Source organism: Streptodolium elevatio, from assembly GCF_053592165.1.
The window spans coordinates 57,672-114,851 of sequence record NZ_JBSFVE010000019.1; the positions used below are offsets into that span (position 1 = coordinate 57,672).

The 57,180-nt window shown below is 72.1% G+C and carries 48 protein-coding genes and 1 tRNA gene (1 of these 49 cut by a window edge); 32 read left to right on the plus strand and 17 right to left on the minus strand.

The window, feature by feature from the left end; all coding sequences use genetic code 11:
• Positions 1-716 precede the first annotated feature (716 nt).
• Together ACWD12_RS29720 and ACWD12_RS29725 are read left to right on the plus strand one after the other, a co-directional pair.
• Positions 717-1,214, plus strand: a complete 498-nt coding sequence (locus ACWD12_RS29720) for a universal stress protein (RefSeq protein WP_358349276.1) — start codon at positions 717-719, stop codon at positions 1,212-1,214.
• A gap of 268 nt (positions 1,215-1,482) precedes the next feature.
• Entirely contained in the window at positions 1,483-2,709 is a 1,227-nt protein-coding gene (locus ACWD12_RS29725) for a MerR family transcriptional regulator (protein WP_358349278.1), read from the plus strand.
• Positions 2,710-2,739: 30 nt separating this feature from the next.
• Here the strand turns inward: ACWD12_RS29725 and ACWD12_RS29730 are convergent, their stop codons facing one another.
• Positions 2,740-3,423 carry a TetR/AcrR family transcriptional regulator gene (locus ACWD12_RS29730; protein WP_358349281.1) on the minus strand — a complete coding sequence of 228 codons (684 nt, stop codon included), beginning with the start codon at positions 3,421-3,423 and terminating at the stop codon, positions 2,740-2,742.
• 206 nt (positions 3,424-3,629) lie between these two features.
• On the opposite strand from ACWD12_RS29730, the gene ACWD12_RS29735 reads away from it, so the two are divergent.
• From ACWD12_RS29735 to ACWD12_RS29755, 5 genes are all read left to right on the plus strand, one after another.
• Positions 3,630-6,107 (plus strand): glycoside hydrolase family 3 C-terminal domain-containing protein, encoded by a 2,478-nt coding sequence (locus ACWD12_RS29735; protein ID WP_450102144.1) that lies wholly within the window; start codon positions 3,630-3,632, stop codon positions 6,105-6,107.
• 245 nt (positions 6,108-6,352) lie between these two features.
• Positions 6,353-6,631, plus strand: coding sequence for a DUF397 domain-containing protein (locus ACWD12_RS29740; RefSeq protein ID WP_358349285.1), 279 nt, complete (start codon positions 6,353-6,355; stop codon positions 6,629-6,631).
• A 154-nt stretch (positions 6,632-6,785) separates the two neighbouring features.
• The gene (locus ACWD12_RS29745; protein ID WP_450102145.1) at positions 6,786-7,469 is read left to right on the plus strand and encodes an ATP-binding cassette domain-containing protein; all 684 of its coding nucleotides are present in this window, start codon (positions 6,786-6,788) and stop codon (positions 7,467-7,469) included.
• The gene (locus ACWD12_RS29750; protein WP_450102146.1) at positions 7,466-8,824 is read left to right on the plus strand and encodes a YhgE/Pip domain-containing protein; all 1,359 of its coding nucleotides are present in this window, start codon (positions 7,466-7,468) and stop codon (positions 8,822-8,824) included. The genes ACWD12_RS29745 and ACWD12_RS29750 overlap by 4 nt, the downstream gene beginning before the upstream one ends.
• Positions 8,825-9,104: 280 nt before the next feature.
• Complete coding sequence (locus ACWD12_RS29755; protein ID WP_450102147.1) at positions 9,105-10,127, plus strand: tetratricopeptide repeat protein; 1,023 nt, start codon at positions 9,105-9,107, stop codon at positions 10,125-10,127.
• A 309-nt stretch (positions 10,128-10,436) separates the two neighbouring features.
• On the opposite strand, the gene ACWD12_RS29760 is transcribed toward ACWD12_RS29755, so the two are convergent.
• Both ACWD12_RS29760 and ACWD12_RS29765 read right to left on the minus strand, forming a co-directional pair.
• A complete protein-coding gene (locus ACWD12_RS29760; protein WP_358349296.1) occupies positions 10,437-11,084 on the minus strand; it encodes a Rid family hydrolase in 648 nt (215 codons plus the stop codon).
• 89 nt (positions 11,085-11,173) lie between these two features.
• Positions 11,174-12,787 carry a flavin monoamine oxidase family protein gene (locus ACWD12_RS29765; RefSeq protein WP_450102148.1) on the minus strand — a complete coding sequence of 538 codons (1,614 nt, stop codon included), beginning with the start codon at positions 12,785-12,787 and terminating at the stop codon, positions 11,174-11,176.
• Positions 12,788-13,119: 332 nt separating this feature from the next.
• Between ACWD12_RS29765 and ACWD12_RS29770 the strand changes: the two genes are divergently transcribed.
• From ACWD12_RS29770 to ppgK, 4 genes are all read left to right on the plus strand, one after another.
• Positions 13,120-13,788: an ACT domain-containing protein gene (locus ACWD12_RS29770; RefSeq protein ID WP_450102149.1), complete on the plus strand. Its 669-nt coding sequence runs from the start codon at positions 13,120-13,122 to the stop codon at positions 13,786-13,788.
• 375 nt (positions 13,789-14,163) lie between these two features.
• Positions 14,164-15,333 carry an LCP family protein gene (locus tag ACWD12_RS29775; RefSeq protein WP_450102150.1) on the plus strand — a complete coding sequence of 390 codons (1,170 nt, stop codon included), beginning with the start codon at positions 14,164-14,166 and terminating at the stop codon, positions 15,331-15,333.
• 240 nt (positions 15,334-15,573) lie between these two features.
• Positions 15,574-18,222 carry a right-handed parallel beta-helix repeat-containing protein gene (locus ACWD12_RS29780; protein WP_450102151.1) on the plus strand — a complete coding sequence of 883 codons (2,649 nt, stop codon included), beginning with the start codon at positions 15,574-15,576 and terminating at the stop codon, positions 18,220-18,222.
• A gap of 153 nt (positions 18,223-18,375) precedes the next feature.
• Positions 18,376-19,152 carry a polyphosphate--glucose phosphotransferase gene (ppgK, locus tag ACWD12_RS29785; protein WP_358349447.1) on the plus strand — a complete coding sequence of 259 codons (777 nt, stop codon included), beginning with the start codon at positions 18,376-18,378 and terminating at the stop codon, positions 19,150-19,152.
• 46 nt (positions 19,153-19,198) lie between these two features.
• Here the strand turns inward: ppgK and ACWD12_RS29790 are convergent, their stop codons facing one another.
• The gene (locus tag ACWD12_RS29790) at positions 19,199-20,848 is read right to left on the minus strand and encodes an amidohydrolase (RefSeq protein WP_450102152.1); all 1,650 of its coding nucleotides are present in this window, start codon (positions 20,846-20,848) and stop codon (positions 19,199-19,201) included.
• 57 nt (positions 20,849-20,905) lie between these two features.
• Positions 20,906-21,475: a 3'-5' exonuclease gene (locus ACWD12_RS29795; protein WP_358349311.1), complete on the minus strand. Its 570-nt coding sequence runs from the start codon at positions 21,473-21,475 to the stop codon at positions 20,906-20,908.
• A gap of 79 nt (positions 21,476-21,554) precedes the next feature.
• On the opposite strand from ACWD12_RS29795, the gene ACWD12_RS29800 reads away from it, so the two are divergent.
• From ACWD12_RS29800 to ACWD12_RS29810, 3 genes are all read left to right on the plus strand, one after another.
• On the plus strand, positions 21,555-22,484 hold the full coding sequence (locus ACWD12_RS29800) for a TIGR03564 family F420-dependent LLM class oxidoreductase (protein ID WP_450102153.1): 930 nt from the start codon (positions 21,555-21,557) through the stop codon (positions 22,482-22,484).
• A gap of 57 nt (positions 22,485-22,541) precedes the next feature.
• Positions 22,542-23,279 (plus strand): hypothetical protein, encoded by a 738-nt coding sequence (locus ACWD12_RS29805; RefSeq protein WP_450102154.1) that lies wholly within the window; start codon positions 22,542-22,544, stop codon positions 23,277-23,279.
• Between the two features lie 206 nt (positions 23,280-23,485).
• Positions 23,486-24,109, plus strand: coding sequence for an NADPH-dependent F420 reductase (locus ACWD12_RS29810; protein ID WP_450102155.1), 624 nt, complete (start codon positions 23,486-23,488; stop codon positions 24,107-24,109).
• A 669-nt stretch (positions 24,110-24,778) separates the two neighbouring features.
• Here the strand turns inward: ACWD12_RS29810 and ACWD12_RS29815 are convergent.
• Together ACWD12_RS29815 and ACWD12_RS29820 are read right to left on the minus strand one after the other, a co-directional pair.
• On the minus strand, positions 24,779-25,696 hold the full coding sequence (locus ACWD12_RS29815) for a pyridoxamine 5'-phosphate oxidase family protein (protein ID WP_450102156.1): 918 nt from the start codon (positions 25,694-25,696) through the stop codon (positions 24,779-24,781).
• 82 nt (positions 25,697-25,778) lie between these two features.
• Complete coding sequence (locus ACWD12_RS29820; protein ID WP_450102157.1) at positions 25,779-26,237, minus strand: VOC family protein; 459 nt, start codon at positions 26,235-26,237, stop codon at positions 25,779-25,781.
• 106 nt (positions 26,238-26,343) lie between these two features.
• Here ACWD12_RS29820 and ACWD12_RS29825 point away from each other — a divergent pair, with 106 nt between their 5' ends.
• On the plus strand, positions 26,344-26,949 hold the full coding sequence (locus tag ACWD12_RS29825; protein ID WP_450102214.1) for a CGNR zinc finger domain-containing protein: 606 nt from the start codon (positions 26,344-26,346) through the stop codon (positions 26,947-26,949).
• A 291-nt stretch (positions 26,950-27,240) separates the two neighbouring features.
• Positions 27,241-27,654 carry a TrmH family RNA methyltransferase gene (locus ACWD12_RS29830; protein WP_450102158.1) on the plus strand — a complete coding sequence of 138 codons (414 nt, stop codon included), beginning with the start codon at positions 27,241-27,243 and terminating at the stop codon, positions 27,652-27,654.
• A gap of 29 nt (positions 27,655-27,683) precedes the next feature.
• Here ACWD12_RS29830 and ACWD12_RS29835 read toward each other — a convergent pair whose 3' ends face one another.
• The 4 genes from ACWD12_RS29835 to ACWD12_RS29850 form a co-directional block, all read right to left on the minus strand.
• Positions 27,684-28,859 (minus strand): amidohydrolase family protein, encoded by a 1,176-nt coding sequence (locus ACWD12_RS29835; RefSeq protein ID WP_450102159.1) that lies wholly within the window; start codon positions 28,857-28,859, stop codon positions 27,684-27,686.
• Positions 28,860-29,017: 158 nt separating this feature from the next.
• Positions 29,018-30,028: an alpha/beta hydrolase family protein gene (locus ACWD12_RS29840; protein ID WP_450102160.1), complete on the minus strand. Its 1,011-nt coding sequence runs from the start codon at positions 30,026-30,028 to the stop codon at positions 29,018-29,020.
• Between the two features lie 182 nt (positions 30,029-30,210).
• On the minus strand, positions 30,211-31,359 hold the full coding sequence (locus tag ACWD12_RS29845) for a serine hydrolase domain-containing protein (protein ID WP_450102161.1): 1,149 nt from the start codon (positions 31,357-31,359) through the stop codon (positions 30,211-30,213).
• A gap of 127 nt (positions 31,360-31,486) precedes the next feature.
• Complete coding sequence (locus ACWD12_RS29850; RefSeq protein ID WP_450102162.1) at positions 31,487-32,188, minus strand: TetR/AcrR family transcriptional regulator; 702 nt, start codon at positions 32,186-32,188, stop codon at positions 31,487-31,489.
• A 470-nt stretch (positions 32,189-32,658) separates the two neighbouring features.
• Between ACWD12_RS29850 and ACWD12_RS29855 the strand changes: the two genes are divergently transcribed.
• The 5 genes from ACWD12_RS29855 to ACWD12_RS29875 all read left to right on the plus strand — a co-directional run bounded on the left by ACWD12_RS29855 (position 32,659) and on the right by ACWD12_RS29875 (position 37,627).
• Positions 32,659-33,945, plus strand: coding sequence for an ABC transporter substrate-binding protein (locus tag ACWD12_RS29855; RefSeq protein WP_450102163.1), 1,287 nt, complete (start codon positions 32,659-32,661; stop codon positions 33,943-33,945).
• A gap of 91 nt (positions 33,946-34,036) precedes the next feature.
• The gene (locus ACWD12_RS29860; RefSeq protein WP_358349345.1) at positions 34,037-34,909 is read left to right on the plus strand and encodes a branched-chain amino acid ABC transporter permease; all 873 of its coding nucleotides are present in this window, start codon (positions 34,037-34,039) and stop codon (positions 34,907-34,909) included.
• 88 nt (positions 34,910-34,997) lie between these two features.
• A complete protein-coding gene (locus ACWD12_RS29865; RefSeq protein ID WP_450102164.1) occupies positions 34,998-36,107 on the plus strand; it encodes a branched-chain amino acid ABC transporter permease in 1,110 nt (369 codons plus the stop codon).
• Complete coding sequence (locus ACWD12_RS29870; RefSeq protein WP_450102165.1) at positions 36,100-36,870, plus strand: ABC transporter ATP-binding protein; 771 nt, start codon at positions 36,100-36,102, stop codon at positions 36,868-36,870. The genes ACWD12_RS29865 and ACWD12_RS29870 overlap by 8 nt, the downstream gene beginning before the upstream one ends.
• Positions 36,863-37,627 (plus strand): ABC transporter ATP-binding protein, encoded by a 765-nt coding sequence (locus ACWD12_RS29875; RefSeq protein WP_358349353.1) that lies wholly within the window; start codon positions 36,863-36,865, stop codon positions 37,625-37,627. Before ACWD12_RS29870 ends, ACWD12_RS29875 begins: the two co-directional genes overlap by 8 nt.
• Here the strand turns inward: ACWD12_RS29875 and ACWD12_RS29880 are convergent.
• On the minus strand, positions 37,590-37,940 hold the full coding sequence (locus tag ACWD12_RS29880) for a nucleotide pyrophosphohydrolase (protein ID WP_358349355.1): 351 nt from the start codon (positions 37,938-37,940) through the stop codon (positions 37,590-37,592). The two genes, ACWD12_RS29875 and ACWD12_RS29880, sit on opposite strands and share 38 nt — an antisense overlap.
• 128 nt (positions 37,941-38,068) lie before the next feature.
• Here ACWD12_RS29880 and ACWD12_RS29885 point away from each other — a divergent pair, with 128 nt between their 5' ends.
• A complete protein-coding gene (locus tag ACWD12_RS29885; RefSeq protein ID WP_358349358.1) occupies positions 38,069-38,848 on the plus strand; it encodes an exodeoxyribonuclease III in 780 nt (259 codons plus the stop codon).
• 99 nt (positions 38,849-38,947) lie between these two features.
• Here the strand turns inward: ACWD12_RS29885 and ACWD12_RS29890 are convergent, their stop codons facing one another.
• Both ACWD12_RS29890 and ACWD12_RS29895 read right to left on the minus strand, forming a co-directional pair.
• Positions 38,948-40,120, minus strand: coding sequence for a DUF5925 domain-containing protein (locus tag ACWD12_RS29890; RefSeq protein WP_450102166.1), 1,173 nt, complete (start codon positions 40,118-40,120; stop codon positions 38,948-38,950).
• Positions 40,121-40,246: 126 nt separating this feature from the next.
• A complete protein-coding gene (locus ACWD12_RS29895; protein WP_450102167.1) occupies positions 40,247-40,618 on the minus strand; it encodes a GntR family transcriptional regulator in 372 nt (123 codons plus the stop codon).
• A 141-nt stretch (positions 40,619-40,759) separates the two neighbouring features.
• Between ACWD12_RS29895 and ACWD12_RS29900 the strand changes: the two genes are divergently transcribed.
• From ACWD12_RS29900 to ACWD12_RS29920, 5 genes are all read left to right on the plus strand, one after another.
• Positions 40,760-41,062: a hypothetical protein gene (locus tag ACWD12_RS29900; protein WP_450102168.1), complete on the plus strand. Its 303-nt coding sequence runs from the start codon at positions 40,760-40,762 to the stop codon at positions 41,060-41,062.
• Between the two features lie 116 nt (positions 41,063-41,178).
• A complete protein-coding gene (locus ACWD12_RS29905; RefSeq protein ID WP_450102169.1) occupies positions 41,179-42,195 on the plus strand; it encodes an NAD-dependent epimerase/dehydratase family protein in 1,017 nt (338 codons plus the stop codon).
• Positions 42,196-42,736: 541 nt separating this feature from the next.
• Positions 42,737-43,993: a sensor histidine kinase gene (locus tag ACWD12_RS29910; RefSeq protein ID WP_358349368.1), complete on the plus strand. Its 1,257-nt coding sequence runs from the start codon at positions 42,737-42,739 to the stop codon at positions 43,991-43,993.
• A complete protein-coding gene (locus tag ACWD12_RS29915) occupies positions 43,990-44,679 on the plus strand; it encodes a response regulator transcription factor (protein ID WP_358349371.1) in 690 nt (229 codons plus the stop codon). The genes ACWD12_RS29910 and ACWD12_RS29915 overlap by 4 nt, the downstream gene beginning before the upstream one ends.
• A 153-nt stretch (positions 44,680-44,832) precedes the next feature.
• The gene (locus ACWD12_RS29920) at positions 44,833-45,363 is read left to right on the plus strand and encodes a hypothetical protein (protein WP_450102170.1); all 531 of its coding nucleotides are present in this window, start codon (positions 44,833-44,835) and stop codon (positions 45,361-45,363) included.
• 302 nt (positions 45,364-45,665) lie between these two features.
• On the opposite strand, the gene ACWD12_RS29925 is transcribed toward ACWD12_RS29920, so the two are convergent.
• Positions 45,666-46,103: a CBS domain-containing protein gene (locus tag ACWD12_RS29925; RefSeq protein ID WP_450102171.1), complete on the minus strand. Its 438-nt coding sequence runs from the start codon at positions 46,101-46,103 to the stop codon at positions 45,666-45,668.
• Positions 46,104-46,318: 215 nt separating this feature from the next.
• On the opposite strand from ACWD12_RS29925, the gene ACWD12_RS29930 reads away from it, so the two are divergent.
• Together ACWD12_RS29930 and ACWD12_RS29935 are read left to right on the plus strand one after the other, a co-directional pair.
• Entirely contained in the window at positions 46,319-48,010 is a 1,692-nt protein-coding gene (locus tag ACWD12_RS29930; RefSeq protein ID WP_450102172.1) for an ABC transporter ATP-binding protein, read from the plus strand.
• Positions 48,011-48,093: 83 nt separating this feature from the next.
• Positions 48,094-49,890 (plus strand): ABC transporter ATP-binding protein, encoded by a 1,797-nt coding sequence (locus ACWD12_RS29935; protein ID WP_450102215.1) that lies wholly within the window; start codon positions 48,094-48,096, stop codon positions 49,888-49,890.
• A 610-nt stretch (positions 49,891-50,500) separates the two neighbouring features.
• On the opposite strand, the gene argG is transcribed toward ACWD12_RS29935, so the two are convergent.
• Positions 50,501-51,949 carry an argininosuccinate synthase gene (gene argG / locus ACWD12_RS29940; RefSeq protein WP_450102173.1) on the minus strand — a complete coding sequence of 483 codons (1,449 nt, stop codon included), beginning with the start codon at positions 51,947-51,949 and terminating at the stop codon, positions 50,501-50,503.
• Positions 51,950-52,394: 445 nt separating this feature from the next.
• Positions 52,395-52,467: transfer RNA gene (locus tag ACWD12_RS29945), tRNA-Arg, on the minus strand.
• 245 nt (positions 52,468-52,712) lie between these two features.
• Here ACWD12_RS29945 and ACWD12_RS29950 point away from each other — a divergent pair.
• The 3 genes from ACWD12_RS29950 to ACWD12_RS29960 all read left to right on the plus strand — a co-directional run.
• Entirely contained in the window at positions 52,713-53,786 is a 1,074-nt protein-coding gene (locus ACWD12_RS29950; RefSeq protein WP_450102174.1) for a Gfo/Idh/MocA family protein, read from the plus strand.
• 199 nt (positions 53,787-53,985) lie between these two features.
• Positions 53,986-55,659 (plus strand): dynamin family protein, encoded by a 1,674-nt coding sequence (locus ACWD12_RS29955; RefSeq protein ID WP_450102175.1) that lies wholly within the window; start codon positions 53,986-53,988, stop codon positions 55,657-55,659.
• Positions 55,656-57,180, plus strand: partial view of a GTPase gene (locus ACWD12_RS29960; RefSeq protein ID WP_450102176.1) — the 5' portion only. It continues 119 nt past the right edge of the window; only the first 1,525 of its 1,644 coding nucleotides appear in the window; its start codon is at positions 55,656-55,658; its stop codon lies off the right edge, out of view. Before ACWD12_RS29955 ends, ACWD12_RS29960 begins: the two co-directional genes overlap by 4 nt.

Genomic DNA, 57,180 nt, shown 5'->3' on the forward strand with positions numbered 1-57,180 from the left:
ATCCTGCGGTGCCGCGGGGTGTGGCTCGCGGGGGCATGCCGTTCCTCGGTTCGGGCGGACGTCGGACGGAAGTCGGACGTACGTCGGGCCCTGCTCGGGCTGGGCCCCGTCGGCCCGGGGTCGGCGTCCGCGACGGTGCCGCGCACTCGGGATCGCCGCCCCGGCCGACGTGGGCCGCCCGGACACGCGGTGTCGTCGTGTGCAACGCCGACCCGGCCCCGTGGGTAACGGCCCCCGGGGGTTTCCCGCCCCCGCGCAACCCTTCGCCATGCCTCGGGCCCCGATTCGCCACCCGCGGAAACCGACATGAGGACCCCGGTGCCGACAGTTCCGTACGCAGGCGCGCACCCCACCGCTGCCCTACGCCGTGGCGCCGTCGCCACCGGAGGTGATCCGGCCACGCCCGCCGACCGGTCCGCGGGAGGTCGGCACCGCCCGCGGAGCGGTCCGGCAGGGCCCCGCACCAAGGCCGCACGGGGCGCGAATCCGGGCGGTTCCGGGCCTGTTGGGGTGTCCTTCGGCGATGACTTCACCCGGATGGGGGTTTCGCGGCTGCCGGGGGCTCCCGTACGGCGGCGTGGGCAGATATCGTGCGTGCTCGACACCGCACGGCCTGTCCGATTCCGACCGCAAGACGTAATCTGTATGCATAGGCTCTTTATTTGATCTCTGAGGGGCCGCGCAGCGCTCCTCCTCAGCAAAGACGCCCGATTGCCATGGCTGCTTTCGACTTCAGTGACCTGCCGGACGGCACCCCGTTGCTCCGTCCCGAATCCCAGCGCCCCCGCGACCCCGCGTTCCAGCACCCGGTTGTCGTCGGTTTCGACGGCTCGGGGGCGAGTGAACGCGCACTGGCGTACGCGGCCGGCATGGCCCGCCGTCTCGGCGGCGGGCTCGTCATCGTGCACGTCGCGAACCGCATTCCGGCCACTGTGTGGGCCGGTTGTGAGCCCCCGGTCTTCATCGACGTGCCCGACAACCGTTCCGAGGCCCTCGGCCTCGAACTCGCCTGTGCCGACCATCTCAGCGACGTGCCCTGGATCCTCGTCGAACGCGGCGGCGACATCTGCCACGAGATCGAGGACGTCGCCAAGGAGTTCGCCGCCGACGCGATCGTCGTCGGCGGGTCCTCGGGTTTTGTGAGCCGCTTGTTCGGCTCGGTGTCGTGCCGCCTCGTGAAGCACGCGAAGCGGCCCGTCGTCGTGATCCCCTGACCGGCGCCCGCGCCGATCGACCCGACCGGTCGATCCGCCGATTCGCCGGTCGTACCGGACACAAAGCCGGAATTAGTTCAGCGTATGTCCTGTTCTGCCCGGATTAATTCCCGGTCTCTCCCCTCCTCGTGATCGAGGTTCCAGCCCTCCTGCATTACGTTGCTGCCCAGCCACGAAACCGCGGTCCGTCGCGCTGCCGGTCGACGTGCCGTGGCGGGGGAGCGCGTGGCCGGGTGAGGGTGGCACACAAGGATCGCGAGGCACGAGGTTGGCGGAGTATCGGATCGAAGACCTCGCCCGCGAGGGCGGTACGACCGTGCGCAACGTACGCGCGTACCAGGACCGCGGGCTGCTGCCCCGGCCGCGCCGGGCCGGCCGGGTGTCGCTGTACGACGGCGGTCATCTGGCGCGCCTGCGTCTGATCGGCCAACTCCTGGAACGCGGCTACAGCCTGGTCAGCATCAAGGAGCTGCTCGACGCGTGGGACAACGGGCGCAGCCTCGGCGGTGTGCTCGGCCTGGTCGCGGAGGTCACTGGACCGTGGAGCGACGAGGAACCCGGCAGGATGACACGTGCCGAGTTGACCGCCATGTTCGGCGGCCTCTCGGACCCGGTGGTCATCGCGGGCGCCGTGCAGTTCGGGCTGCTCGAGCCGGAGGACGACTCGCTGACGTTGTTCCGGGTGCCCAGCCCGCGCGAGCTGGCGGTGTGTGCCGAACTGCACGCGGCGGGTGTGCCCGTGCACGCGGTGCTCGATCATCTGCGCGCGCTCCGCGCGGACATGGAGCGGGTGGCGGGCTCGTTCATGCAGCTGACCGAGACCTACCTGTGGCAGCACTACCTCAAGGACTCCTCGCTCGAGGAGGAGGCGCCGGAGATGGCCGAGCTGATCCGGCGGCTCCGCCCGCTGGCGCAGCGCGCCGTCGACAGCGAACTCGCCCGCGCGATGCGGCGTCTGGCGACCCGTCAGCTCGGTGAGACGCTGGGCAGGGTACTGGAGGCGGAGAGTCCCGAGCCGGCCGCGCAGCCTGCCGAGGAGCCCGACGCGCCGGCGCTGGAGCGCTACCCCTTCATGTCGGACGAGTGGATCGCCGCGGTCTCCCGCCTCAGCCGCCTGATCACGCCGGACCCGGAGAAGCGCACGCCGCATCCGGCGGTCGTCGACATCGTGGTCAGCGACGTACCCGGCCGCGACGACCCGGCCGAACTGCACCTGGACGTCTTCCACGGACGCGTGCTGGTCCGCCCGGGGCTGCTGCCGGGGCCGGACCTCATGATCCACATGGACTACCCGACCGCGCGCAGCCTGCTGCTCGACAACGACCGGTCGCTGCCGCGCAAGGCGCTGGTCGACGGGCGGATGACGGCGCGCGGCGACCTGTTCGCGCTCACCACGTTCCGCGAGGCGATAGCCAGCTTGTCCGGCTGGGACCTCGCGGGCGTGCTGACCGAGCTGACGGCGGCCGAGAAGGGCGCCGACGAGGCGGCCGAGTAGAGCGGGCCGCCGACGAGGTCACGCGCGGGCTCAGGCGCGGATCTGGCCGAGTAGCCCTTCGATGTACGTGCGGAACACCGCCGCCATGTCCATCTGCTCGGGGTCGAGCAGCCACTGCAGTTGCAGTCCGTCCATCATCGCGATGACCTGCCGCCCGCAGGCCTCCGGGTCGAGGTCGGCGCGCAACTCCCCGGACTCGGTGCCGTGCCGCAGCGCGGTGGTGATCGACGTGGACAGGAGCCGGTAGCGCTCCCGGGCCCACGCGTGCGCCGGGTGGTCGGTCGTCACCGCTTCGCCGGTCAGGACCGTGAACAACTGCACGATGCCCGGCTTGCGGGCGTTGTGTTCGACGAGGGCGACCAGGGCGCGCAGCGCGGGTTCGCCGCCGTCGGGCAGATTGGAGAGGTCGAGGCGCTCGGCGTCCATGCTGTCGCGCAGGTCCAGGACCGCGGTCAGCAGCTCCTGCTTGCTGCGGAAGTGGTGCAGCAGGCCGGCCTGGGTGAGTTCGGCGCGCTCCGCGATGCGGGCGAGCGAGGTGCCGCGGTAGCCGTTCTCGCCGAACTCCTGGAGCGCGATGTTGAGGATGCGGGCGCGCCGCGCGTCGCCGGTCGCGTAGCCCTGCCGCCGCCCCCGGGCCCGGGTCGCGGCCGCCGGCTCCGCGCCGCCCGCGACCTGCTTCGCCGTCTCGGATGAGGCCGTCCCTGATACGTCCATGGACCCATCCTGCCGTGCGGCGGTTTCCCCTGAACATGGGGAACATCACGTAGATGTAACAAAACTACCGAGTGCAAGGTTTTTGGCGCTACCGTTCGGGTGCCACCCGAGCCGCGGCCGCGCGGAGCCACGGCCGCGCCGCGGCGGGACCCGGTCGGTACAAGCGCACGTTCCCTCAGCGGACAGGAAGCGACGGTAGGCCAGCGATGACGACGAACACCCCTGCGAGCACTCCTGCGGGCACCCCTGCGACGGACCCGGGGATCGGTGAGGACGAGCTGCGCGCTCTGGTGGGCCGCCTCTCCCTCGAGGACAAGGTGCGGCTGATCGTCGGCGAGGACTTCTGGTCCCTGCCGGAACTGCCGCAGATCGGGCTGCGCAAGCTGCGCGTGTCCGACGGCCCCGTGGGCGTACGCGGAGTCCTGTGGGACGAGCGCGACACCTCGCTGCTCTTCCCGAGCCCGTCCGCGCAGGCCGCCGCCTGGGACCCCGAAGTGGCGCGCCGAGTCGGCTTCCTGATGGGGGCTCAGGCACGCGACAAGGACATCCACGTGCTGCTGGCGCCGACGGTGAACATGCACCGGACGCCGCTGGGCGGACGCCACTTCGAGTGCTACTCGGAGGATCCGCTGCTGACGTCGCGCGTCGCGGTCGGCTTCGTGAAGGGCGTGCAGTCGGCCGGGGTGGGCGCGACGATCAAGCACTTCGTGGCGAACGACTCCGAGAACGAGCGCATGACGTACGACTCGCGGGTGGACGAGCGGGCGCTGCGCGAGGTCTACCTCGCGCCGTTCGAGGCCGCCGTCCGCGAAGCCCGGGTGTGGCTCGTGATGTCGGCGTACAACGCGACCAACGGCCGTACCATGACGGAGAATTCGCATCTCCAGAACGACGTCCTCAAGGACGAGTGGGGCTTCGACGGGGTTGTCATATCCGATTGGGGCGCGGTGCGTTCGACCGAGGGGGCAGCCCTCGGCGGCACCGACATCGCGATGCCCGGCCCGGTCGCGGAGTGGGGCGAGCCGCTGGTCGAGGCCGTCCGGGAGGGCCGCGTCGACCAGTCCGTCCTGGACGACAAGGTGCTGCGCATCCTGCGCCTCGCCGCCCGCGTCGGCGTACTGGGCGACACCGCCCCGCGCGGCGACGTGACCACCCCGGCCGACGCCGACGCACAGGTGCGGGAGATCGCCGCCAGGGTGATGGTCCTGCTGGAGAACAAGGGCGCCGCGCTCCCGCTCGACCCGTCCGCACTGCGCCGCGTCGCCCTGATCGGCCCCAATGCGGTACGCCTGTCCGCACAGGGCGGCGGCTCCGCGCACGTGAACCCCGACCACGTCGTGAGCGTCCCCGAAGGCCTGCGCGCCGCGCTCGGCCCGGACGTCGAACTCACGGTGCGACAGGGCGCGTTCACCCACCGCGCGCTCGCCGACCTGTCGCTCGACACCGCCGTCGACCCGGCCACCGGCGAGCCGGGCCTCGGCCTGGAGTTCTTCGACGCCGACGGCAACTCGCTGGGCACCGACCACCGCATCGGCTCGAACCTGGTGTTCTGGCCCGGCACGCTCCCGGCCGGTACCACCGCGATCGCCGCGCGCGTGCGCCTCGCCCCGCAGGTCGACGGCACGCACCTGCTCGACGTGCGTGGCGCCGGCGCCTTCGTCCTGACCGTGGACGGCGAGCGGCGGACCTTCCAACTCGACTCGGACAGCGGCGACATCATCGAGGCGCTGCTCAAGCCGCCGCTCAGGCGCGTCGAGGTGGCGGCGAAGACAGGCGTCGCCGTCGAGGTCGAGGCGCACTACACGATCGACCCCACGGTCGGGTTCGCCGCGATGGGGCTGGGCTGGGAGGGCCCGCGCGTCCCGGAGGACGACGAGCTCGAGGCCGCGGTCGCCGACGCCGCCGCCGCGGACGTGGCCATCGTGGTCGTGGGCACCACCGACGACATCGAGTCCGAGGGCTTCGACCGCACCGACCTCAACCTGCCCGGCCGCACCGACGAACTCGTCACGCGCGTCGCCGCCGCCAATCCGAACACCATCGTGGTCGTCAACGCCGGCTCCCCGGTGCTGACGCCCTGGCGCCACCAGGTGGCCGCGCTGCTGTGGGCCTGGCTCCCCGGCCAGGCGGGCGGCGCCGCACTCGCCGACGTCCTCACCGGCGCGGTCGAGCCCGGCGGGCGGCTGCCCACCACGCATCCCGCGGCCGAGGCCGACACCCCGGTGCTGTCCACCGCGGTCGTCGACGGCCGCATCGACTACGCCGAGTCCGGCACCATCGGCTACCGCCTGTGGGCGCAGCGGGGCACCAAGCCCGCGTACCCGTTCGGGTACGGCCTCGGCTACACGGAATGGTCGTACGACCGCGTCACCGTCGTCGGCGACGCGTCCGAGGGGCTGACCGTCGAGGTCACCCTCACCAACACCGGTGCCCGGGCAGGCCGCGAGATCGTCCAGGCGTACCTGGAACCGGTCGGGTCCGCCGAGCCGCTGCGCCTGGTCGGCTTCACCGCGGTCGACGCCCCCGCCGGGAGCACCGTGACCGCGCGCGTCAGCGTCGACCCGGCCGCGCCGGCCCGCTGGGACGTCGCGGCGGGCGCGTGGACGGTGGCACCCGGCACGTACCGCATCGGCGTCGGCCGCAACGCGGGGGACCTGCGCGGCAGCGTCGAGGTCGTGCTCTGACGACCCCTCCGAACACCCTCTGACCGAGGGGGAACCACGTGCGGCGGGACGGCACTTACCGGTGGCCCCGTCCCGCCGCGCGCACCTTCGCGCGCGGACGGACCCCGTCCGCGCGCGATGCGTTCCCGGGACGTTTACGCACGTACGGTGTCCGCGCCGTCGCGTGGTGCCGTACCTTGACCTCTCGGGCACCCCCGGCAGCCGCGGGGGGCCGCGAACGGCCGCACACGAGAGGGGAACTCGCGATGGCGACGCAGGCGGAGATGGAGGCCGAGAAGGCCGAGCTGTACGCACGCGACATCAGCGGCGTCGAGTGGATCAGCTACGGCGAGGACACCACGGGCGAAGGCGTCGTGCAGACCGCCGAGATCGGCGGCGGCGCGGTGGCGATGCGCAACTCGGCGCACCCCGAGGGACCGATCCTGCGGTTCACCAAGGGTGAGTGGGACGCGTTCGTACTGGGGGTCAAGGACGGCGAGTTCGACCTCGAACGCCTCGCGGAGCCCCCGGCGGAGACCGCCTGACGGTCCGCCCGTGCGGGCGCCGACCCGAGTTGCCCCGACCCAAGCTCCTCCCCTCGTGATGTGAGCGTCACTCGCGACATTTCACCCATTTCACCTGTTTGGATGGCGTCCGCCCGGTTATCTCCTTCGGAATACGAAATGTCCGAGGAGGCGCATGTCAGCGCGTGGAGTGGAGATCGTCGCCGACGGCATCGCCGTCCGAGGGCCGTCGGGGATCGTCGTGCAGGACGTCGCCCTCGACGCGCGCCCCGGGTCCGTGAGCGTGCTCGTGGGTCCCGGAGGTTCGGGTCGCACGTCGCTGCTGCTCGCACTCGGCGCCCGGTTCCGGACCTCCCGGGGCACGGTCACCGTCGACGGCACTCCGCTGCCGCGCGGTGCCGCGCACGCCCGGCGCCGCATCACGGTGGCCCGCGCGGCCCCGGCCGTGGACCTGGAGGAACGCCTCACGGTCGGCGAACTGGCCGCCGAGCGCCGCGCGATCGGCGGCCCGCGCGTCTCCGACGAGTCCCTCGCGGACGCGTTCGACCTCATGGACCTGCCGTTCACCCCGCACACCCTCGCGGGCGACCTCTCCCGCGTCGAGCAACTCCTGCTCCTCCTCGCGCTCGCCGCCGCCGAGCAGCCGGGCGGCGTGCTCGTCGACGACGTCGACTCCGGCATCGCCGGAACCGACCTGGACCGCGCCTGGCACGCCGTACGCGCCCTCGCACACTCCGGGCCGACCGTGGTGGCCACCGCGACCGCGCCGCCCCCGCCGGGCGCCTCCGCCGCCGACCTGGTGGTGGTGCTCCCGGGCCACCAGACGCACCTGCGGGCAAAGAGCGGGGGCCGCCGGTGAACGTCCTGCGCCTCGCCTGGCTCGAACTCCGCCGCTTCCGCGGCCCGCTGATGGTCGTCCCCGTCGCGATCTCGCTGGTGCCGCTCCTGTACGGCTCCCTCTACCTGTGGTCCAACTGGGACCCGTACGGGCACTTCCACGAGGTTCCCGTCGCCATCGTCAACCAGGACCAGCCGGTCGCCGCCTCGGGCCAGACGCTCGCCGCCGGCGCGCAGCTGACGCAGACCGTCGTCGAGCAGAACAACTTCGAGTGGCACCAGGTCGACGCCGCGAAGGCCTCCGACGGCCTCAGGGACGGCGACTACTACTTCACCGTCACCATCCCGCCGGACTTCAGCGCCAAGCTCGCCAGCGGCCCGACCGCGCAGCCGCAGCAGGCCCGCCTGACGATGACGCTGAACGACGCCAACGGCTTCATCATCGGCACCGCCGCGGAGAGCGCGAAAGCGGCGCTGCAGAGCGCCATCACGCAGGCCGTGCAACAGACGTACGCACAACAGGCGTTCACCCAACTGGGCGACCTACGGCAGCAACTCGGGCAGGCGGCCTCCGCCGCCCGCCAGTTGCAGGCCGGCATCGGCACCGCCCCGGCCCCGCAACTGCAACAGGGCGCGGGCGACCTCGCGGCGGGCCTCGACCAGACCGCCGCGGCGGTGCCCGTCCCGGCCGGACCGCAGCAGGCCCAGGGCAGCGCGGGCGTGCTCACCGCCCCCGTGGTGATCGACGTCGACAACCTGCACCCCGCGAAGCTGTACGGGCGCGGCATGGCGCCGTTCTTCTTCAGCATCGCGCTGTGGGTGTTCGGCCTGACCGCCTACCTGGTGCTCAAGCCGTTCAACGCCCGCGCGCTCGCGGGCCGCTCCGGCGCGCTGACGGTCACCCTGGCCGGGTGGCTGCCCGCGGCCTTCCTCGGTGTGGTCGGCGCGTACGTCCTGTACGCCGTCGTCGACCTCGGACTCGGCCTCGACCCCCGCCAGGTCGGGCAGACCCTCGGGCTCCTGGCCCTTGCCGCGGCGGCGTTCGTCGCCATCGACCATCTGCTGAACGTCGCATTCGGAGCCGTCGGCGACGCGCTGTCGCTCGTGCTGCTGATGCTCCAGCTCACCTCGTGCGGCGGTCTCTACCCGATCGAGACGACCCCGGCGCCGTTCCAGTGGCTGCACCAGGTGCTGCCCATGACGTACCTGGTGGAGGGCCTGAGGGTGACGATCTCCGGCGGCGAGGGCTGGATCCTCACCCGTGCGGTCCTGGTGCTGGGCGCGTACCTGCTCGTCGCACTGGCCGTGTCGGCCCTGGTCCTGTCGCGACGCAGGCTGTGGACGATGGCCCGAATGAAACCGGCCATCCAACTCTAGGTCGTGTCTTCAAATTCTCGCCGGGCCCGCGAACCGTGGCACGCACGCTCGCCGCGTTGCGGACCTTGCCCGGCCAAACCCAGGCCGAGCTGCGGCCCGCGCCTTGCGAGCGCACGCACCACGGCCCGCGGGCTATCCGACGCGAATTTGAAGACACTCCCTAGGGACAGCCCTGCATCCTAGGGACAGCCCTGCATCGGCCGGCCGCGGCGGCGCGTACCGTCGTCATATACACGCTTCGGGGTCCGATCTCGCGCAGAATCGGACCGGGGAGAGAGGTGTGGAGAAGGCCGAGGGAGGGCGTACGGCGATGGGTGTCGACAACGACGCGACGCAAAGCGCGCGGGTCGCGGGCCACGACGCGGCAGGTGCCGCGCGGGACGTGAGCCGAATAGAGGCGCTGCACGAGAAAGCGGAGGCCGCCTTGAAGGAGCTCGGGCCGGACCACCCCGGCACGCTGGACGCGCGCGCCGAATGGGCGCGGGCGCTCGGCGAGGAGGGGCGTGTCGCCGAGGCCGCCACGGCGTTCGGCGAACTGGTGGACCAGTACGCGCAGCTGTTGGGCGCGCAGCACCCCGACACCCTGCTCGCACGGCACAACCAGGCCTTCTGCCTCGGGGTGTCCGGCAACGCGGTCACCGCCGAGGCGCTGGCCCGCAACGTCGCCGCCGACTACGTGCAACTGCTCGGCGAGGACGACCCGGAGACGCTCAACGCGCGCGCCGCGTGGGCGCGCTGGATCGGCGAGGGCGGCGACGCCGGGGCCGCCGCGCGCATACTGCGCCCGGTCGTCGACAGCTGCACCGACGTGCTCGGCCCGGTCCACGCCGACACGCTGACGAACCGCCACCAGCACGCGCACTGGATCGGCCGATCGGGCGACGCCGCCGAAGCCGCCCGCCTCATGACCGACATCGCGGGCGAACGCGAGCAGGTCCTGGGGGCGGAGGCCCGCGACACCCTGCTGGCGCGGCACGACCAAGCGGTGTGGACGGGCGAGGCGGGCGACCAGGTCCGGGCCCGCGACCTGTTGAGATCGCTGGTGACCGACGCGGTACGCGCCCTCGGCGCCGGACACCCCGACACGCTCGTGATGCGCCACAACCTCGCGCACTGGACCGGCGAGTCCGGCGACCCCGGCACCGCCCGCGCGCTGCTCGAATCGCTGGGCGCCGACTGCACGCGGATCCTCGGCAACGACCACGCCGACACCGAGAACGCCCGCCGCGCGCTCGACTGGTGGACATGGGGACCGAAGGCGGGGGCCAAGCCGCAGGCGGGCGCCAAATCGCAGGCGGCCTGACGCCGCGGCGCCGGACCGGCCGTACACCGCGGCGACCGCCCGGACACAACGAGAGGCGGGACCCCGACGGGTCCCGCCTCTCGCCGCTTTGCGGCCCGACTGTCGTACTCCTGCCTGTGTCGTACCGCCGCCGCCCGAAAACACCTGGGGTAACTGGGTTGGCAACCGTCCGGACGACTGCGCCGCCGACGCCGTCGGCAGCAGCGCGGTCGCCGGTAAGTCCACTGGTGTATCCACTGCCTCGCCCCCGCTCCGCCTTGCGCGTCCCGGCGTCCAGGTGTCCGACCGGTCACCCGGACGGCGGAGCCGCTACCGGCGGCTCTTCGGGTACGCCGCCGTCACCTCGACCTCGACGAGCCACCCCGGCACCGCGAGGGTCACCACTTCCATCGTGGCGCGGGCCGGCCGCGCGTTGTTCGCCAGGATGGGCGCCTTCGCGGGCGACGTGCCCATCGGCACCGGCACCGGCTTGCGCGTCTGCAGGTCGATGTTCGCGAAGAACTGCCGGTACGCCCGGTTCCAGCCCGCGTAGTCGGCCGACGCCGCGCCCGGCGGCTTCATCAGGTAGCACTTCATCGTGATGACGTCCGCGGGCGTGAGCCCGGCCGCCTTCAGGTTGTCCTGGATCGCCTTGAGCACGACCAGCGCCTGCGCCTCGGTGACGCTGACCCCCTCCGCGCCGGCGGTCATCGTCGGGTCGGTGAAGCGCTCGGGGCTGTTGGCCGGCGCGCTCGGGTTCAGCGCACCCGGGCCGAGCCCGCTGCTGGTGTAGATCGCGACCTCGTGCCCGGTGCCCACGCCCTGCGCGATGGCCGGATTGCTCTGCCCCGTGGGCAGCATGACCCGGACTTCCTTGTCGCCGATGCGGTTGTTGTGCGCCTCGGCGACCGCGATGCCGGCGCCGAACATCACGATCGCCGAACCGACCGCGACGACGGCCTTTTTGCGACGCGACATTCCGGTTCCGCGGCCCGCGGACGTGCCGTCCGCCGCCCCCGTGTCCAAGACCGCTTGCGCGGCAGTGTTATCCACAAGACCCCCCTCGCTCATGCCGCCATCACCCGCTGGTGGATCTCGGTCACGACCTTGCGCGCCGAGGTGAAGGCGCCGTGCTGCCACGCGATGGTGTGGCTGAGCCAGTCGCCGGAGAAGTAGACGTTGCCCTGCGGCTCGTTGAGCAGCTTGTACTCGGGGCCGTCCTGGTTGGGCCAGCCGACCCAGCCGCCCTCGAAGCCCGGCGTACGGTGCCACGCGACGCTGAACGACGTGTCCAGCTCCTTGCGGTAGCGCTCGCCGAAGATCTTGACGCCCTGTTCGACGGCCCGCTTGGTGCGCTCCTCGGGCGTGAGCTTGCCGTACGTCTCCGCCTGGGCCCCGAAGTGGTAGTAGCCGATGACGGTGCCGCGCCGCCCCTGGTAGCCGGTCGACGGGAACCACAGCGTGGCGAGGTCCAGGTCGGTCGGCACGACGCCGCCGTACATGTGGTCGTCGGCCTCCCACCAACGGCGCCGGTACTCCAGCCCGATCTTGCCGACCGCGAGCGGGGTCGGGGTCTTGAGCGCGGAGGTGACGTTCGCGCCCAGGTTGTGGCGCAGCCGGGCGGCGATGTGCGGCGGCGTGGCGACGACGCAGAAGTCGGCGCGCTCCACGCGCTCGCGGCCGCTGCGGTCCTTCCAGGAGACCTCGACGCCGCCCGGCACGTTCGCGACACCGGTGGCCCATGCCTCGTACGTGATGCGGTGGCGGCCCACCGCGCGCTCCAGCGCCTTCGGGATGGCGTCCATGCCGCCGACCGGCTGGAACATCATCATCGCCTGGTCGTAGCCGAACTCGAAGGAGAACCGCTGACCGACGCCGCTGGCGAGCACGTCCGACAGCGACGGGACCGGACCGAGGACGGTACCGCGCTCGTGCGCCGCGCCGGGCTCGACCGAGTAGCCGCGGCGGCTGGAACCGGTGTACTTGAAGCCGTCCGCCTTGCCCTTGATCGCGCCGAAGCTCTGCAGGAAGGAGATCAGCCGGTCCTTGTCGGCCTGCGACAGGGCGGCGTCCAGAGCGCCCTGGTCGGTGGCCTTGGCGAGCAGCTCGGATATGTAGCCGTAGACGTCCGCCTTGGCGGTACGCCAGCGCATCGGCTTCCCGGCGAGTGCCGGTGCCGCGTCGTGGTAGATGTACGCGTCGGCGTTGGCGTTCACGAACGCCTCCAGCTCGACGCCGAGTTCACGGCAGTAGTCCAAAGTGACGTGCGACTGGGGGAGGCGGCCGGGGCCGCAGTTCATGTACTGGCCCTCGCTGAAGCGTCCCCGCTGGGTGCGTCCGTCGAGGTCGGTCTCGGAGGTGCCGCCGCGGGCCGTCCAGTTGCGGCCGCCGGGGCGGTTCTTGGCCTCGAGGATGCGGCAGTCGTACCCCGCCTTGCCCAGCTCGTACGCGGCGGCGAGCCCCGCGATGCCCGCCCCGAGGACGACGACCTTCTTGCGCCCGCGACCGGTGAGGGTGAAGTCGGACTGCGACGGGGGCTTGTAGGGGGCGGCCTCCGCGGTCGGGACGGGAGCGAGTCCCATCGCCCCCATCGTCGAGTACAGGACACCGGCTCCGCCGGCTACTCCGATGGAGCGCAGCAGGCTGCGGCGTGACGTTTCGGCATTCAGCGGAACTTCCATGCGACCTCCTAGTGATCGCGATGGATCCTGCGGGAGCACTGTTGCGCCCGGATGGCGCAACGGTTTCCGGGGGGTTGTCAAAAACTCATGGGAGTGAACGCGGTTCCGGCACGCGGGTGACGCGCACACGCGTGTCACCACTCCGCAACATGCGCGAAATGGACTGAACAGATGATCGGAACAGCCCCATACTCGTCATCCCAGGGGTACCGAAATCGGGTACGGGTGCAAGGCCGACCGGACGGCCGCGCCCGGTCCGGGCCCGGCACCCGGGGCACCGAACCGCCGTCCGCACCACGCGGATGCGCCCAGCCGAAGGAGGCGGTCTCCGCATGCTGTTCCGCCTGCGTGTCTCCCTGCCCGACCGGCCCGGCTCGCTCGCCCGGGTCACCCAGGCGTTCGGCACCGCCGGCGCCGACGTGCTGCAGATGAGCGTCCTGGAACGGGAAACCGGCCGGGCCGTCGACGAGTTCACCGTCTCGTGGCCGGGGGAGCGGCCGATCGGCCGCCTGGTCGAGAGCCTGCAGAGCCTGGCGGGGGTGCGCGTCGACGGCTGCTGGGCCGCGGGCGAGGTGCCGGGGGCGTCCCCCGAACTCGACGTCCTCGGCCAGGTCGCCCGCGACCCCGGCCGCGCGGTCGCCACACTCGTCGACGCCTCGCCCGCGCTCTTCCACGCCGAATGGGCGGTGGCCACGCGCGGCAGCAAGTCCCGTTCCGTCGTGCACGCCAGTTGGCAGGCACCCGCTTCCCCGCAACTGCCTTCCGTGTCGCCGCTGCGCCCGCTCGCCCTGGAGTTCGACAAGGACCTGCACGGCCCCGGCGTGTACGGCGCGGCCGCGCCCATCGGGTTGTCCTGGCTGACGCTCTTCGTGGTGCGCACCGACGGCCCGGCCTTCCACCGCAGCGAGCTGGAGCGCCTCGGCCGCCTGGTCGACGTGGTGCTGGGGGTGCTGGGCAGCCGGGCCGCCCCGCGTCCCACCCGCACCGCCCAACCCACCTGACCGCCGGCCCACCCCGACGCACCTCGGTCCGACGTACCTCGCTCCGACGTACCTCGGCACCACGTACCTCAGCCCGACATACCCCGACCCGCGCACCTCGGCCCGACCGCCCGGCACGGCCGTTCGGGCCCGTTCGGGTGCCGTGGCCGAGTGGCGGTCATTCGGATGCTTTAAGCTTCTATGGCGATTAATACCTATATCGCAGGCTTATGTGCTAGGTGGCACAGTTGCAGAAAACCGGAACCGCGGGGGCCGCCACTCCGTCGCTTCGGGGTGCACAGGAGGCCCGGCGCGGCCTTGTTCCGGGCGTGCCGAGCGCACGATGCGCGAGATCTGGCGGTTGGGCAGTCCGGGGGCCAGCAGAAAGCGACATCTGTGCAGGAAGAGCATCAGCCCCCGGCCGCGGCCGATGGCACGGGAAACGGTCCCGATCCGGAGCGGAACAGCCGGGTCGGGCGGCGGCGCACGGGCCGCCGCCGGCGTCGCAGGCGCATCCTGGTCGGCATAGCCGCCGGGCTGGCGGTGCTGCTGCTGGCCGCGGGCGGCCTCGCGTGGTGGGCGTACGAGCGCCTCAACGGCAACATCAAGACCGAGGACTTCGCCGCCAAGCTGGGCGACGACAAGAACCGGCCGGTCGCCACCAACGCGCTCAACATCCTGCTCGTCGGCACGGACACCCGAGCGGGTGAGAACGCGCAGTACGGCAGCGACCCCGGCGACACGCAGCGGTCCGACACCACGGTCCTGCTGCACGTCCCCGAGGGCCGGAAGAGCGCACTGGGCGTCAGCTTCCCGCGCGACCTCATGGTCGCCGTCCCGTCCTGCCAGAAGGGCGACGGCACGATGTCGCGCGCCTACTTCGGCATGTTCAACAGTGCGATGGAGGTGGGCGGCACCGCCTGCACCATCAAGACGGTCGAACAGTTGACCGGGGTCCGCGTCGACCACCAGATCACCGTGGACTTCACCGGCTTCAAGAAGCTCGTCGACGCCATGGGCGGGGTCCCGATCCACCTCGACCAGCCGATCGACGACAAGGCCGCCAAGCTCCAGCTCCCGGCGGGCGACGTGACGCTCAACGGCGAGCAGGCCCTCGGCTTCGTCCGGGCCCGCAAGAGCATCGGCGACGGCAGCGACCTCCAGCGCATCGAACGGCAGCAGTTGTTCATGACCGCGATGGTCGCCAAGGTCAAGAACGAGAGCTTGCTGACCAGCCCGACACGCCTGTACGGCATCCTCGACGCCGCCACCAAGGCCATCACCACCGACCCGGCGCTCGGGACCCTCAGGGACCTGTACGACCTCCTGAACAGCCTCAAGAACATCCCGCAGAACGCGGTGAAGTTCGAGACGGTCCCGATCACCACCTACGCACCCGACCCGAACCGGCTCGCCCTCGTGCGCCCCGAGGCGGACGTGCAGTTCGCCCGCCTGCGCGACGAGTCGGCGGCGGTCGTACCCGACGACGCCGGGCCGAACGCCGGAAGCACCGGCAACTCCGGCGCCGCGAGCAGCCCGGGGACCCTCACGACCACCGACCCGTAGCCCCGCCCGCCTGCGCTTTCCGCCCGCCCCGCCCGGCGCTTCGAAAAAGTGCCCAGAGCGGCCACCGCACTAGCACTATGTGGCGTTTCGTGGGCCCTTACCCGTGACCTCGGCGTGACCCCCCGTCGTTGGACTGTACGGTGCAGGTGACCATGTCCCGCGCTGTGCGTGCGCCGGGCCTGGCTACGGTGATTCACCGGTCGAACTACGGGATACCGAGGGGTTGGTGGCAGGCGCGCCATGGCGGGTCGGGTTCTTCAGGTCGTGCAGGGCACCCGCTGGCGGCGCCGTTCGGGGGAGTACTCCTCGATCGGCTCGGCGCTCGCGGCCGCGGCGCCGGGTGACTCGGTGACCGTCGCCTCCGGGACCTATCAGGAGGACGTCGTCATCGGCGTCCCGGTGACCGTCACCTGCGCGGACGGACCCGGCACCGTATTCCTGGAGGCCGAGGACGGCGTCGCCCTCACCGTGCTCGCCGATGCGGCCGTGCACGGCCTCACCGTCACCGGCGGCGCCGGGGTGCTGTCGTCCGCGATCGTGGTGGACGCGTGCTCGCCGATACTGGAGGAACTGACGGTACGCGCCGTCTCGGTCGTGGCGGTGGAGGTCCGCGGCGGAGCCGACCCCGTGCTGCGCCGCTGCCGCATCGGCAACCCGCAGGGGATAGGCGTCGGCGTCACCGGCCTGGCCCGCGGCCGGTTCGAGGACTGCGAGATCTCCGGCACCGGCCGCGAGGGCATGGACGTACGCGACGGCGCGCGGCCCGAGGTGGTCGACTGCCGCCTGAGCGACATCTCCGGCCACGGCCTGCGCTTCAGCGGCCCCGGAACCGGAGGCACGGTTTCCAACTGCGAGATCCACGACGGCTCCGACACCGAGCCGGCGGTCTTCGCGGGCGACCAGGCGATGCCCGAACTGATCTCGTGCCACATCCACGATGTCGGCGGCGGGGGCGTGTGCGTCGCGGGCGGCGCGGCGCCGACCGTCACCGAGTGCCGGATCGAGCGCGTCGGATGGGCCGGCATCTCGGTCGGCGGGCAGTCCAGCGGCGGCACGGCCGTCCGTACCGAGATCACCGCGGTCAAGGGCACCGGTGTGCAGGTCGACGACCTCGCGGAGTTCACGCTGGAGGACTGCCGGATCCGGGATGCCGAGGCCAACGGCGTGTCCGTCGACCGCGGCGCCACCGCGACGCTCGTCGGCTGCCGCCTGCGGGACACCGGCCGCAGCGGCGTCGACGTCCACGGGCATAGCGAAGTCACGCTCACCAACTGCACGTTGCGCAGTTTCGGACGCAACGGCCTGTCCATCGCGGACCGGGGCGCCCGCGCGTCCGTCATCGACTGCGAGTTCCACGACTCCACCGGCGGGCACCCCGCGGTCTGGGTCGGCGACGGCGCCGACGCCGCCCTCGGCGACTGCCGCATCCACGACGTGCTCGACGCGGTCAAGGTCGGCGGGGTGGGCACCGGCCTGTCCATGCAGGGCTGCGAGATCCACGACGTGGAGGAGACCGCGGTCTCGGTCGGCCAGGGCGCGATCGTGTCGGTCAACGGCTGCCGCATCCGCAAGGGCACCACGGGCGTGTGGTTCACCGAGGCGGACTGCGGCGGCATCGTCGCCGACTGCGTGATCGAGGACGTCACCGACGGCGTCTCGGTCACCGGCGCGGCCGGGCCGACGGTACGCCGCGTCTCCGTCGAGCGCGCCTCCGGCGAGGGCATCCGGGTCTCCGGCGGCGGCCGCGGCGACTTCGAGGACTGCGAGGTCGCCAACGGCCGCGGCTTCGCGATCCACGTGCGCGAGGGCTGCCAGCCGTCGTTCACCCGCTGCCGTACGCGCGGAAACGCCAAGGGCGGCTTCGAGTTCGCCGACTCCGGTCCGATCGCCGCCGAGTGCACGTCGCAGGGCGACGGACCCGGCTCCGGCGGCGGGGACGGCGGCGCGGTCCCGGCGACGCTGCGGCCCGAGTCGAAGCAGGCCGGCGTCGCGACCCTCACCGAGCGCCTGACGGTGCCCGGCGCCCGCGAGGGCGGCAGCCCGGGAGGCGACGACGACACAGGCGACGCCGCGTCCCGCAGTCCCGAGGAACTCCTCGGCGAACTGGACGCGTTGGTGGGCCTGGAGTCCGTCAAGCGCGAGGTGCGCAATCTCATCGACCTGATCTCGGTCGGCCGGCGCCGCGAGGAGGCGGGCCTCAAGGCGCCCACCCTCCGGCGCCACCTGGTCTTCACCGGTTCACCGGGCACCGGCAAGACGACAGTTGCCCGGCTCTACGGCGAAATCGCCGCCGCACTCGGCGTGTTGCGCCGCGGACACCTCGTCGAGGTCTCGCGCGTCGACCTGGTGGGCGAGCACATCGGCTCGACGGCGCCGCGTACCAAGGAGGTCTTCGACCGGGCCAGGGGCGGCGTGCTGTTCGTCGACGAGGCGTACTCCCTCGCACCGCCGGACCCGTCCCGAGACTTCGGGCGCGAGGCGATCGACACGCTCGTCAAGCTCATGGAGGACCACCGCGACGACGTGGTGGTGATCGTCGCGGGATACACCGACGAGATGGAGCGCTTCCTGTCCTCCAACCCCGGCTTCGGGTCCCGCTTCTCACGCACCATCACGTTCGAGGACTATGCCGCGGAGGAACTGGTCGAGATCACCGGCAAGCAGGTGGCCGAGCACGAGTACGTGCTGACCGACGCGGCCCGCGGCTCACTGCTCACCTACTTCCGCAGGCTGCCGCGCGGCACGGGCTTCGGTAACGCCCGCGAGGCGCGCCGCACGTTCGAGACGATGATCGAGAACCACGCGTCGCGCCTGGCCCGCATGCCCGAGGCCGGTATGGAGGATCTGCGCACCCTGCACGCCGCCGATCTGCCGGACCTGCCAGGCTGACGGTTCCCCCACGGCTGACGGCTCCCGGCGGCGGCTCCTTCCGGACCCGGTACGCCGCCCGGGTGGTGTGCTGGGCCGTATGGCGACCCGTGCAACAACGAACCGGTCGCGACATCGTGGCGTACGTGGCCCGAAGATGGACAACAGGTGAAGATGGGCATCGTGGACACCTGTCTGGGCATCGATATCGGCGGCACGGGGATCAAAGGCGCTCCCGTGGACACCGCGGCCGGACGCCTGCTGCACGAGCGCGTGCGGATCCTGACGCCGCAGCCGTCGGCCCCGGACCCCGTGGTGGAGGTGGTCCGGGACATCGTCGCGCGCTTCTCGTGGCGCGGACCGGTGGGCGTCACGTTCCCCGGTGTCGTCGTCGACGGGACGACGCGCACCGCGGCCAACGTCGACAAGGGCTGGGTCGACCTCGACGCCCGCAAGGTCTTCGCCGAGGCGCTGCGTCTCCCGGTGACGGTGGTGAACGACGCGGACGCGGCCGGGATCGCCGAGATGCGCTTCGGCGCCGGGCAGGGCCGCGGGGGGACCGTCCTGGTTCTGACGTTCGGCACCGGCATCGGCAGTGCGCTCTTCCACGACGGAGTGCTGGTCCCCAACACCGAGTTCGGGCATCTCGAACTGCACGGCCACGAGGCGGAGCACCACGCCGCGGGCAATGTGCGCGAGGAGCACGACCTGAGCTGGGAGCACTGGGCGCACCGCGTGCAGAAGTACCTGCTGCACCTGGAGATGCTCTTCTCGCCGTCGCTGTTCGTCATCGGCGGCGGGGTCAGCAAGAAGGCCGACAAGTTCCTGCCGCACATCAAGCACGTGCGCGCCGAGATCGTGCCCGCGTCGCTGCACAACGACGCGGGCATCGTCGGCGCCGCGCTCGCGGCCCAAGAGGGCTGCGGGGACGCCCTGTTGCCCAAGTCCTGACGGTCCTGACGGTCCTGACCGTCCGGGCCCCGTCCGGGGCGGGCGGTCAGCCGTGCACCCGGCGCCCGGCCAGGTACGTCGCCAGCACCTCGATGTCCTTGATCTCCTCGGGCGCGACGTCGTGCGGGTCGGCCCCGAGCACGACCAGGTCCGCGTACTTTCCCGGCGTGATCGACCCGGTGATGTCGTCGCAGAACAGCTGGTACGCGGCGTCGATCGTCTCCGCGCGCAGTGCCTGATCGACCGTCAGGCACTCCTCGGGGGCCAGCACGCGCCCCTCCCGCGACCGCCGCGTGGTCGCCACCGTGATGTTGTGCAGCGGGTTCTCGGGCGTCGCGGGCGGGTCGTTGTGCAGCGAGATGCGCAGCCCGGCGTCGACCGCGGAGCGGGCCGCGGCCCAGCGTGCGCCGTACGTCTCCCCGAACAGCTGGTCGGTCAGGACCTCGCCCCAGTAGTAGACGTGGTCGATGAACACGCTTGCCGTGACGCCGAGTCCGGCCGCCCGCACGAACTGGTCCTGGCGCATCGCCCCGACGTGCTCCAGGCGCAGCCGGTGGTCGCGGCTCGGGTAGCGCGACAGGACGCTCTCGTACGCGTCGAGCACCATGTCGATCGCGAGGTCACCGTGCGCGTGGCAGGCGATCTGCCAGCCCAGCGGGAAGTACGCCTCCACCAGCGCCGCGAGCGTGTCCCACGAGTAGTTCGTGCTGGCCCGCGGCCGACGCCCCAGGCCCAGGCTGCGGGTCAACTCCGTGTCCAGGTAGGGGAACGACACCGCGATGGTGCCGACCCACGGCGAGCCGTCCACCCAGATCTTGACGCCCACTTCGCGGATCATGTCGTCGCCGGCACCGGGCTTGTGGCCCTGCGGCGGGGCGTCCTCGACCGGCGCGTACAGGCGCAGCCGCACAGTCAGCCGGTCGAGGTCGCGCGCGGGGTCGAGGAGGGCCCGACGCCACTCGGGCAGGCACGCCATCTCGCTGATGGTGGTGACGCCGACCTGGTTGAGGCGCCGTACCTCGCGCGCGAGTGCGCGGGTGAGCTGCTCACGCGGGCCGGGCCGGTCGGGGAAGAGGCGGCGGATCGCCCCCGCTTCGTACGCGGCGCCGGTCAGCCGGCCCCGCGCGTCCCGCCCGAAGCGCGCACCGGGCGGATCGGGCACGCCGCTGTGGACACCCGCGTGTTCGGCCGCCCGGGTGTTGAAGAATCCCAGGTGCGCCGACTGGGTGATGATGACCAGCGGTGCGTCCGGGGCGATTTCGTCGAGCCACGCGAGGGTCGGGTCGGGGAGGCCGGGACCGTGCCCGATCGGGTCCCAGCCGATGAACGACGCACCCTCGGAGCCGCGCGCGGCCAGTGTCTTGCGGATCGTGTCGACGACGCCGTCCGGGGTCGCCACGGTCATGGGCCGGATGTCGACCAGATCCGTCCCGAAGAGCCTGGCCTCCGCGATCGCGTGCCCGTGCGCCTCCACGAAGCCCGGCAGCAGGCAGCCGCCGAACTCGACGACGCGGGTGACCGGTCCTGTCCAGTCCCGGGCCTCGTCGCGCGTGCCGACGCCGGTGATGCGGCCGTCCCGGACCGCGACCGCTTCGGCGCGCGGTCTTTGGTGGTCCATCGTCACGACCCGGCCCAGGAAGAGCAGGTCGGCGTCGTGGTCGGCGGGGCGTCCCGGATCGGGTGCGACGGTGCTCACCCCCGCCCGATACCCCCGGGGTTGATCACTGAAGCAGGCCAAAACGCGCCCACCCGGTCATTTCCGGTCGGTGCTCCGGCCGGCTCCGAGCAGGTCCGCCAGCATTCCGGCGATGTTCCAGGCGTCGTCGACGCCCCGGTGGTGGGTGCCTTCCAGCGGTCGGCCGAGGTGTGCCAGGGCGCCGGCCATGCCGAGTTCCCGGGGCAGTGCGTGCACGAGGGAGAACAGCGTCTTGACGTTCACATGCCGGGTTCCGAAGGGGTACGGCACACCCAGGTCGCGGCACTGGCGCTCGAACTGCTGCCGGTCGTAGTCGCCCCAGCTGGCCCACACCCGTTCGTGCGAGCGGTACTCCGTGCGCAGGGTCGCGCACGCCTCGGCGAACGTGGCGCCGCCCTCGACGTCGGCCTGGGTGAGCGTGGTCAGCTCGGTGCAGAACGCGCCGACGGTCGAGCGCTCGGGGCGTACCAGGATGCCGCGCCGGCCGGAGCGCTCGGTGGTCGCCACGTCCAGCTCGGTCACGCCGATCTCGATGATGTCGTTGGTCTCGCCGGGCGGGACGGTGCCGTCCCAGCAGGTGGCCTCGATGTCCACCACGAGGATCCGGTCGAGCAGTCGCTTCGCCATGGCGTGATCCAAGCAGCCCTGGTACCACGTACGGAACAGGTTTTCGCACCGCGGCAGCGGTCGCACATCGGAGGCGGGCATGCGGATCGGCGTTTTCATCGGCGACGTCAGCGGCGGGCGCACGAGTATCGACGGAGTGCTGGAACGGGCCCGCCGGGCGGAGGAGTCGGGCTTCGCGTCCGCCTGGCTGCCGCACATGCCGTGGAGCCTGGACGCGCTGACCGGACTCGCGCTGGCGGGCACGGTCACGTCGCGGATCGAGCTGGGCACCGCGGTCGTGCCGACGTACCCGAGGCACCCGCTGGCCATGGCGCAGCAGGCCATGTCGACGCAGGCCGCGACGGGGGGACGCCTGGCGCTGGGGATCGGGCCGTCGCACCCCGGGGTGATCGAGGGGATGCACGGCCTGTCCTACGACCGGCCGGCGCGCCACGTACGCGAGTACGTGGAGGTGCTGAAGGCGGCCCAGGCGGGCGGCATGGACCGCATCGCATACGAGGGCGAGGTGTACCGCGTGGACGCGCTGCTCGACGTGCCCGACGGCACGCCCTACCCGGTGCTGGTCGCGGCGCTCGCCCCGCTCATGCTCAAGCTCGCCGGCGAGGTCGGCGACGGCACGATCACGTACTGGGCCGACGAGCGCGCGGTGGGGGAGCACATCGCCCCGCGCATCAACGCGGCGGCGGAGGCGGCGGGCCGTACGGCGCCGCGTGTGATCGTGGGGCTGCCCGTCGCGATCGTGGACGACGCCGACGCGGGGCGCGAGAAGGCCGCGCGGATGTTCGCGATGTACGAGGGAATCCCGGCGTACCAGCGGGTTTTGGCGATCGGCGATGCCGGCGCGCCGGCGAGTGTGGCGCTCATCGGCGACGAGAAGACGGTCGCGGAGCGCGTGCGCGCGTACGCCGACGCGGGCGGCACCGACCTCATGGCGGCCCCGCTCGGCCTCGGCCCGGACCGGGCCGAATCGCTGCTGCGCACCGAGGAGTTCCTCGCCTCGCTGACTTGACCAATGCCGGGGGAAGGTCGGAGGTGCAGGGCATGACATAGCGGGAAAATCCCCGCTATGACGTTGACGCCGGAACGCCTTGAGCCGGTGCCCCGGGAGACCCTCCCCGCCGCGCCGGTCACGACGGTCGCCGCCCGCCTGTCCCGCATCCGCTGGATCGCGGGCGGCACCGGAGCGGGAAAGAGCACTCTGGCACGCCTGCTGGGAGCGCGGTACGGCCTCCCGGTCTGCCACGGAGACGACGCCGAACTCGGCTGGATAGCCCGCTCGGGTCCCGGCCACCCGAACCTGTTCGCGTTGTCCCGTCTGCCGCCGGGCAGCTTCTGGGCGGGCCGGACCCCCAAGCAGGCGTTCAAGGCCACGCCCAGCGTGCACGGCGAAACGCTCGCGCACCTGACCGAGGACCTGCTCGCCCGGCCGGACGAAGGCCCGCTCCTGGTCGACTACTTCGGCATCCTGCCCGAGCACCTGGCGCCGCTGCTCACCTCGCCCCGGCAGGCGGTCTTCCTGCTGCCCACACCGGAGTTCCGTGCCCTGGTCATGTTCGAGCGGCACGTGGACACGGGGTGCCCGGAGGTGCTGGCCAAGCGCCTGATGCGCGACGCCTTGTGGGACCGCAAGGTCCGCCGCCAGGCGGCGCGCCTCGGACTGCACACGATCGTCACGGACGGCACGCGCCCGCTCGACGATCTCGCCGACGAGTTGGCCGCACACTTCGGCCTCGGCGCCGCCGTACATGGGGCGCGCGAGGTGCACGAGACGGCCGAAGCCGGCGAGGCGGACAGCCGGGACTGAGTGAACAGGCCGAACAAGCCGAAAACCCAAGACGGGCCGGACAGGACGAACCGGCAGGACGGCAGGACAGGCAGGACGGGCCGGGTGAACCAGGGAAGCCCATGTTCGGGTGAAGCCGCGCGCTACGGTCACCTCGTCACGGCCGCGCTTTCCGGACAAGCGCCCGTTGGAGAAATGTTCCTGCGAGAGAGACCGTTGACCCGATCATGGACATTGGAATCGTAGGAACCGGAAACGTCGCGCAGGCGGTCGCTCGCGGCTGGGTCGCCGCCGGACACAACGTCGTGCTGGGCTCGCGGGTGCCGGAGGGCCGTGTCGGGCTGCCCGCTCCCGTGGTGACCGTCGAGGAGGCCGTGGTGCACGGCCGCATCGTCGTCAACGCGACCCCGGGCACGGAGTCGGTCGCGCTGCTGACCGGCATCGGGGCCGAGGCGTTCACCGGCAGGACGATCCTCGACATCGCGGTGGGCTTCACCGCCGAGGGGTTGTCCCATCCGCGCGAGTCGCTGGGCGAGGAGATCCAGCGGGCGTTCCCCGGTGTCCCCGTCGTCAAGACGCTTGCCACCGTCACGTCGTCGGTCATGGACGATCCCGGCCGCCTGGGCGAGCCCGGCACCCTTTTCGTGTCCGGCGACGACGCCGCGGCCAAGGCCGAGGTGACGGGCCTCCTCGTCGACCTGGGCTGGCCGCGCGAGAGTGTGCTCGACCTCGGCGGCATCGCGACCGCGCGCGGTCAGGAGCACTTCGCGCTGCTCTTCCTCGGCATCGCCGGCGCGCTGGGCACGCACGAGTTCAACGTCAAGGTGGTGCCGCCGGCCTCAGCCGGCTGACCGGCGAGGCCTGGTCCGGAAGCGAGGACCCGGCCCGCGGGGGCAACGGCAGCGTACGCGCCACCAATTACGCGAAGTGCACATCCCGGGCGGCGGCAGGGGGGGTGGCCGCCGCCCGGGACCCGGTACTGCCCGCGAAGGGCGTAACGGCCAGGCACTCGGCACGCCAGGGGGGGAGTTAGGCGTGCGGTGCGCCCGGGGCGCGAGGCGTGGTCAAGTCGCGTTGCGGCGATGGACCACGGTGGTGGCAGTCGTGAAGGTTTGGGTCGTCCCCCGTTTCCCCCACAACGTATCGCGCGTGGGGGATGGTTCCCGCCAACCCTCCGAACGGGCGCCGACGGGTTTCGCGGCGGCGCCGGTCCCACGGCGTACAAAAGCAACGATCACGATGGATCTCCCCCCGGGCAGTCGCGGTCCGTCGGGACCGCGCCGCAGCACACCTCCAAGAGTGGCAGATGCCGGGCGCTCGGGGCATCCCGCGCATGGAGTATTCGCGGAGGCGGGTCTCGTCCTGGCGGAGGAGCGGGGGCCTTGCGGACTGCCGCGAGCGGGCGCCGTGAAGGCCGGCCACCGCAATGGTGGCCGGCCTTCATGACGTGCGGTTGGCGCATTCCCGGTGCCCGACTGGCGCCGGACGGTTGGCGCGGACCGTACGTCGGGCGGTGCCCGTCAGGACAGTTCGGGGCTGTGCCGGGAGTACTCCGGCGCGGACCAGACCAGCCCGGTGGAGCCCGGCACCTCGACGACCCGGGTCACCGCGAACTCCGTCAGCCGCTGCGCCCCCGGGTACGCGGCGGCCCGGTCCGCGTCCCAGATCGTGCGGGCGGTGCCGGTGACGTGCAGCAGGCCGCCGGTACGCCAGTCCGGGAACACCAGGCCCGCCGCCGGGTTGACCGCGAGGTTCCCCGCCGTCATGAACATCGAGTTGCCGGGGTAGTCCGGCCAGACGATCCGGTCGGACGCGGGCACGTGCACGAAGCCCGGGTTCCCACCCCGGTGCGAGGCGTCGGTGTTGCCCTCCGTGTCGGCGGTCGCGATGAAGAACGCGTCGGCGGACGTGACGGCCGCCCGTTGCGGGGCGGTGAGTTCGGTCCCGCGTACGGCCGCCGCGCCACTTCCGGCCACGGCGGCGGGGCCCGGCGTGCGCTTGCTGATGTATTTCGGGCAGTTGGCGTAGACCTGGTCGAGGTCGACGTGCAGGCCTCCGCCGGTCGGACGGGCCGTCCCGTTCATGCGCATGCGCCGCCGGGTGCCGGGTTCGATGGCGATCATGCCGACGCGCACTCCCGTCCCGGACGCGTCGGCGAGTACGTCGGCCAGCGGGTCGTCGGGCCGGGGCCGGGCGGCCACGGTCACCGCCGTGTCGCCGACGGTCCGGACGAACCCGGGCCGGCCGGTCAGTACGGTCGCCCACACGCGGCCGTCGCCGTCCGCCGCACCCACGACGATCATCGGTTGGGCGGCCAGGAAGTCGGCCGCGACGGCCGGGACGGTCGTCCCGATCGCACGTTCGGCGTGGGCCGCGCGGTCGGCGACCCCCGCGCGCTCCTGCACCGCGATCTCGCCGCGGTGGTATCTGCGGTCCATCGGTCTTCCTCCGGATGCGGGCCGTGTTGCGGCGGTCCAGGTTGCGGCCGCCCGGGATGTGGCAGCCGCGGGTTGCGGTGGTCTAGAAGAAGCCGCAGGTCGGAGCCTCGCCCGACGGAGCGGCCACGCCCTCGACACCGGTGGGGGCGTAGATCTCCAGCCGGATGCCGTCCGGGTCGGCGAAGAAGATGCCGCCGGATGCGGCGCCCTCGCCGTGCGGCACGACGCCGTCGTGGGCGAACACCGCGCCCAGTTCCTTGAGGACGGACTCGGCGGCGCGTACCGCCGCGACGTCGGCCACCTGGAACGACAGGTGGTGCAGCCCGGGGGCGTCGGCGCGGAAGGCGCCCTCGCTCTGCCGCCACAGGGTGAGCACCAGTCGGCCGCCGGCCCCGAGGAACACCCAGCCCTGTTCGTCGTCGCGGCTGACGACGTCGAGCCCGAAGACCTTCGCGTAGAAGTCCGCGGACCGGTAGAGGTCGGTCACGTTGAGCCCGATGTGGCCGGTCGTCAGGCCGGCGGGGGTGGTGGTCGTCGACATGCTGGTCCTCCGAGATCTTCTAATGTCTCACGTGGGACATTGACATTAGATACCCTGGCAGGAATCACACATGGATGCAAGGCCGTATTACCATTAGGGGGTGGACATGATGATCATCCCGAAGGCCGAGGGCAGCGGGGCCCCCGCACTCGGCGAGCCGCTGGCGGTCGAGTTCGGCAACACGCGCTTCGCGGTGCGCGGGACGCGCGGCGGGGTGCACGACGCCCTGGCCGCCCCCGAATCGCTCGCGGCCTGGCTCACCGAGCACGCCGACGCGTTCCCGGACGGCGTCGCGGACGCCGCACTCGCCGGGCTGCGACCCGCCGACCTCCCCCGGTACGCCGCGCTGCGGGACGCGATCCGTACGGTCTCCCGCGCGCTCGTCGACGGCGCGACGCCCGACGCGGCGGCGATCGCGAGCATCAACGAATCGGCCGCCGCGGCTCCGCGCGTACCCCGCCTGTCCATGGGTGCCGACGGCGTACTCATCGCCGTCGACGTTGCGGACCCGCACCCGCTCGCCGCGCTGTCCGCGCTCGCCGCGTCCGCGATCGACCTGTTCGGCGGCGGCGACCGCGAGTCGCTGCGTTCCTGTGCGGGCCCAGGCTGCGTGCTCTTCTATGTCAAGAACCACCCGCGCCGGGGCTGGTGTTCGGCCGGCTGCGGCAACCGCGCCCGCGTCGCGCGCTACCACGAGCGGCACAAAGGCTGACCGCGCCGCGTCCGAGATCGCCTATCCTGGACGCCCCGTATCACTCGGCGAAGGTCCGGGCACACCGCGAAGTGCCCTGTGCATGAGAAGAAGTGACGACTTGTCAGCCCTGGAGTGCGGCCACGGCCGCACCGGCCGCGCGAGGGGGGCCGCCTCCTCGTCAACGTGACGGCGAGCGGGCGGGGCATCGCCCCCGCGATCCGGAAGAGCACGCGCGCCGATCTGAGGCGCTCCCGGCGTCCCCGCGCCCACGCGTGTTGGGACCACCTCTACGCCGCGCCCCTGTGGCCGATGCACAACGCCAACCTCGGCACCATGCTGCGGACTTGCGATGCGGTCGGCGCCTGCCTGGCCGTACCCCGCTATCCCTGGGTGCCGGAAGCCCTGGCGCGCGGGAACACCCTGCGGCGCCCGGCATGCGTGCACTGGAGCGGCGACCAGCTCACCTGGCTGGCCCGCCAGCGCGAGCGCGGTGCCCGGGTGGTCGGGGTCGAGTTGGCGGAGGACGCGGTACGCCTCGCCGACCTGCGCCCCGCCCGCGGCACCACGGTCGCCGTGCTCGGCCACGAGCGTGACGGCATCCCGCCCGAAGCCCTGGACCTGCTCGACGAGGTGGTGGAGATCCCGATGGTGGGGACCGGCACCACCCTCAACGTGGCGGTGGCCGGGTCCCTCGTCCTCTACAAGCTCGCCGGACTGGTGTGACGGCGCGGGCGGGGACCCGGCGCCCGCGGTCAGGCGGGCCGGGGCGTGTTCAGCTCCTCGGCGTTCAGTCCCATGATCTTCGCGCGGGTCTCCTCGTCGAAGTCCTTGACCTCGACTTCGTAGTCCCGGGGGTTGGGCAGCGCCTCGATGTGCGGCCAGTCCGAGCCGAAGACCACCCGGTCCGCGCCCATGAGTTCGACGGTCTCGTGTACGTCGTCCTCCCAGAACGGGTTGATCCAGATGTGCCGGCGGAAGGTCTCCACCGGGTCCTCCGGGAACAGCCCCGGGACCTTGCGGTTGACCGACCGCAGCTTGCGGAACAGGTCGCCGAGGAACTCCGAGCCGTTCTCGACGGAGACGACGCGCACGTTCGGGAAGCGGTGGAAGACGCGGTCGAGGACCAGCGACGCGAGGAAGTCGTAGATCGGGCGCTCCATCGTCCACAGCATGGTGACCGACGGCTTGCCGTGCCCCTTGAAGTCCGTGGACAGCCCCTGCTTGCGGCTGTAGCCGTTGGACGAGTAGCCGCTGTCGCCGGCGTGCACGACCACCGGCACGCCGGCCTCGTTGACCCGCGCCCAGAAGGGGTCGAAGACCGGGTCGCCCGGGGTGAACGGCCCGTCGGTCGTGTTCGGCGCCGCCGGCCGCATGCACACCACGCGGGCGCCGTTCTCCAGCGCCCGGTCCAGGTCGGCCATCGCGGTGTCGAGGTCGGCGAGGGCGATGTACGGCGCGGCGAAGATGCGGTCCGCGTGGTTCCAGCCCCAGTCCTCCTCCAGCCACCGGTTGAACGACCGGAACAGCTGGCCGACGGCCTTCGGGTCGTGCTTGAGGGCGTCCTCGTAGATCATGCCGAGGGTCGGGAACAGCCAGACCTTGTCGAGGCCTTGCTCGTCCATGACGCGCACGCGCGCCGCCGGGTCGCGGTACTCGGGGCGGATCGGCTCGCGCTCGCGCAGGAACTCCAGCGGGTTGCGGCCCTCCGGATTGCCCCGGAAGTACTCGGACATGGCGCCGGCCTTCGCGATCGGGTCGAAGGTGGGGTTCACCACCGCGTGGTTCACCTTGCCGCCGATGACGTGGTACTTGCGCCCGTTGATCTCGCACCACTGGATGACGCTGCCGCCGAGGCGCGGGTCGAGGTGGCGGGTGAACGCGTCGATCGCCTCGTAGTAGTGGTTGTCGGCGTCGAAGACGAAACTCATGCGCCCACCTCGTAGATCGCTTGCCTCGGTTAAGTATTCGGGGACATTGTGCGGCGCGCGGGCCGCGGGCACAAGGTAAGGGAGTCTGACTTTTGTAGGTCCGGGGGCGTGCCGCCGCACGCCCCCGGACCCCGCGCCGCAAGGGGTGGAGTCCGCGGCTACGGCTGGAACAGCAGGTCGGACAGCACGCCGGACGCGCGGTCGGCCTGCGCGTACGCGCCGTTCAGGTAGGTGCCGAACTGCGTGCGCCCCTTGAGGAAGTACTCGAGGAACGCGGTCGCGTAGACGTTGCCGGTGTAGTGCTGCGAGTCGTACGACACACCCGGGTCGCAGTCCTCGGGAACGCCCGGGATCGGGACGCTCACGCCCTGGTCGTCGAGGAACTGCACATGGTTCGCGCCGCCGATCTCGACGTACTGCTTGTACGTGCCGGAGACGTCGTCGTAGTAGCGCTTGCCGGCTCCGGGGGAGATGCAGTCGTTCTGGCCGCTCTCGATCAGCGTCGGCACCCGGATGTTGCGCACGTCGGCCTCGACGCGGTTGTACAGGTCGGGGTCGGCCGGGTCGTACCCCGGCGTCATCGCCACCACGGCGTCGATCCGGCTGTCCTGCGCGGCAGCCGTGAGCGCGCCCGCGCCGCCGAGCGAGACGCCCGCCGCCGCGATCCTGCCGGTGTCCACAATGCCCTTGACCGGGCTGCCCCAGGCGCCGTTCTCGGAGATCAGCCGGGTGATCCCCGCCTTGATGTTCTTGGTGTGCATGTACGGGTCCGTCGACAGCAGGTTCGGCGGGTAGTAACTGAGCACGATGTAGCCGTGCGAGGTCAGGTAGCCGATGGCCCAGTCGAAGTAGTCGAACCCGACCCAGGACGCCGGGGCGAGCACCACGATCGGGTACTTGCCCTCGGTCTTGTCGGCGGGCTTGAGCCAGCCGTCCGAGGTGGCCGGGTACGAGACCCGCGCGTTCTGGAACCCGGGTCCACCGGTCCAGTACAGGAACTCGTAGGTGCCGACCTTGTAGGTGCCCGGCTGGGTCGGCGGCACCGGGGTGACCGCGTTGGCCGGGATCGCGCCGAACAGGAGGGAGAGCGCGGCGAGGATCGCGCTCAGCAGCAGGCCGACCGTGCGCCGGGGCCGGCGGCGGTGCGGTCTGTCGGGGGGATGCGTCATGGTGCGTCACCCTTCTTGGGGGATATCCGGGGGGATATCGGGGGGCGTACCTCGGCCGCGCGGCGGAACCGGCGGCCTTGATTCCGAAAGGAACCGCATTGCCAGGTTCCGTTTCGGCGTCCGAGAACCGGTCCCGCGCTCCGACCACGGAGTGACGGGACGACGGGACCGGGTGGGGCGGGCTACGCCTCCAGGGCGCGGTAGGCCGCGGCGACCAGGGACATGGCCCGCCAGTCGGTGTGGGAGGCCGACTGGCTGTTGGTGACGTACGCGAGCGAGAGCCCCGCCGCGGGGTCGGCGAAGGCCAGCGTCCCGCCGGCGCCCGGATGGCCGAACGCCTGCGGGTCGCGCGAGACTTGGAAGAACGACGTGGCGGGTTTCATGAACCCCTGGGCGAACGAAGTGAGTTCGCCAAGGATGCGGTCCGGGCCCTCGACCGCCGCGGCGGTCGCGGTCTTGACGGTGTCGGGGGACAGCAGGCGGACGCCGTCGAGCGTGCCGCCCTCGGCGAGTGCCGCGTACACCCGGGAAAGGGCACGGGCGTTGGTGACGCCGCAGCCGGACGGAATCTCCAGGGCGAGCACGCCCGGGTCGTGGTCGGCGCCCGGCGCGGCGAGTTCGGGGAGTGCGAACATCGCGCGCACCAGGTCCGAATCGGGATCCCACGCGGCCGAGGGCTCCGCGGCCGCCGAGGGCACGATCGTGGCGACGCCGACGGCGACTTCGGGCGGTGTGCCGATGTACGCCGACACGCCCAGCGGCCCCGCGACCTCGTCGGACAGGAACGCTCCCACGGTGCGCCCGTCGATCCGGCGCAGCAGTTCACCGGCGTAGAAGCCCCACGTGACCGCGTGGTACCCGTGCGCGGTCCCCGGTTCCCAGTGCGGCCGCTGGGCCGCGAGCAGGTCGGACAGCGCGTCGGGCACCGCCACATCGGCCAGTGTGATCGGCGCGTCCAAGTAGGCCAATCCCGCCTGATGGGACAGGAGTTGCCCGACCGTGACGCGCTGTTTCCCGGCCGCCGCGAACTCCGGCCAGTACCGGCAGACCGGGCTCGCGTAGTCGAGCCTTCCGCGATCCGCGAGCATCGCCAGGCACGTGGCGACCAGGCCCTTGGTGGCCGACCAGACGACCTGCACGGTGTCGTGCTCCCAGCGCCGGCCGGCGGCCGGGGCGGCGAGGCCGCCCCACATGTCGACGACCGGTCGGCCGCGCACCTGGACCGCGAGCGCCGCACCCACCTCGCCGCGTACGGCGAAGTTCGCCCGGAACTCCCGCGCCACCGCGTCGAATTCCGGCGCGGCGAAGCCCTGCACGGTCACGTCTTCCACGGGACGGCTCCCTGTTCGTCGATCGGTCGGTCACGCGCCGGGCCCGGAGTTCTGCCGGGCCGGACGCGCCGGTGCTGGGCGCGTCCGCCGATCGGGGGGAGCCGCCATGACCCTGCGGCGGCCGGGGTCAGGCCACGGGGCCGCCCGACGCCTTGCGGCGGCTCCCGCCCGATCGCGGTGCGGTGGTGCGCTTCGCCCCCGCGGAAGTCCCGGACGGGGTACGCCGTCCGGGGCGCGGGGTCACGCCGTCGAGCACGAGGCCGAGGAACTGCTCCTCGAGTTCGTCGAGCGTGTGCCCGCTGGTCCGGTGCCAACCCACCGAGAGCCACAGCGGATACGTGAGGTAGCGGTACACGAGGTCGGGGGTCAGGTCGCCGCGGAAGTCCCCGGCCGCGATCCCGGCCTCCAGCGTGTCCATCCACAGCGCGCGAACCCGCAGGCTCGAGTCGTTCAGGTGCGCGAACCGCGGCAGGGTCGCGAGGTACGCGTAGTCCCGCAGGTACACGGTGCACGCGTCCGGGTGGGCCGCGATGACCCGGAAGGCCGCGTGCACGAGGCCGCGGAGCCGGGGGAGCGGTTCGGTGTTCTCGTCGACCGCTTCCTGGTACCAGGCGGAGAGGTCGTCCATCGCCCCGGTCAGGAGCTCGTCGACCATCTCCTCCTTCGACTCGAACCAGTGGTAGAGGCTGCCGGCCTGGATGTCGACCGCGTCGGCGATCTCCCGTACGGTCGTCGCCGCGACGCCCTTGCGGGCGAACAGCGACGCCGCCTCAGCGAGGATGAGTTCCCGTCGGGCGGGCGCCTCGGGCGCCGTCTTCCTGCGTGCCATCAGTTCGTGTCTTCCTGCTCCGGCCGGTGGTTCTGCGCAGCCTAACCGCAGGACGGGGGTTTTCCGGAGGACTTGGTTCCGCTGCTCGTGCGCACCGCCTTCCGTCCCGGTGCGCCGCACGCAATTGCCGTGCGTGCAATGCGTCTTGAGGCGGCGTCCGGGGGTTCCGAACCGCCTCTCGACCGGTTTCCGAGCCGGCGCTCGGGTGGTCCGGAAAGGCCGTTCGGTGGTGCCGGTCCGCCGTCGGGTGTGTGGGGGAGAGCTGCCGGGGAGTACTGGTTTCCGGCCTGGGCAACTAATCTAACGAGCGTTAGTTTCCTATCTAACATTTGTTAGATTACTTGGAACTTTTACGCCCCGGCCCGGCCGGCTGTCAAGGCTTGTGCGGCACCGGGTCCTGCTCTACGTTGACCGGCACCGTCCGTGGGGGATGGCCTCCGGGGAGCGGACGCGAAAGGCGTTGCTCCCTCATGAACCGCACGCACACCTCTTCCGGACCGCGCAGCGCGCCGCGCCGTGGAACCGGCGGAATCCGCCGTACCCGCAGAATCGCCGCGGGGGCGGTGACCGTCGCACTCGCCCTGGTCGCCACCGCGTGCGGCGGGGACGACAAGAAGGACACCGACTCCCAGGCGCCAGGCGGGAGTTCGGCACAGAACGCCGACATTCCGGCAGCCAAGATCGTCGGCCTGTGGCAGGTCAAGAGCGAGGACCCGAATGCAATCGACGACTACCAGAACGGCGCCCTGATCGCGGTCGACGAGATCAACGCCAAAGGCGGCGTGCTCGGCAAGCCGCTGGAGTTCGAGCGCGTGCCCAGCGGCCTCAACCCGACATCGGCACGCACCGCGTTCCTCCAGGCCAAGGACAAGAAGCCGAGCGGCATGGTGGGCTTCCCGGGCGGCACCGAGGCGCAGGGGCTGCAGCGCGACATCGACGCGGCCGGCATCCCCATCGTCAACGTGAACAACGACATCACGCTGCTGTACGGCGCCAAGAACGGCAGCGAGTGGATGTTCACCACCAACCCCTACGACGGCGCGACCGCCCGCAACATGGTCGCCCTCGCGGTGAAGAACAACTGGGCGAAGATCGGCATCCTCGGCAACGAGCTCGGGTACGGGCGCGACGGAACCGCGCGTACCGAGGCGGCGGTCAAAGGCACGACCGCCACGGTCGGCGACAAGCGCCTGGTGCCGGTCACCGCCACCGACCTGACCGAGGCGGTCCTCGCCCTCAAGGGCAGCGACGCCGTCTTCTCGTGGACGTACCCGAACACGCTTGCCGCGCAGCTCAAGCAGATGGCCCAGAACGACATCACCACCCCGGTGGTGGGCGGCGGTTCGACGCCGGTGGTGGTCAACTACGGCCTCGCCAAGGGTAAGGAGATCGAGAACCTCAACGCGGTCCTGGCCTGCCTCCCGGCGATCGACACGCGGCCGGCGAGCAAGGCGTTCAACGACGCGTACAAGGCCAAGTTCGGCACGGACGCCCCACCGCTCGCCGCCGCCGCGCACGACGCGGTGTGGATGCAGGCCGAGGCGATGAAGAAAGCCGGGACCACCACCGACCACGGGAAGATCAAGGCCGCGCTCGAACAGCTGACCTGGACCGAGGGCGCCTGCCAGCCCGAGTACAAGTCCGACCCGTCGCACATCCTGGCGCACCAGCAGATCGCGATCGACTACGACGCGACCGGCAAGCCGACCGTTGTGGACACCTACAAGATCCCGGAGTTGGCGAAGGGCGCGAGCTGAGCCGACCCCCGTACGTGGCGGCGCACCCGGGGCCGACGCCCCGCACGGCCACCGCGGGTGCGCCGCCGCCCCTCGCCTCCCAGGAGCTCCCATGGCGACGTTCATCGCCCTCTTCGCCGGCGCACTCGCGTACGCCGCGGTCCTCACCCTGGCCGCCGTCGGCTTCCTGCTGCTCTACAAGGCCACCGGCGTGGTCAACTTCGCGCACGGCGACCTGCTCACCCTCGGCGGCTTCCTCGCCTGGTGGGCGATCGACGACCTCGGCTGGCCGGTCGTACCCGGCTCGCTGCTGGCGATCGTGCTGCTCGCGGTCGTCGGCATCGTGCTCGAACGCGTCGCGTACGCCCCGCTGCGCAAACGCCCGCAGATGACCGTCATCGTCGCGACGCTTGCCGCCGCCCTGGTCATCCGCGCCTCGATCGGGATCTGGCAGGGCAGCGAACCGCGCCGCCTGCCCGGCCCGCTCGGCGACGGGGCGTGGCACGTCGCCGGCGCGGCCATCGCATGGCAGCGGGTGCTCATCATCTGCGTCACCGCCGTCGTGGTCGGCGTGCTCGTCTACGTCTTCCGCTGCACGTCGTTCGGTCGCCAGGTGCGCGCGCTCGCCGCGGATCCGGACGCCGCGCAACTGTGCGGCGTGCGCATCCGGCGCGTGTCGATGACCGCGTGGGCGTTGTCCGGCGCGCTCGCGGCACTCGCCGGCATCCTCGTCGCCCCGCTGACCGTGCTGGACCTCAACTTCGGGTTCGCGATCATGCTCGGCGGCATGGCCGCCGCGGTCGCCGGGGGCTTCGGCAACCTGGGCGGCGCGGTGCTCGGCTGCCTCGGCGTCGGACTCATCCAGCAACTGCTGGGCGGCTACGTGCTGCGCGACTACGCGGGCGCGCTGCCCTACGTCGCGCTGTTCCTGGTGATCGCCCTGCGGCCGCAAGGGATTTTCAAGACCCACGCGGCACGCCTTTGAATCACGAACAGGCGTGCCCCGGAGGCGATTTGGTCCCATCCCGGCCGTCGCGACACCGAACCCGAGAGAACCCCGAGGAAGCCGGCCCATGACCGACACACACAATCCTGCCGCACCACCCGACGGGGCGACGGAACGGACCGGCGTACCCGGCCTGGACGCCGCCTCCGGGCGCCTCGACGACCTGCGCGCCCGCCTCGGCGCGAGCCCCCGCGGCACCGTGAAGCCGCCGGTCTACGGCCGCCACCAGTACCTCGGCGTCCTCGTGTTCGTCGCCGCCACGGCCGTCGCGGCGCCCAACCTGATCACCTCCGCGGAGGGCACGAACCTGCTCGATCTGTGGCTGCTCTACTCGCTCGCGGGGATCGGCTTCTACTGGATCTTCGGCCTCGGCGGCCGGTTCGCGTTCTGCCAGACCACGATGATGGCGGTCGGCGCGTACGCGAGCGCCTACACGATCGAGCAGGGGCAGCCGTTCTGGCTCAGCGCGCTCTGCGGCGCCGCGGCGGCCGGCGCCGTCGCCGCGGTCGTCGGCCTCGCGCTCGCCCGAGCCCAGCACTTCGCGTTCGCCATCGGCACGTTGGCGGTGTCCCAGATCGGGATGGTGGTGTTCAGCCGCACCAGCGAGTTCACCGGCGTCAACGGGCAGGTGACCGGGCTGCCGTACGCCTCGCTGTTCGGCCGCACCTTCGACTCGGACCGCGGCGCGTTCTGGCTCTTCCTCGGCGTGCTCGGACTCGCGCTCCTGTTGGGCGTGTTCCTGGAGCGCTCGCCGGTCGGCCGCGAGGCGGTCGCCGCCCGCGACGGCGAGATGGTCGCGCGCACCGCCGGCATCCCGGTGCGCCGCGTGCACCTGATGCTGTACGTCCTCGGCTCGGTCGCCGGCGGCCTGTCCGGCGCGCTGCTCGCCAACTGGCAGGGCTTCGTAGGCGTCGACCAGTTCGGCCTGGACCTCGGCATCGGAATCTTCCTGATGGTGATCCTCGGCGGAGCCGGGTCGATCTGGGGGCCGGTGCTCGGCGCCGGCTTCTACGTCTGGGCGCCGAAGCTGCTGTCCGACTTCAAGGAGTACCAAGGCGTCGTCTACGGCGCGCTGCTGCTCGTCATGATCATGGTGGCTCCCGAGGGGCTCATCGGACTCGCGGGCCGGGCACGGTCGTTGCTCCGCCGCGTCGGGAAGGGCGGTGCGCATGGCTGACACCGTGTTGGAGGCCTCGGGGATCCGCGTGTCGTTCGGTGGCGTGCGCGCCGTGGACGACGTCGGCGTCACGGTCGCGGAGGGCCAGGTCGTCGGCATCATCGGGCCGAACGGCAGCGGCAAGACGACGCTCCTGAACGCGCTGTCCGGGGTGGTCCCGGCAACCGGCTCACTCGTCGTCGACGGGCACCGCGTACGGCTGGGCGGGCCCGAGCGGTCCCGGCGGGCGGGGCTCGTACGGATGTTCCAGCAGCCGCAGCCGTACCGCTACCTGACGTGCCTGGAGAACGTCCTCGTCGCGACGCCGGACCGGCGGGCGAGCGGGCTCGGCGCGGCATGGCTGGCGCGGCCGTACATGCTCCGGGTCGAACGGGCGCGCTGGGCCTCGGCGTTCGCGGCGCTGGAGCGTGTCGGGCTCGCGGACAAGGCACGCCTTCCGGCGGCGGTGCTGACGTACGGCGAACAGCGGCTCCTGGACGTCGCCCGCGGCATCTCCGCCTGCCCCCGCGTGCTGATGCTGGACGAGCCCAGTGCCGGCCTCAACGACCACGAGACGACCGAACTGCTGGTGTTGCTACGGGCGGTGGCTGCCGGCGGCGTCGCCCTGCTGGTGATCGACCACAAGATCGACTTCATCGACGCGCTGTGCGACCGCATCACCGTGCTGGAGACCGGCCGGATCGTCGCCGAGGGCAGCCCCGCCCAGGTCTGGCGCGACCGGCGGGTCATGGACGCCTACCTGGGGACGGCCCACGATGCTTGAACTGAACCGACTGTGCGTCGACTACGGCACCACACGCGCGGTGCGCGAGCTCGACCTGCGCGTGGACGCGGGCGAAGCGGTCGCGCTGCTGGGACCGAACGGAGCGGGCAAGACCTCGACACTGCACGCCGTCTCGGGTCTCGTCCCGGCCCGCGGCACCGTGCTGTTCGACGGGGCCGACATCACCGGGCACTCGCCGTCCGAGATCGCGCGGCGCGGACTGGTGCACGTACCCGAGGGCCGACGCGTCTTCCCGAGCCTGAGCGTGCACGAGAACCTGCGCATGGGCCGCATCGCGGCATCGGGACGCCGCGGATGGACCGAGGACGACGTGTACGCGCTGCTGCCCGCCCTCGTCCCGTTGCGCGACCGGGCGGGCTACGCGCTGTCCGGCGGCGAGCAGCAGATGGTCGCCATCGGCCGCGCGCTGGTCTCCGCACCGCGCATGCTCCTGCTCGACGAACCGTCGCTCGGCCTCGCACCCGTCGTCGTGCGCGCGGTGTACGACGCCCTCGCGCGCATCGCCACCGACCTGCCGGTCCTCGTCGTCGAGCAGAACACGGTCGAGGCGCTGCGCCTGTGCGGGCGCGGCTACGTCCTCGCCGCGGGCCGCCTCGCCCTGTCCGGCACGGCCGACGAACTGGCCGACCGCGACTCGCTCCTGGCGTCCTTCCTGGGAAAACGTGATGCGGCGCACACCCAGGGAGGCCGGGAGCTCCTCAGCTGCCGGGGGGTGGCTGCGGAGCCGGGTGCTTGAGCGCGTTCTTGACCATCTTGTCGCGCAGGGCCTGCGCGAGGTCGATGCCGAGAACGCCGCACACACCCAGCAGGTAGGCGAACACGTCCGCGACTTCTTCCCGGACGTGTTCGCCCACCTCCGGGTCCTCCATGACGCGCGCCGCCTGCTCGGGAGTGAGCCACTGGAAGATCTCGACCAGCTCGGACGCCTCGACACTGAGCGCCATCACGAGGTTCTTCGGGGTGTGGTACGGCTCCCAGTTGCGCTCAGCCGCGAAAGCCCTGATGGCGGCGGAAAGCTCGGCGATGACGTCCGGTTCTGGAGAAGACATGCGGACCAGTGTGCCGCCACGACGCGGTGTCGGTGGCACGGGGGACAATGGCCGCGTCGGACATGCCCACGTATCAGCCGTACCCGAACAGGGCACAGCAGCGAAGAGGAAAGGTCGGTCACGGTCGCATGAGGGTCGCCACCTGGAATATCAACTCGGTCGGGGCCAGGCTGCCGCGCATGCTCGAATGGCTGGAGGGCGCCGCCCCCGACGTCCTGTGCCTCCAGGAGCTCAAGTGCACGGCCGACGCCTTCCCGTACGAGGCCGTCGAGGCGCTCGGCTACCAGGTCGCCGCACACGGTGACGGCCGCTGGAACGGCGTCGCGATCCTGTCCAAGGTCGGCTTGGAGGACGTCGTGCGCGGCCTTGAGGGCGGACCCGAGTACGAGGGCGTGCAGGAGACGCGCGCGATCAGCGCGACCTGCGGATCCGTGCGCGTGTGGTCGGTCTACGTGCCGAACGGCCGCGAGCTCGTGCACGCGCACTACGCGTACAAGCTGGAGTGGCTGACGGCCCTCAAGGCGGCGGTCGCGTTCGACGCGGCCGGCGAGCGTCCGTTCGCGGTGCTCGGCGACTTCAACGTCGCCCCCACCGACAAGGACGTGTGGGACATCACGCTCTTCGAGGGCGCCACCCACGTGAGCGAGGCCGAGCGCACCGCGCTGGTCGAGCTGGGCAAGGCCGGCCTCGAAGAGGTCATGCCGCGCGCGCTCAAGTACGACGTGCCGTTCACCTTCTGGGACTACCGCAACCTCGGCTTCCAGAAGAACAAGGGCATGCGCATCGACCTCGTGATGGGCAACCCGGCCTTCAACGCGGCCGTCAAGGACTCCTACGTGGACCGCGAGGCCCGGCGGGGCAAGGGCACGTCGGACCACGCGCCCGTGGTCGTGGACCTGGACCTCTGACCGGCGGGTGCGCGGGGCTGCGCGCAAACGGCGTCGAGGTCCGCAGGCCCGCCCGGAGCCGGGGCTTCGGGCGGATCCGCGGACCTCGACGGCCGAGTGCTACAGGTACATCCCGTCACCGATGGGCGGACGCGTCGCCTCGACGGGGGCGGCGCCGTTCTTGAGGGCGTACAGCTCCGCGAGCGTGGACGCCGAGCCGACGCCGTTCGACGTGCCCAGCCACGCCGTGGCCTCCTGGAAGTCCAGCGGGCCCACCTCGATCTGCGCGAGGCACCGGCCCGGGCGTACGACCGCCGGGTGCAGCTGGCCGAGCGACTCGTTGGTGGTGATCGCCACGAGCACGTTGCGGCCCTGGCCCAGCAGCCCGTCGGTCAGGTTCAGCAGACGCGACAGCGCCTGCCCGGTGGAGCGCTTGGCCTCGCCGCGGATCAGCTCGTCGCAGTCCTCCAGGACGAGCAGCCGCCACCGGGTGTGCTCGGAATCGTCCTCCTCGCCGGTGCGGCCGATCGCGACGTCCATCAGATAGCCGGTGTCGCCGAACAACGCCTCGGGGTCGAGCACGCAGTCCATCCGGCACCAGTCGCGCCATTCGCGCGCGAGCGAGCGCAGCACCGTCGTCTTGCCGGTCCCGGGCGGCCCGTGCAGCAGGATCAGGCGGCCCGCGACGTCCTCGCGGCCCACCGCCATCAGCTTGTCGAACGCCGAGGCGGTCGCGCCCGTGTAGTTGCGGCGGATCTGCGTCCACGGCGCCGCGGTGATCGAACGGGTCGTGCGGTACGGGCCGCGCCGTGCCGAGTGGTACCAGAACCCCATCGCCACCGACTCGTCCTGCGGCAGGGGTTCGGCCTTCGCGTTCTTGACCGCCTTCTTCATCACCGCGCGGCCGGTCTTGGGGTTGTCCGCGGTGACGGTCACCTCGCCGCCGCCGCTGCGCCACACCACCGCGCGCAGGGTCCAGCCCTCGCCCGCGGCGAGGGTCGACTGCCGGTCGTCCTCCTCCACGGTGCGCAGCACCTTCGCACCGCGCGGCACCAGCTTGGCGCCCGGCCGGATGCGGTCGAGCCGGGTGGTGCTCGCCCACGGCTGGCGGCCCGAGACGAACTCGGCCAGCGTGAGGGCGTCGATCACGTCGTACGGGGTGTCCGAATCGTCGAGTCCGAGGGAGTAGGGCAGGGTCTGGGAGGGGTCGAGGGACGGCGACGCGTCGCCGCCGCCGGTCTCGGCGGCCTCCACCCCGTGGATCCGGGCCGGTATCTGACGGGGCATGGACATGCCTCGATCATCCGTGCCGCCGGGGCGTGCGTACAGCGGTTTTGCCCAACCCGGACGCCTTACGGCCGTCCGGGCACCCGGGGTCGCACCCTTGTTCGCTCACCGGTCAGGACAGTTGACGCTGTGTCAGCGGGGTTCGTACGCCGCGTCGAGCGCGATCACCACGGCGGCGAGGGCCTCGTCGTGGCCGAGGCCGAGCCGTGCCGCCCGGCGCGCGTACTCGCCCGCCGCCGCGGCCGCCTCCCGGCGCGCGGTGTCGCCGACCGCCGCGACGAACGTGCCGTTGCGGCCCCTGGTCTCGACGACGGAGTCGGCCTCCAGTTCGCGGTAGGAACGGGCGACGGTGTTGACCGCGAGGCCCAGTTCGGCCGCGAGGGCGCGTACGGTCGGCAGCTTCGTGCCGACCGGCAGCACCCCGGTGCGGGCCTGCTCGGCGATCTGCTCGCGCACCTGCTCGAACGGCGGCACCTGCGAATCCGGGTCCAGCGTGATCTCCATGGCGGCAAGTCTCGCGCACCACACGGCCGCGGACCGCTCGCGCGGGTGACGGTGTGGCGCGTTGATCCCGTGTCCCATGCCTGCATGAATCGTTGCCCGGACAGCAGGACACGGCAGATTGGGATTGGGGCTGATCACGCGATGGGCACCGCGGTCGACCACCAGGAGCACCGGCACCACAACCACGAGCACGGCGAGGGATGCGGCCACGTCGCGGTACCGCACGGCGACCACATCGACTACGTGCACGACGGGCACATCCATCGCGTACACGACGGGCACATCGACGAGTGCTCGCCGAGCGGGCACCACGTGCACGAAGGGCACCATCACGACCACGGCGACGGCTGCGGGCACGTCGCGGTGCCGCACGACGACCACGTCGACTACATCCACGACGGCCACCGCCACGCACGGCACGACGGGCACTGGGACGACCACTGACCCAGGCGCCGGCCGGCCTTCGCGGTCGCGGCAAGTCCGTTCACCCGCCCGCGTAATCCGTTCGCCGAGAGGCGAATCCGTACACATCGTGACGTCGACCGGGGAAGTCTCGGTACATGGACATTCTGGTGATCGGCGGATCGGTGTTCGTCGGACGGACCGTCGTCGAAGCGGCGCTGGCGCGGGGACACGCGGTCACGACCTTCAATCGGGGGCGCACCGGCACGGACGTGCCGGGCGCCGCGACCGTGCGCGGCGACCGCGAGGACAAGGCGGACCTGGCGCGGCTGGCGTCCTCCGGGCGCTGGGACGCGGTCGTCGACGTCTGCGGATTCACCCCGCGTGTCGTCGGCGACGCGGTGCGGGCGCTGAACGGCCGTGCGGAGACCTACGCGTTCGTCTCGAGCATCTCGGCGTACGGGGACTGGCCGGCGAAGCGCGTCGACGAGCAGTCGCCGCGCCTGGCGTGCGCGCCCGACGCCGACGAGGGGGACGGCGACTACGGGATACTCAAGGCGGGCTGCGAGCGTGCGGTCGAGAGCGGCTTCGACGGGCGCGCGCTGGTCGTGCAGCCGGGCCTGATCCTCGGCCCGTACGAGAACGTCGGCCGACTGCCGTGGTGGCTGCGCCGCATCGCCGCCGGCGGCCGGGTGCTGGCCCCCGGCGATCCGGACCGCTCGATGCAGGTCATCGACGTACGCGACCTCGCCGCGTTCATCCTCGACCAGATCGAGGCCCGCGCCGAGGGGCGCTACCTCGTGAGCGGTTCGCCGGCCAACACGACGATGGGCGCATGGCTCGGCGACTGCGTCGCGGCGACCGGTTCGCACGCGGAACTGGTCTGGGTCGACGACGACTTCCTGCTCGAACGCGACGTCGCCCCGTGGACCGAACTCCCGCTGTGGACCCCGCCGACCGACGAGTTGGCGGGCGTCTGGCTCCCCGACCCCGCGAAGGCCGCCGCCGCGGGCCTCAAAACCCGCCCGGTCCGGGAAACCGTCGCCGACACCTGGGCTTGGCTCACGTCCGAGGGTGCGCCGGAAACCCTCCCCAAGTACCGCTCCCACACCGGTTCCCAAGGCATCACCCCGCAAAAGGAACAGGCATTGTTGAAAGAGTGGACCACCCGCTGACCCCGCGCCTGCGTGCAACTGCAGTGGCAGCGCGGCAGCGGCAGCGTGCGACAACAGCGGTCGGGGAAGCCGACGGCCGCACCTGCGTCGCCCGCACCCCTGTCCATCCGTCACGCACTGACCCGGAGACTCGCGTGCGCTCCGCCCCTGGCCCAACTCGGCCACGCGCGGGTGCGCGCACTTCGTCCTACGCGCTCACCCACCGTCCATTCGCGCGCCTACCCTCATCGGCTCACGTGTCGGCCCACTGCCGCAGGCCCGACGCCGGTAGCCGCCAACCGACCCGGCCGTCCACGATCGGCCAACTCACCCCCGACCGACTCGCTCGCGGACCGGTGTCGACATCCGGCCGGTGCGACGGTCCTTTGGTTGCCCGAGTGGCGCGGTGACCGGCCAACGCGTCGACCCGGTGCGTGACTCTTCCTCACTCCCTTGCGCGCCGACCGCTGGCCCCGGCCGAGGGTCTTTCCTCACCTCGCGGTCTTCGGACGCGGTGGCGGCCGGGGGTTTGTGGGGGTTTCGGCGTCCGTAGGGTGGGGCCGTGCGTCCGATACGTGGGTTGGCGGGGCTGCCGGAGCGTTTTCCGGGGCGGGTGTTCGGGCTGCCCGCGGTCGATGTCGCGTTGGCGCTCGCGATGCTGCCGGTGCAGGTCATCGGGGTTTTCATCGTCTCGGTGCCGGTCTATGTGCTCGACACCGGCGGCGGGGAGCCGAGCCGTCTCGAGGGCAAGGACGTCGACTGGCTGGCGTGGGTGCTGCTGGTGGCCGCGTCGTTGCTGCTGGTGGCGCGGTCCCGGTGGCCGCGCTGGACGCTCGTCGCGGAGAGCGGCGTGCTTGCCGCGTTCATGATGCGCGGTTATCCCGTCGGGCCCATCGTGCTGCCGGTGATGTTGTGCCTGTACGCCACGGCGGCCGCCGGTCGGCGGCGCAGGACCGCGGTCGCCGCGCTGATGTTCATCGTCGCCATGTGCAGCCTCTGGGTGCCGAGAATGGCCCGCACGCTGGACAGTGCCGCGACGTTCATGGGCTCGGTGACGCTCTTCTACGCCGTGGTCCTCGCGACGTTCGGCGGGCCGGTGCTCGTCGGCGAGGTCGTCCGGGTGCGCCGGGAGGCGGCGGAGGCCCGCCTCGCGCAGGCGGTCCGCGACGCGGAGAAGCGCGTCGCCGAGGAGCGGCTGCGGATCGCACGCGAGCTGCACGACGTGGTCGCGCACAGCATGGCCGGCATCGCGGTGCAGTCGGCCGCGACGCTGCGGTTGTTGGGCGATCCCGACCCGGAGGTACGCGACTCGTTGATCGCCATCCGTACCGCCAGCCGCGAGGCGTTGCGCGAACTCCGGTCCACAGTCGGCATGTTGCGCGAGACCGGACTGCCGGACAACGACGGTCTGGAGCGCTTGGGCACGCTGCTGGAGGCGGTGCGCAACGCCGGTGTGCCGGTCGAGTTGGAGCGCTCCGGGGCGGCGGTGGCGCTGCCCGCGGAGACGGGGCACGCGGCGTACCGCATCGTGCAGGAGTCGCTCACGAACGTGCTGCGGCACGCCGGACACGGCGCGTCCGCCCGGGTGCGGGTGGCGTACGGTGACAGCGAACTGGTCCTGGAAGTCGTCGACGACGGCCGCGGTCTGACCGAGGGTCAGGGCAGCGGGCACGGGCTTCCCGGGATGCGCGAGCGCGCCGAGTCGGTCGGCGGCACGCTCGTCGCCGGGGCGGTCACCTCGGGGGAGGGCGGACCGTGCGGCGGGTTCCGGGTCGCGGCGCGCCTGCCGCTGGCCGTGCGACGAGGGGAGGCGGGATGATCCGGATCGGGCTGGCCGACGACCAGGCGCTGGTGCGCACGGGTTTCCGCGCGCTCCTCGGCACCGAGCCGGACTTCGAGGTCGTCGGCGAGGCGGCCGACGGCGGTGCGGCGGTGGCACTGGCCCGCGAACAGCGGCCCGACGTCATGCTCATGGACATCCGGATGCCGGACGTCGACGGCCTGACCGCGACGCGGCGCATCGCCGGGGATCCGGAGTTGGCCGGTGTACGGGTGGTGATCCTGACGACGTACGCCGAGGACGCCAACGTGTACGCCGCGTTGCGCGCGGGGGCGAGCGGGTTCCTGGTCAAGGACGCCGAGGCCGAGGAACTGGTGCAGGCCATCCGGGTCGTCGCGCGCGGCGACGCGCTGTTGTCGCCGGGCATCACACGGCAGGTCATCGACATGTTCACGCGCTCGCTGATCCGCACTCCGCGGGACGCCGCCGCGGGGGAGACCCTGCTCGACGCGCTGACCGAGCGTGAACGCGAGGTGCTGTGCGAGGTCGCGGCCGGGCTCACGAACGACGAGATCGCCCTGCGGCTGGCGATGAGCCCCAACACCGTCAAGACCCACATCAGCCGCGTGCTCGCGAAGCTCGGCCTGCGCGATCGGGCGCAATTGGTCGTGGCGGCCTACGAGTCGGGCCTCGTGCGGCCGAAGCGCATAGTCCCGGAGGGGTAGTCCCCCGGGGGTAGCGCAGGTGCCGGCTACAGCGCGCGGGGCAGCCCACGACCGTTCCGCCGGGCGACGCGACGCGCGCGTGCGGGCGCGATGATCGCCGTACGCGATCGCACCGATCGGGCGATCCTCCGCCGCAAGAAGGGTACGCCCGCCATGCGCCTGGACGACGTTCTCCCCGAATGGCACTTCCGCGAACGCCACACGATCGAGATCGACGCCTACGCGGACACGGTCTTCCGGGCCATCGAGGAGCTGACGTGGCGTGAGGTCCCGGTCTTCCGAAGGCTGATGGCGCTGCGCTTCGTCGGCCGCGACGCGACGGCGGATCCGCGCATCCTGTCGTCGATGACGAAGGACGGCTTCACCGTCCTGGACCGCTCGGACAACGAGCTGGTGATCGGCTTCTTGTCGACGCGGACGGGACGGCGCGTGCCGATCGCGGGCGAACTGCCGGCCGATGCGATGCGGGCGTTCGACGAGCCGGGCCACCTCAAGATCGTCTTCAACTTCCTGCGGCGCGGGTCGACGGTCACGACGGAGACCCGCGTGTGGGCGACCGACGAGCGTTCGAGGCGGGTCTTCCGGACGTACTGGGCGGTGATCCGGCCGCCGAGCGGGCTGATCCGGCGGGTTTGGCTCCGGGCGATCCGCGAACGGGCGGAGAACGAACCGGTGTTCCTGTGACCGGCGGACCGCGGTGACCGAGCGGACGCCCACCCCGGCGGCCGCGCGGGGCGCGGTGCCGGGGCGGGCGGTCTCTGCTCTGGCCGGGGGCGGGATTGCCGCCGTGCTGGTCGGCCGCACCTGGCCGGGGGCCTTCGGGCGGGTGCCGGACGGGCGGGTTCCCGCGGCCTTGGACTCGGTGTCGCCGGTGCTGCTGGTGGTGGGCACGGTCGCGTTGATGCTGGCGACCGTCTGGGGAGGCCGCGTCCTCGGCGCGGCGGCCGGTGCCCGGGCGGCGGTCCGAACCGGGGGACCGGCGGGTGTCAGGAGACGGCGTACACCTTCTCGACGAACTCGGCGATCTGGTGGTCGGTGACGTTCCGGGCGAGGTCGGCTTCGCTGATCATGCCGATGAGCCGGTGGCCGTTCTGCGTGTCGATCACCGGCAGGCGCCGGATCTGGTGCGTCTCCATCATGTCCAGCACGTCGTCGAGCGTGGTGTCGGCGTCGCACCAGTGCAGGTTCCCGGCGAGTTCGCCGGCCCGGACGCCGGCGGGGTCGCGTCCCTCGGCACAACAGTGCAGCACGATGTCGCGGTCGGTCACCATGCCCTTGAGCCGGTCGTCGGTGCCGCAGATCGGTACGCAGCCGACGTCCATGTCCTTCATCATCTTCGCGGCTTCCATGAGCGACGCGTCCTCGGGGACGCACTTGGCGCCGGAGTGCATCACGTCACGGGCCTTCATCATGGTCGTGTCCATGGCAGAGCCTGTCCTTTCGTCAAACGGTCGGACGCTTCGATCACAACAGACCCCCGGAGGCCCCGCCACTTGGCGCCGGTGCGGCGGTGAGCACTGAGGACCGGATGTGATCAGGTCTGTCCGCTGACGCGCGCTTAGGCTAGCCTCACCTTCGTTCACGATGCCCGGAGCCGGGCGTATTCCGGAGGATGCGGTGACGGGCGGGCGGGGTGGCGATGGGTGACGCGCTGACAGGGCGCACGGTGCTGCGGCAGACGGTACGCGGGCAGTCGCGACGGGTGGCCCTGGCCTCCGTCCTAGGTGCCGGGCACCAGGCGGGCGAGGCTGCGGTGCCGGTCCTCATCGGTGTCGTCATCGACCGCGCGGTGGCCCACGACGACGCGGGCGCGTTCGCGGTGTGGATCGCGGTGCTCGCCGTCGTGTACCTCGTCTTGGCGTTCGGCTTCCGCTTCGGCGCACGCGCCGGGGAGCAGGCGGCCGAGATCGCCGCCCACGACCTGCGGCTGCGCATCGTCGACCGGGTCCTCGACCCCGTCGGCGGCGCCGACCGCGGACGGCTGCCCGGCGCTCTCGTCAACGTCGCGACCGAGGACGCCAAGCGCGTCGGCGGCGTCAACATGGGCGTGGTGCTCGGCATCGGCGGCCTCACCGGTCTCGCGGTGGGCGCGGTCGCGCTGCTGCGCATCTCGCTGCCGCTGGGACTGATGGTGCTGCTCGGCGCGCCGCCGCTGCTGTGGCTCGGGCACATGGTGGGCAAGCCGTTGGAGCGCCGGAGTTCGGCGGAGCAGGAGCGGGCCGCGCACGCTTCGGGGGTCGCGGCGGACCTGGTCGCGGGACTGCGGGTGCTCAAAGGCATTGGCGGCGAGTCCGCCGCGGTCGCGCGCTACCGGACCACGAGCCGCGACTCGTTGACCGCGACGCTTCGGGCCGCCCGGGCGCAGGCGTGGCAGGGCGGCGTCGTTCTCGCACTGGCGGGGGTGTTCATCGCTTTGGTGGCGCTGGTCGGCGGGCGGCTGGCCGCCGACGGCCGCATCAGCCTGGGCGAACTCGTCGCCGCCGTGGGCCTCGCACAGTTCCTGCTCGGCCCGCTGTCGATGTTCTCCTACATCAACGCCGAGTTCGCCCAGGCACGGGCGTCGGCGGCGCGCATCGCCGAGGTGCTGGGCGCGCCGCCTTCGGTGCCGCCCGGCGACGTGCGGCCGACCGAGCCGGCGGGCGGACGCCTCGTCGTCCGGGACCTCGCGCACGGTCCGCTGCACGCCGTCGGGTTCGAGGCCGCGCCCGGCGAGTTCGTCGCGGTCGTCGCGGTCGATCCCGCGGAGGCCGCGGCGCTGCTGCGCTGCCTGGCCCGCGACGCCGACCCGGACGCCGGCACGGTCGAGCTGGACGGCGTGGCGCTGCCGCTGCTGGCGCCCGACGGACTGCGGTCCGCCGTCCTGGTGGCGGCGCACGATGCCGACCTGTTCGAGGGCTCGCTCGAATGGAACGTCGCCGCGGTGGGCGCGGACGGCGTCGGCGTCGAGCGCGCACTTGCCGCCTCCGGTGCCGACGACGTCGCCGACGCCCTGCCGAAGGGCACCGCGACGGTCCTTGCCGAAGGCGGCAGTTCGTTGTCCGGCGGGCAGCGCCAACGCGTCGCCCTGGCCCGTGCGCTGGCGGCCGATCCGGCCGTGCTGGTGCTGCACGATCCGACGACGGCGGTGGACGCGGTGACCGAGGCGCGGATCGCGACCGGCGTACGGGACCTGCGGCGCTCCGCCACCACCATCGTGGTGACCACGAGCCCGGCGCTGCTCGCGGTCGCGGACCGCGTCGTGTTCCTCGCCGAGGGGCGCGTCGTCGACACGGCACCGCACGCCGACCTGGTACTGCGGCACGAGGACTACCGGACGGCGGTGCTGGCGTGACGACCGGCGTGGGACAGGAACGCGCGCACGACCCGGGCAACGAGCCCGGCCCGGACACGCCGGGAGACGTCCTCGGCACCCGAATATCCGGGCCTCGGCAGTCCGGCGAACAGCCGGACTCCGAACGCGAGCTGCTGCCCACCGCGACCCCCGCGCGCACCCGGGCGGTGATCGGCGGGCTCGTACGCCCGCACCGCGTGCTCGCGTGGTCCTCCCTGGTGGTCATGGTCGCGGCCACCGTCATCGAGCTGATGACGGCTCCGCTGCTCGGGCACATCGTCGACCTCGTCGCGGACGGGAAGTCCGCCGATGCCCTGACCTGGCCGGTCGTGGGGCTGGTGCTGGTCGCGGTCGCCCAGGGGGCGGCGGTGGCGTACGGCTTCTCGCTGGTCGCGCGCCTCGGCGAGACGGTGCTCGCGACCCTGCGCGAGCGCGTCGTCGAACGGGCGCTCGGGCTGCCGTTGGAGCAGGTGGAGAAGGCCGGTTCCGGGGACCTGACGTCACGGGTCACGGCCGATGTGTCGCTGGTCGCCGAGGCCGTGCGGCGCGCGCTGCCCGTGCTGGTGCGGTCGGTCCTGACGATCGTGCTGACGCTGGGTGCGCTGGCCCTTCTCGACTGGCGCTTCCTGCTGGCCGCGCTGCTCGCGGTCCCGGTGCAACTGCACACCGCTCGCTGGTACGTCGGCCGCGCCGTCCCGCTGTACGCCGCGGGCCGGGTCGCCGCGGGCGCCCGGCAGCAGCAGTTGCTGGACAGCATCGGGGGAGCCGCCACCGTACGTGCGTTCCGCCTCGGCACCGAGCACCGCGCCCGTGCGGAGCGGCGCTCGGCGGAGGCGATGGACCTCACGCTGCGCGGCGTACGCCTGGTGCTGCGCTTCTACTGCCGCCTGCACATCGCCGAATTCGTGGGCCTCACCGCCGTGTTGGGTGCGGGGTTCCTGCTGGTGCGGGACGGGTCGGCGTCCATCGGCACGGCCACCGCCGCGGCCTTGTACTTCCACGCGCTGTTCGGACCGATGAACAACGCGCTCGTACTCCTCGACGACGCGCAGTCGGCGATGGCCGGACTGTCCCGGCTCGTCGGCGTGGCCGACCAGCCGGCGCCCGACGAGGGGCACCGCGCCGAGGCGTCCGGTGCGTCGGTGGAGGTGCGCGGGCTGCGGCACGCGTACGGCGCGGGCGGGCCCGAGGTGTTGGCCGGCGTGGACCTGGTCCTGGCGCCCGGCGAGCACGTTGCGGTCGTGGGCGCGAGCGGCGCCGGGAAGACGACGCTGGCGAAGCTGATCGCGGGCGTGCACGTGCCGTCCGGCGGGACGGTGTCGGTGGGCGGCGCCGCGCTGGCCGACCTGGGGCCGGAACTGACGCGGCGTACCGTCGCGCTGGTCACGCAGGAGGTCCACGTCTTCTCCGGGCCGCTCGCTGACGACCTGCGGCTGGCCCGGCCCGAGGCGGCCGACGGCGAACTCCGGGCGGCGCTGGAGCGGGTGGGTGCGCTGTCGTGGGCCGAGGCGTTGCCGGACGGCCTGGACACGGTCGTGGGAACCGGGGGCCACGCTCTGACGGGCGCTCAGGCGCAGCAACTGGCGCTCGCCCGACTCGTCCTCGCCGATCCGCCGGTCGCCATCCTCGACGAGGCGACGGCGGAGGCGGGCAGCAGCGGCGCGCGGGCCCTGGAAGCGGCGGCTTCGCGCGCGCTGGAGGGGCGTACCGCCCTGGTCGTGGCGCACCGGCTGACGCAGGCGGCATCCGCCGACCGCATCGTGGTCCTGGACGCGGGCCGCGTGGTCGAGATCGGCACACACGACGAACTACGGGCCGCCGACGGCCAGTACGCCGCCCTCTGGCAGGCCTGGTCCGGTACCCGCAAGGCGACCGGCTAGCCGCACAAAGCGCCGTCGAAGGTGGCGCGGTCGACGAGGTTTTCGGCCTGCGTTGCCAGGTGACGACCCACCTGGTCAGCCGTGGCCGCCGGTGATCCCGATCGACCGTCACCACGCGTCGTGACGGTGTCCGACCGTGAATGCGCTCAGCCCATGACCCCTGGGTCGTGTCTTCGAATTTCCGCCGGGCCCTCTCGAACCGTGGCACGTTGCGGGCGTGCGCCGGGCCCGGCGGCCCTCCTTCGCCCTCGCAAGTCGCCGGGTTACGGACCTTGCCGCAAGGCCCGGCGTGCAAGCACCACTGCCCGCGGGCTTTCGGCGGGAATGTGAAGACACTCCGTAGCCGACGCGGAAACTCCCCGGCCCCCTCTACCGTCCCCCCGCCATCAACTGTCCTGGGGCACACCAACTACCCCCATAGGGACGGCTGTTGCAGGTGTGCTGTCGGATAAGCTCCGCGACCGGCCGGGTGTGCTCGTAGGTGGCTCGTCTGGATTGGGCGGGTCGGTGACATATGCGGTGATGGGCCCGCCGGGTGGTGCTCCGGCGGGCCCATCGTCGTTGCGGTGTGCGATATGTCGCGCGGTTGGCGGTCGTTGTGGCGTCGGCCTCAGTCGGTGCCGGACTCCATTGCGGCGCGGTCGAGCAGCGCCTCTTCGTCCGAGACCTCGCCGCGGGACGCGATCGCCTGGGCGTCCCCCTTGTCCATGGCGCCGATCAGGCCGGTCGAGGCGGCCTGTGCCGCGCCGATCGGCGTCGGGTGGTCGGTGCCGACCAGGCCCAGGCCCGCGTACTGCTCGAGCCGCGCGCGGGAGTCGGCGATGTCCAGGTTCCGCATGGTGAGCTGGCCGATACGGTCCACCGGGCCGAACGCCGAATCCTCGGTCCGCTCCATGGAGAGCTTGTCCGGGTGGTAGCTGAGCGCGGGGCCCCGGGTGTCAAGCACCGAGTAGTCCTCGCCGCGCCGCAGCCGGACGGTCACCTCGCCGGTGATCGCCGTGCCGACCCACCGCTGCAGGGACTCCCGCACCATGAGCGCCTGCGGGTCCAGCCACCGGCCCTCGTACAGCAGGCGGCCCAGCCGGCGGCCCTCGTTGTGGTACGCGGCGACCGTGTCCTCGTTGTGGGTCGCGTTGAGCAGGCGCTCGTAGACGATGTGCAGCAGCGCCATGCCCGGCGCCTCGTAGATGCCGCGGCTCTTGGCCTCGATCACCCGGTTCTCGATCTGGTCGGACATGCCGAGGCCGTGCCGGCCGCCGATCGCGTTGGCCTCCATGACCAGGTCGACCGCGGAGGCGAACTCCTTGCCGTTGATGCTGACCGGACGGCCTTGGACGAAGCCGACGGTCACGTCCTCCGCGGCGATCGCCACCGACGGGTCCCAGAACCGCACGCCCATGATCGGCTCGACCGTCTCGATGCCGGTGTCGAGGTGCTCGAGGATCTTCGCCTCGTGCGTGGCACCCCAGATGTTGGCATCGGTCGAGTAGGCCTTCTCGGTGGAGTCCCGGTAGGGCAGCCCGTGCTCGAGCAGCCACTCGGACATCTCCTTGCGGCCGCCGAGCTCCGTCACGAAGTCCGCGTCCAGCCAAGGCTTGTAGATGCGCAGGTGCGGGTTGGCCAGCAGCCCGTAGCGGTAGAACCGCTCGATGTCGTTGCCCTTGAAGGTGGAGCCGTCGCCCCAGATCTGCACCCGGTCCTCGAGCATCGCCCGCACCAGCAGCGTGCCGGTCACGGCACGGCCCAGCGGAGTGGTGTTGAAGTAGGGGCGCCCGCCGGACCTGATGTGGAACGCGCCGCACGCGAGCGCGGCGAGGCCCTCCTCGACCAGCGCGGCACGGCAGTCGACGAGTCGCGCGATCTCGGCGCCGTAGGTGGAGGCGCGGCCGGGCACGGACGTGATGTCGGGCTCGTCGTACTGCCCGATGTCGGCGGTGTACGTGCAGGGGATGGCGCCCTTGGCGCGCATCCAGGCGACGGCGACCGAGGTGTCGAGCCCGCCCGAGAAGGCGATGCCTACGCGCTCTCCGGTGGGAAGGGAGGTGAGGACCTTGGACATGGCAAGACTATGCACCAGCCCGTATGAATATGCAAGGCCGCAGGTTGGGGCCGCGTATTCGGGTCGGGCCGCCTGATCGGGCGGCTCGATCAGGCGCGACGCCATTTGTACCCGAGAGGGTGAAAAGGCCGGGCGTGTCCGCGGCGTACGCGGTTGCCGGACGCACAGCTGCGCCGCGCTCGCGCAAGCGCCCGTCCGTACGTCCGCCAGAGGCGGATTGGGACGGTCAGCGCGGCGGTATTCGACGCTGTTTGCGAAACCGGTGAGAGTCCCGATGAGTTCGCCCGGTAGTGCGAACAAGCGGCGTGTTTTCCGGAAAGAGAAGAAGCGCCGGAGCGCTTGGTCGATGCCTTCCCCGAAGTCCCCCGAGCGCGGCGCTTACCGGGCCTTTACGCTCCGTAGATCTATGCTGACCAGGGAGAACCCTGGCCTTGTGTACCTGATGTGCCCCCGGCAGGAATCGAACCTGCGACCAAGCGCTTAGAAGGCGCCTGCTCTGTCCGCTGAGCTACGGGGGCTGGGGCGATTGAGGATCATGCACGGGATCCGGCCGCGGCACAACACAATAGAGCCGCTTGCCGTTGGTACTGCCCACGCCGCCGCGACCGTTACCTGATCAGACGCAGTTGGCGGCCAGAATGTGATCAGGCGGGTTCCGGTTCCTGGCAAAACGGACACGGTCGGTCGTGGGAGGTGCGACGGCCGGTTCCGGATGGACCGGCTCCGCCCGGTCATGGCCAACCACCTGCGAGGACGTACACAAATGAACGGCACCAGGCCGCTGCGCGCGGCGCTCATCGGGTACGGGCTGGGCGGCGCCGCGTTTCACGCGCCGTTCCTGGAGGCTCTGCCGGACTTCGAGTTGGCCGCCGTCGTCACCGGCAACCCGGAGCGAGCCTCGGCGGTGCGCGAGCGGTACGGCGACGGCGTCGAGATCGTCGCCGCGGCCACGGAGCTGTTCGACCGCTCCGACGAGTTCGACCTCGCCGTGGTGACGGTGCCGAACCGGTTCCACGCCCCCTTCGCGCGCGAGGCGCTGGAGGCCGGTCTCCACGTGGTGGTGGACAAGCCGTTCGCCGGAAGTGCCGCCGCGGGACGGGAGTTGGCCGCACTGGCCGAGGCGCGCGGGCGGACTCTGTGCGTGTTCCAGAACCGGCGTTGGGACGGTGACTTCCGTACGGTGCGCCGCTTGGTGGCCGACGGTGAACTCGGCGACGTCCTGCGCTTCGAATCACGATTCGAGCGGTGGCGGCCGCAGCCCGCGCTGGGCGGCTGGAAGGAGGACGCCGATCCGGCCGCGCTCGGCGGTATCCTGTTCGACCTCGGCAGCCACCTCGTCGACCAGGCCGTCGCGTTGTTCGGACGCCCCGAGCGTGTGTACGCCGAACTCGACCTGAGCCGCCCGGGCGTCGCCGTCGACGACGACTCCTTCGTGGCGCTGACTCACGCGGGCGGTGTGCGCTCGCATTTGTGGATGAGCGCAACCGCCGCCGACATCGGCCCGCGGTTTCGGCTGCTGGGCAGCAAGGCGGCGTACGTGAAGTACGGCATGGACGTCCAGGAGGCCGCCCTGCGCGCCGGCGCCGCGCCCGACGCGCCGGACTGGGGTGAGGAGCCGGCCGAGGCGTGGGGGAAGGTCGGCACGCCGGACGACGCCCGCCCGTTGCGCACGATGCCCGGCGCTTACCAGGACTTCTACCGGGAGGTCGCGGCGACGCTGCGCGAGGGTGCGCCCTCTCCGGTACCGCTGGCCGAGTCGATCGCCGTTCTGGAGGTCATCGAGGCCGCACGGCAGTCGTCGCGTGAGGGTGTGGTCGTGTCGCTGCCCCCCGCGTGACCCGCCACGCGCAGGACGCGCCGCGAGATGCTTTCGTGGGCGTGGGCGTGGGTGCGACCAGGGCGGTTGTTGCGGCGGCCCGGGAGAGGCGCTCGTGAGGCCGGTGGCATGCGTGCGCAGCGCGTCACCGAAACGGCTGGGTGATTTTCCCCGATAACTGGGGATTGTGCAGTCGTGGTGATGACGTGGTGATGACGTGGTGAGCCGCGCGAGCGCAGGACTGTCCGCGGCGGTGGCCCGGCTGCGGGACGAGGCCGCCGACCTGCCTCTGCCGCTTGACCTGCCGGGTGCCGGCGAGGCCCGGCGTACGCGCACCGAACTGGTCTCCCAGCTCGACGACTACGTCCTGCCGCGCCTACGACACCCCGAGGCGCCGCTGCTCGCGGTCGTCGGGGGATCGACGGGCGCAGGCCGCTCGACCCTGGTGAACTCGCTGGTGGGTCGCGAGGTCAGTCCCGCAGGAGTCCTGCGCCCGACCACGCGCGTACCGGTCCTCGTGTGCCGTGCGGCCGACCGCCGCTGGTTCTCCGGCACGCGTGTGCTCCCCGGTCTGCGCCGCGCCGCCCGTCCGACACGGGCGGCCGGTGAGGGGCCGGCCCTGGTGCTCCGGGTCGACGACCGCGTGCCGCAGGGGCTGGCGGTCCTCGACGTCCCCGACATCGACTCGGTCGACGGCGCCAACCGTGCGCTCGCGGTACGCCTGCTGGGTGCCGCGGACATCTGGCTGTTCGTCACGACGGCGGCGCGCTACGCGGACGCGGTGCCGTGGCGGTTGCTGCAGGTCGCGCGGGAGCGCACCGCCGAGATCGCGGTGGTGCTCAACCGGGTGCCGGATGGCGACCTCGACGAGATCCGCCCGCACTTCGAGGCGCTGCTCGGCGGCGCGGGCCTCGGCGGCGTACCGCTGTTCGCGCTCCCGGAGACGACTCTCGTCGGCCGCATGCTGACGCGGGATCAGATCGCACCCGTCCGTGCCTGGCTGTACGACCGGGCGATGCATGCCGATACGCGCGAGACGGCCGTACGTCGGACACTCGGCGGCGTTCTGGGCAGCCTTCCCGACCGTGCCGATGCACTGGGCCGGGCCGCGGGGCGGCAGCACGAGGCGGTCGGTGCGCTCGCGGTGTGCGTGGACCGCGCGTACGCCGCCGCGCGCCGGTATGTCGACGGAGCGCTGCGCGGCGGCTCGGTCCTCACCGGCGACGTGCTCGCGCACTGGCGGGCCTGGGTGTCGGCGGGCCTGCCCGAATCCGGCGTGCCGGAACTGGAGGCGGCGCTGGTGGAAGGTGTCGAGAGCCTGTTCCGCGACGTCGCCGAGCGCGCCGCCGGGCTCACGTCGACGTGCTGGCGCGGCAGACCGGGCGGCCTCGCCCTGGTCGACGACCGGATTCCCGGCGGCGCGACGGGGTCGGGGGACGTTGGGGCTGCTGGGTCCGAGGCTGGGTCCGAGACCGACACGACGGCAGACCCGCGCGCGGCGGCGGCCCGTGCGGCGGCCGAGTGGCGCGCGGAGGTGGTGGCGCGCGCGGCCGCCGGCCTACCTGATGGGACGTCAGGACGGGCGCGGGCAGGCGTACTTCTGATGACCGCGGCGCTCGGCTATGACGCGGACACGGGCGCCGGTGGCCACTCTGCCGGCAACACGACTGACTCCGACGCCTCAGGCGGGAGTGAGGCGGCCACGCAGGCGCGTGCGGCTCTTCCGGCAGCTCTCGCCGCCGAGATGGAGCCTTTGCGCGCGTCGGTGCGCGGTCGGGCCGCGCAGCTGCTCGACGCCCAGCGGGATGTGCACATGCGCACTGTCCGGGCACTGCGCACCGTGCCCGGCGACCGGCTGGGCGCGGCGACGGACGCGATGAGGAGGGCCGGATGAGCGGGGCGGCCGAACGCTTCGGGTCCGGGCCGTACGCCGGTCATGACTACGGGACCGCGGAGGAGCCTTCGCGCGTGCTCGCACGGCTGTCCGCACTCGACCGGATGACCGTCGCGGCGGACGGCCGCATGGCCGCGGAACACCTCGCCGAAGTACGCGCGTTGCTCGACCGTGCGGACGCACGGCTGCGTACCGCACCGCAACACGCCGTCGTCGCACTCGCGGGCGGCACCGGGTCCGGCAAGTCCTCGTTGTTCAACGCGCTGATCGGCCTCGATCTGTCGCGGACCGGGGCGCGCCGACCGACGACGGACACCGCGCTGGCCTGTGCGTGGGACCCCGAGAGCGCCCGGCCGCTGCTCGACTTGTTAGGCCTGCCGCGCTCCCGGCAGATTCCGCGACACGGCGCACTCGACGACACGGGCCCGCTGCAAGACCCGGTGTTGTCCCGCCTCGTCGTCGTCGACCTGCCCGACCACGACTCCGTGGAGACCGGGCACCGCGACGAGGTCGACCGGTTCGTCGCCGCGGCCGACCATCTGATCTGGGTGCTCGATCCGCAGAAGTATGCGGACGCCGCCGTGCACGAACGCTACTTGCGCCCGTTGGCCCGGCACGGCGACGTGATGACCGTCGTGCTGAACCAGGTCGACCGGCTGCCCGAAGGCGGCGCCGACGACTGCCTTCCCGACCTGCGGCGCCTACTGGCCGCCGACGGGCTGCCGGACGTGCGGCTCGTTGCGACATCGGCGGTCACCGGCGAAGGGGTGCGCGAACTGCGCGACATCGTCACGGCCGTCGCCGCGGGCCGCCGTGCCGCAATCCTGCGTCTGGCGGCGGATCTCGACCACATCACCGAAGAGATCGACCCCGAGTTCACCGGCGTGGTGCCGGGCGCCGAACCCGTATCCGGACAGGTACGCGCGGAACTGCTCAAGGGCCTGGGCACGGCGGCGGGCCTCGGCGCGGTCGCGGCCGCGTCCGCCGCCTCGCCTGCCGCCGCGTCGGCGGGCACGGCGGGCCGGGCGGTCCGGACGGGCACCGGTGGGCCTCGACGGCGGGTGCCGGTGCAGACGCACCGGGTGGACTTGGCCGTACGCGGGGCCGCCGCCCAGCTGACGCGCGGTCTTCCGGAGCCGTGGGCGGCGCAGGTACGCCGTGCGCTCGGCCGCGGCGCGCAGCGTGTGCCGGCCGCGTTGGAGGCCGAACTGTCGACGGCGTCGGACGCGTCTGGACCACCTGGAGTGCCGGGACTGCCAGGTCTGACCGGCTTGCCCGCCAAGGTGCGTGTGGCCGCCGTGGTCCGCTGGGTGGGCGTGGCACTGGCGTGTCTCGGGATTGCCGGTGTCGCCCTGGCCCTGGCCGGCGTAGAGCCGGTGGGCCCCTGGAACGGCTGGTACGCGGCGCTCCTGCCGCTGCTCGTCGGCATCGTGTCGGCGGTGTGCGCGACGTACGCCGAGCAGTCGTGGCGTATCGACGCCGCGCGGGAGCGGCAGGCGGCGGTCGAACGGCAGCTCGCCG

Bases quoted from the DNA above. Each gene is read 5' to 3' on its own strand.
- ACWD12_RS29720 (WP_358349276.1), top strand. From the start codon at position 717: ATGGCTGCTTTCGACTTCAGTGACCTGCCGGACGGCACCCCGTTGCTC.
- ACWD12_RS29730 (WP_358349281.1), bottom strand. From the start codon at position 3,423: ATGGACGTATCAGGGACGGCCTCATCCGAGACGGCGAAGCAGGTCGCG.
- ACWD12_RS29735 (WP_450102144.1), top strand. From the start codon at position 3,630: ATGACGACGAACACCCCTGCGAGCACTCCTGCGGGCACCCCTGCGACG.
- ACWD12_RS29740 (WP_358349285.1), top strand. From the start codon at position 6,353: ATGGCGACGCAGGCGGAGATGGAGGCCGAGAAGGCCGAGCTGTACGCA.
- ACWD12_RS29745 (WP_450102145.1), top strand. From the start codon at position 6,786: ATGTCAGCGCGTGGAGTGGAGATCGTCGCCGACGGCATCGCCGTCCGA.
- ACWD12_RS29760 (WP_358349296.1), bottom strand. From the start codon at position 11,084: ATGTCGCGTCGCAAAAAGGCCGTCGTCGCGGTCGGTTCGGCGATCGTG.
- ACWD12_RS29765 (WP_450102148.1), bottom strand. From the start codon at position 12,787: ATGGAAGTTCCGCTGAATGCCGAAACGTCACGCCGCAGCCTGCTGCGC.
- ACWD12_RS29770 (WP_450102149.1), top strand. From the start codon at position 13,120: ATGCTGTTCCGCCTGCGTGTCTCCCTGCCCGACCGGCCCGGCTCGCTC.
- ACWD12_RS29780 (WP_450102151.1), top strand. From the start codon at position 15,574: ATGGCGGGTCGGGTTCTTCAGGTCGTGCAGGGCACCCGCTGGCGGCGC.
- ppgK (WP_358349447.1), top strand. From the start codon at position 18,376: ATGGGCATCGTGGACACCTGTCTGGGCATCGATATCGGCGGCACGGGG.
- ACWD12_RS29795 (WP_358349311.1), bottom strand. From the start codon at position 21,475: ATGGCGAAGCGACTGCTCGACCGGATCCTCGTGGTGGACATCGAGGCC.
- ACWD12_RS29800 (WP_450102153.1), top strand. From the start codon at position 21,555: ATGCGGATCGGCGTTTTCATCGGCGACGTCAGCGGCGGGCGCACGAGT.
- ACWD12_RS29805 (WP_450102154.1), top strand. From the start codon at position 22,542: ATGACGTTGACGCCGGAACGCCTTGAGCCGGTGCCCCGGGAGACCCTC.
- ACWD12_RS29810 (WP_450102155.1), top strand. From the start codon at position 23,486: ATGGACATTGGAATCGTAGGAACCGGAAACGTCGCGCAGGCGGTCGCT.
- ACWD12_RS29815 (WP_450102156.1), bottom strand. From the start codon at position 25,696: ATGGACCGCAGATACCACCGCGGCGAGATCGCGGTGCAGGAGCGCGCG.
- ACWD12_RS29820 (WP_450102157.1), bottom strand. From the start codon at position 26,237: ATGTCGACGACCACCACCCCCGCCGGCCTGACGACCGGCCACATCGGG.
- ACWD12_RS29825 (WP_450102214.1), top strand. From the start codon at position 26,344: ATGATGATCATCCCGAAGGCCGAGGGCAGCGGGGCCCCCGCACTCGGC.
- ACWD12_RS29830 (WP_450102158.1), top strand. From the start codon at position 27,241: ATGCACAACGCCAACCTCGGCACCATGCTGCGGACTTGCGATGCGGTC.
- ACWD12_RS29835 (WP_450102159.1), bottom strand. From the start codon at position 28,859: ATGAGTTTCGTCTTCGACGCCGACAACCACTACTACGAGGCGATCGAC.
- ACWD12_RS29840 (WP_450102160.1), bottom strand. From the start codon at position 30,028: ATGACGCATCCCCCCGACAGACCGCACCGCCGCCGGCCCCGGCGCACG.
- ACWD12_RS29850 (WP_450102162.1), bottom strand. From the start codon at position 32,188: ATGGCACGCAGGAAGACGGCGCCCGAGGCGCCCGCCCGACGGGAACTC.
- ACWD12_RS29855 (WP_450102163.1), top strand. From the start codon at position 32,659: ATGAACCGCACGCACACCTCTTCCGGACCGCGCAGCGCGCCGCGCCGT.
- ACWD12_RS29860 (WP_358349345.1), top strand. From the start codon at position 34,037: ATGGCGACGTTCATCGCCCTCTTCGCCGGCGCACTCGCGTACGCCGCG.
- ACWD12_RS29865 (WP_450102164.1), top strand. From the start codon at position 34,998: ATGACCGACACACACAATCCTGCCGCACCACCCGACGGGGCGACGGAA.
- ACWD12_RS29870 (WP_450102165.1), top strand. From the start codon at position 36,100: ATGGCTGACACCGTGTTGGAGGCCTCGGGGATCCGCGTGTCGTTCGGT.
- ACWD12_RS29875 (WP_358349353.1), top strand. From the start codon at position 36,863: ATGCTTGAACTGAACCGACTGTGCGTCGACTACGGCACCACACGCGCG.
- ACWD12_RS29880 (WP_358349355.1), bottom strand. From the start codon at position 37,940: ATGTCTTCTCCAGAACCGGACGTCATCGCCGAGCTTTCCGCCGCCATC.
- ACWD12_RS29885 (WP_358349358.1), top strand. From the start codon at position 38,069: ATGAGGGTCGCCACCTGGAATATCAACTCGGTCGGGGCCAGGCTGCCG.
- ACWD12_RS29890 (WP_450102166.1), bottom strand. From the start codon at position 40,120: ATGTCCATGCCCCGTCAGATACCGGCCCGGATCCACGGGGTGGAGGCC.
- ACWD12_RS29895 (WP_450102167.1), bottom strand. From the start codon at position 40,618: ATGGAGATCACGCTGGACCCGGATTCGCAGGTGCCGCCGTTCGAGCAG.
- ACWD12_RS29900 (WP_450102168.1), top strand. From the start codon at position 40,760: ATGGGCACCGCGGTCGACCACCAGGAGCACCGGCACCACAACCACGAG.
- ACWD12_RS29905 (WP_450102169.1), top strand. From the start codon at position 41,179: ATGGACATTCTGGTGATCGGCGGATCGGTGTTCGTCGGACGGACCGTC.
- ACWD12_RS29915 (WP_358349371.1), top strand. From the start codon at position 43,990: ATGATCCGGATCGGGCTGGCCGACGACCAGGCGCTGGTGCGCACGGGT.
- ACWD12_RS29920 (WP_450102170.1), top strand. From the start codon at position 44,833: ATGCGCCTGGACGACGTTCTCCCCGAATGGCACTTCCGCGAACGCCAC.
- ACWD12_RS29925 (WP_450102171.1), bottom strand. From the start codon at position 46,103: ATGGACACGACCATGATGAAGGCCCGTGACGTGATGCACTCCGGCGCC.
- ACWD12_RS29930 (WP_450102172.1), top strand. From the start codon at position 46,319: ATGGGTGACGCGCTGACAGGGCGCACGGTGCTGCGGCAGACGGTACGC.
- argG (WP_450102173.1), bottom strand. From the start codon at position 51,949: ATGTCCAAGGTCCTCACCTCCCTTCCCACCGGAGAGCGCGTAGGCATC.
- ACWD12_RS29950 (WP_450102174.1), top strand. From the start codon at position 52,713: ATGAACGGCACCAGGCCGCTGCGCGCGGCGCTCATCGGGTACGGGCTG.